The 57671-nt window shown below is 64.8% G+C and carries 44 protein-coding genes, 1 pseudogene and 1 other annotated feature (2 of these 46 cut by a window edge); of the genes and pseudogenes, 27 read left to right on the top strand and 18 right to left on the bottom strand.

What is annotated here, in order from left to right; translation table 11 throughout:
* The 4 genes in view from ACQUSX_RS06445 to ACQUSX_RS06430 are tightly spaced (at most 28 nt apart) and all read right to left on the bottom strand, a layout consistent with a single transcriptional unit that may run on beyond the window.
* On the bottom strand, window positions 1–259 hold the start of the coding sequence (locus ACQUSX_RS06445) for an arsenate reductase/protein-tyrosine-phosphatase family protein (protein ID WP_428906127.1). 437 nt of this gene lie to the left of the window's left edge; only the first 259 of its 696 coding nucleotides appear in the window; the start codon lies at window positions 257–259; its stop codon lies off the left edge, out of view.
* A gap of 28 nt (window positions 260–287) precedes the next feature.
* Complete coding sequence (locus ACQUSX_RS06440; protein ID WP_428906126.1) at window positions 288–2063, bottom strand: DUF4012 domain-containing protein; 1776 nt, start codon at window positions 2061–2063, stop codon at window positions 288–290.
* Entirely contained in the window at window positions 2063–2947 is an 885-nt protein-coding gene (locus ACQUSX_RS06435; protein ID WP_428906125.1) for a hypothetical protein, read from the bottom strand. Before ACQUSX_RS06435 ends, ACQUSX_RS06440 begins: the two co-directional genes overlap by 1 nt.
* Window positions 2948–2953: 6 nt before the next feature.
* Window positions 2954–4378 (bottom strand): tyrosine-protein kinase domain-containing protein, encoded by a 1425-nt coding sequence (locus ACQUSX_RS06430; protein ID WP_428906124.1) that lies wholly within the window; start codon window positions 4376–4378, stop codon window positions 2954–2956.
* A gap of 93 nt (window positions 4379–4471) precedes the next feature.
* Here ACQUSX_RS06430 and ACQUSX_RS06425 point away from each other — a divergent pair, with 93 nt between their 5' ends.
* From ACQUSX_RS06425 to ACQUSX_RS06345, 17 genes are all read left to right on the top strand, one after another.
* Window positions 4472–5245 (top strand): CPBP family intramembrane glutamic endopeptidase, encoded by a 774-nt coding sequence (locus tag ACQUSX_RS06425; protein WP_428906123.1) that lies wholly within the window; start codon window positions 4472–4474, stop codon window positions 5243–5245.
* A gap of 137 nt (window positions 5246–5382) precedes the next feature.
* Window positions 5383–5925 (top strand): hypothetical protein, encoded by a 543-nt coding sequence (locus ACQUSX_RS06420; protein ID WP_428906122.1) that lies wholly within the window; start codon window positions 5383–5385, stop codon window positions 5923–5925.
* Window positions 5926–6005: 80 nt separating this feature from the next.
* On the top strand, window positions 6006–6692 hold the full coding sequence (locus ACQUSX_RS06415) for a CPBP family intramembrane glutamic endopeptidase (protein ID WP_428906121.1): 687 nt from the start codon (window positions 6006–6008) through the stop codon (window positions 6690–6692).
* Window positions 6693–6828: 136 nt separating this feature from the next.
* The gene (locus ACQUSX_RS06410; RefSeq protein ID WP_428906120.1) at window positions 6829–8676 is read left to right on the top strand and encodes a polysaccharide biosynthesis protein; all 1848 of its coding nucleotides are present in this window, start codon (window positions 6829–6831) and stop codon (window positions 8674–8676) included.
* Window positions 8673–9815, top strand: coding sequence for a DegT/DnrJ/EryC1/StrS family aminotransferase (locus ACQUSX_RS06405; RefSeq protein ID WP_428906119.1), 1143 nt, complete (start codon window positions 8673–8675; stop codon window positions 9813–9815). The genes ACQUSX_RS06410 and ACQUSX_RS06405 overlap by 4 nt, the downstream gene beginning before the upstream one ends.
* A complete protein-coding gene (locus ACQUSX_RS06400) occupies window positions 9812–10834 on the top strand; it encodes an ATP-grasp domain-containing protein (protein WP_428906118.1) in 1023 nt (340 codons plus the stop codon). The genes ACQUSX_RS06405 and ACQUSX_RS06400 overlap by 4 nt, the downstream gene beginning before the upstream one ends.
* Window positions 10831–11940, top strand: coding sequence for a GNAT family N-acetyltransferase (locus ACQUSX_RS06395; RefSeq protein ID WP_428906117.1), 1110 nt, complete (start codon window positions 10831–10833; stop codon window positions 11938–11940). The genes ACQUSX_RS06400 and ACQUSX_RS06395 overlap by 4 nt, the downstream gene beginning before the upstream one ends.
* Window positions 11933–12856 carry a 1-aminocyclopropane-1-carboxylate deaminase/D-cysteine desulfhydrase gene (locus tag ACQUSX_RS06390; RefSeq protein WP_428907603.1) on the top strand — a complete coding sequence of 308 codons (924 nt, stop codon included), beginning with the start codon at window positions 11933–11935 and terminating at the stop codon, window positions 12854–12856. The genes ACQUSX_RS06395 and ACQUSX_RS06390 overlap by 8 nt, the downstream gene beginning before the upstream one ends.
* Window positions 12857–12928: 72 nt before the next feature.
* Window positions 12929–14098, top strand: a complete 1170-nt coding sequence (locus tag ACQUSX_RS06385) for a glycosyltransferase family 4 protein (protein ID WP_428906116.1) — start codon at window positions 12929–12931, stop codon at window positions 14096–14098.
* A gap of 37 nt (window positions 14099–14135) precedes the next feature.
* Window positions 14136–15083, top strand: a complete 948-nt coding sequence (locus ACQUSX_RS06380) for an NAD-dependent epimerase/dehydratase family protein (protein ID WP_428906115.1) — start codon at window positions 14136–14138, stop codon at window positions 15081–15083.
* The gene (tviB, locus tag ACQUSX_RS06375) at window positions 15080–16351 is read left to right on the top strand and encodes a Vi polysaccharide biosynthesis UDP-N-acetylglucosamine C-6 dehydrogenase TviB (protein WP_428906114.1); all 1272 of its coding nucleotides are present in this window, start codon (window positions 15080–15082) and stop codon (window positions 16349–16351) included. The genes ACQUSX_RS06380 and tviB overlap by 4 nt, the downstream gene beginning before the upstream one ends.
* 47 nt (window positions 16352–16398) lie before the next feature.
* Window positions 16399–17271 (top strand): glycosyltransferase family 2 protein, encoded by an 873-nt coding sequence (locus ACQUSX_RS06370; protein ID WP_487250603.1) that lies wholly within the window; start codon window positions 16399–16401, stop codon window positions 17269–17271.
* A complete protein-coding gene (locus ACQUSX_RS06365) occupies window positions 17268–18341 on the top strand; it encodes an EpsG family protein (protein ID WP_428906112.1) in 1074 nt (357 codons plus the stop codon). Before ACQUSX_RS06370 ends, ACQUSX_RS06365 begins: the two co-directional genes overlap by 4 nt.
* The gene (locus ACQUSX_RS06360) at window positions 18328–19485 is read left to right on the top strand and encodes a glycosyltransferase (RefSeq protein ID WP_428906111.1); all 1158 of its coding nucleotides are present in this window, start codon (window positions 18328–18330) and stop codon (window positions 19483–19485) included. The genes ACQUSX_RS06365 and ACQUSX_RS06360 overlap by 14 nt, the downstream gene beginning before the upstream one ends.
* A gap of 64 nt (window positions 19486–19549) precedes the next feature.
* Window positions 19550–21079, top strand: coding sequence for a lipopolysaccharide biosynthesis protein (locus ACQUSX_RS06355; protein ID WP_428906110.1), 1530 nt, complete (start codon window positions 19550–19552; stop codon window positions 21077–21079).
* Complete coding sequence (locus ACQUSX_RS06350) at window positions 21076–22152, top strand: glycosyltransferase family 2 protein (RefSeq protein WP_428906109.1); 1077 nt, start codon at window positions 21076–21078, stop codon at window positions 22150–22152. The genes ACQUSX_RS06355 and ACQUSX_RS06350 overlap by 4 nt, the downstream gene beginning before the upstream one ends.
* Window positions 22149–23309 (top strand): polysaccharide pyruvyl transferase family protein, encoded by a 1161-nt coding sequence (locus ACQUSX_RS06345; protein WP_428906108.1) that lies wholly within the window; start codon window positions 22149–22151, stop codon window positions 23307–23309. The genes ACQUSX_RS06350 and ACQUSX_RS06345 overlap by 4 nt, the downstream gene beginning before the upstream one ends.
* Window positions 23310–23394: 85 nt before the next feature.
* Here the strand turns inward: ACQUSX_RS06345 and ACQUSX_RS06340 are convergent, their stop codons facing one another.
* Window positions 23395–24408, bottom strand: a complete 1014-nt coding sequence (locus ACQUSX_RS06340) for a glycosyltransferase (protein ID WP_428906107.1) — start codon at window positions 24406–24408, stop codon at window positions 23395–23397.
* Between the two features lie 266 nt (window positions 24409–24674).
* Window positions 24675–25976, bottom strand: a pseudogene (locus tag ACQUSX_RS06335) (IS3 family transposase).
* Window positions 25564–25691, bottom strand: a sequence feature (AL1L pseudoknot). It overlaps the preceding pseudogene by 128 nt.
* A 697-nt stretch (window positions 25977–26673) precedes the next feature.
* Between ACQUSX_RS06335 and ACQUSX_RS06330 the strand changes: the two are divergent.
* Complete coding sequence (locus ACQUSX_RS06330; RefSeq protein WP_428906106.1) at window positions 26674–27036, top strand: hypothetical protein; 363 nt, start codon at window positions 26674–26676, stop codon at window positions 27034–27036.
* Window positions 27037–27836: 800 nt separating this feature from the next.
* Here ACQUSX_RS06330 and ACQUSX_RS06325 read toward each other — a convergent pair.
* The 3 genes from ACQUSX_RS06325 to ACQUSX_RS06315 form a co-directional block, all read right to left on the bottom strand.
* Window positions 27837–28499 (bottom strand): arsenate reductase/protein-tyrosine-phosphatase family protein, encoded by a 663-nt coding sequence (locus ACQUSX_RS06325; protein WP_428906105.1) that lies wholly within the window; start codon window positions 28497–28499, stop codon window positions 27837–27839.
* A 126-nt stretch (window positions 28500–28625) separates the two neighbouring features.
* Window positions 28626–28913: a hypothetical protein gene (locus ACQUSX_RS06320; protein WP_428906104.1), complete on the bottom strand. Its 288-nt coding sequence runs from the start codon at window positions 28911–28913 to the stop codon at window positions 28626–28628.
* Between the two features lie 172 nt (window positions 28914–29085).
* Window positions 29086–31836: a fibronectin type III domain-containing protein gene (locus ACQUSX_RS06315; protein WP_428906103.1), complete on the bottom strand. Its 2751-nt coding sequence runs from the start codon at window positions 31834–31836 to the stop codon at window positions 29086–29088.
* Window positions 31837–31972: 136 nt separating this feature from the next.
* On the opposite strand from ACQUSX_RS06315, the gene ACQUSX_RS06310 reads away from it, so the two are divergent.
* Window positions 31973–32650, top strand: a complete 678-nt coding sequence (locus ACQUSX_RS06310; RefSeq protein ID WP_428906102.1) for a response regulator — start codon at window positions 31973–31975, stop codon at window positions 32648–32650.
* The gene (locus ACQUSX_RS06305; RefSeq protein WP_428906101.1) at window positions 32650–33837 is read left to right on the top strand and encodes a sensor histidine kinase; all 1188 of its coding nucleotides are present in this window, start codon (window positions 32650–32652) and stop codon (window positions 33835–33837) included. The genes ACQUSX_RS06310 and ACQUSX_RS06305 overlap by 1 nt, the downstream gene beginning before the upstream one ends.
* Window position 33838: 1 nt before the next feature.
* Here the strand turns inward: ACQUSX_RS06305 and ACQUSX_RS06300 are convergent, their stop codons facing one another.
* Window positions 33839–36262: a helix-turn-helix transcriptional regulator gene (locus ACQUSX_RS06300; protein WP_428906100.1), complete on the bottom strand. Its 2424-nt coding sequence runs from the start codon at window positions 36260–36262 to the stop codon at window positions 33839–33841.
* Window positions 36263–36511: 249 nt separating this feature from the next.
* Between ACQUSX_RS06300 and ACQUSX_RS06295 the strand changes: the two genes are divergently transcribed.
* Window positions 36512–41632 carry a DUF7927 domain-containing protein gene (locus ACQUSX_RS06295; protein ID WP_428906099.1) on the top strand — a complete coding sequence of 1707 codons (5121 nt, stop codon included), beginning with the start codon at window positions 36512–36514 and terminating at the stop codon, window positions 41630–41632.
* A gap of 25 nt (window positions 41633–41657) precedes the next feature.
* Here ACQUSX_RS06295 and ACQUSX_RS06290 read toward each other — a convergent pair whose 3' ends face one another.
* A complete protein-coding gene (locus ACQUSX_RS06290) occupies window positions 41658–42941 on the bottom strand; it encodes an MFS transporter (RefSeq protein WP_428906098.1) in 1284 nt (427 codons plus the stop codon).
* A 47-nt stretch (window positions 42942–42988) separates the two neighbouring features.
* Here ACQUSX_RS06290 and ACQUSX_RS06285 point away from each other — a divergent pair, with 47 nt between their 5' ends.
* The 4 genes from ACQUSX_RS06285 (at window position 42989) to ACQUSX_RS06270 (ending at window position 48578) form a co-directional block, all read left to right on the top strand.
* The gene (locus ACQUSX_RS06285) at window positions 42989–45277 is read left to right on the top strand and encodes a helix-turn-helix transcriptional regulator (protein WP_428906097.1); all 2289 of its coding nucleotides are present in this window, start codon (window positions 42989–42991) and stop codon (window positions 45275–45277) included.
* A gap of 208 nt (window positions 45278–45485) precedes the next feature.
* Window positions 45486–46085 (top strand): hypothetical protein, encoded by a 600-nt coding sequence (locus ACQUSX_RS06280; protein WP_428906096.1) that lies wholly within the window; start codon window positions 45486–45488, stop codon window positions 46083–46085.
* 179 nt (window positions 46086–46264) lie between these two features.
* The gene (locus ACQUSX_RS06275) at window positions 46265–46978 is read left to right on the top strand and encodes a fructose 1,6-bisphosphatase (protein WP_428906095.1); all 714 of its coding nucleotides are present in this window, start codon (window positions 46265–46267) and stop codon (window positions 46976–46978) included.
* A 121-nt stretch (window positions 46979–47099) separates the two neighbouring features.
* The gene (locus ACQUSX_RS06270) at window positions 47100–48578 is read left to right on the top strand and encodes a glycosyltransferase family 2 protein (RefSeq protein WP_428906094.1); all 1479 of its coding nucleotides are present in this window, start codon (window positions 47100–47102) and stop codon (window positions 48576–48578) included.
* Between the two features lie 43 nt (window positions 48579–48621).
* On the opposite strand, the gene ACQUSX_RS06265 is transcribed toward ACQUSX_RS06270, so the two are convergent.
* The 7 genes from ACQUSX_RS06265 to ACQUSX_RS06235 form a co-directional block, all read right to left on the bottom strand.
* Window positions 48622–49584 (bottom strand): response regulator transcription factor, encoded by a 963-nt coding sequence (locus tag ACQUSX_RS06265; protein WP_428906093.1) that lies wholly within the window; start codon window positions 49582–49584, stop codon window positions 48622–48624.
* Window positions 49585–49666: 82 nt separating this feature from the next.
* Window positions 49667–50662 (bottom strand): glycoside hydrolase family 6 protein, encoded by a 996-nt coding sequence (locus tag ACQUSX_RS06260; protein WP_428906092.1) that lies wholly within the window; start codon window positions 50660–50662, stop codon window positions 49667–49669.
* The gene (locus ACQUSX_RS06255) at window positions 50646–51770 is read right to left on the bottom strand and encodes a hypothetical protein (protein ID WP_428906091.1); all 1125 of its coding nucleotides are present in this window, start codon (window positions 51768–51770) and stop codon (window positions 50646–50648) included. Before ACQUSX_RS06255 ends, ACQUSX_RS06260 begins: the two co-directional genes overlap by 17 nt.
* A complete protein-coding gene (locus ACQUSX_RS06250) occupies window positions 51767–53425 on the bottom strand; it encodes a sensor histidine kinase (protein WP_428906090.1) in 1659 nt (552 codons plus the stop codon). Before ACQUSX_RS06250 ends, ACQUSX_RS06255 begins: the two co-directional genes overlap by 4 nt.
* Before the next feature lie 50 nt (window positions 53426–53475).
* Entirely contained in the window at window positions 53476–53931 is a 456-nt protein-coding gene (locus tag ACQUSX_RS06245) for a VanZ family protein (protein WP_428906089.1), read from the bottom strand.
* 47 nt (window positions 53932–53978) lie between these two features.
* Window positions 53979–55001, bottom strand: coding sequence for a UDP-glucose 4-epimerase GalE (gene galE / locus ACQUSX_RS06240; protein WP_428906088.1), 1023 nt, complete (start codon window positions 54999–55001; stop codon window positions 53979–53981).
* Between the two features lie 52 nt (window positions 55002–55053).
* A complete protein-coding gene (locus ACQUSX_RS06235) occupies window positions 55054–55710 on the bottom strand; it encodes a response regulator (RefSeq protein ID WP_428906087.1) in 657 nt (218 codons plus the stop codon).
* A gap of 236 nt (window positions 55711–55946) precedes the next feature.
* Between ACQUSX_RS06235 and ACQUSX_RS06230 the strand changes: the two genes are divergently transcribed.
* Together ACQUSX_RS06230 and ACQUSX_RS06225 are read left to right on the top strand one after the other, a co-directional pair.
* Window positions 55947–57089, top strand: coding sequence for a sensor histidine kinase (locus ACQUSX_RS06230; protein ID WP_428906086.1), 1143 nt, complete (start codon window positions 55947–55949; stop codon window positions 57087–57089).
* A gap of 463 nt (window positions 57090–57552) precedes the next feature.
* On the top strand, window positions 57553–57671 hold the start of the coding sequence (locus tag ACQUSX_RS06225) for a SpaA isopeptide-forming pilin-related protein (protein ID WP_428906085.1). 3319 nt of this gene lie beyond the right edge of the window; the window shows 119 of its 3438 coding nt (coding positions 1–119); the start codon lies at window positions 57553–57555; the stop codon falls past the right edge of the window.

Genomic DNA, 57671 nt, shown 5'->3' with positions numbered 1-57671 from the left:
CGAGGATCCGTGCCGGCTCGGTCATCTCGTGGCCGATCAGCGCACGTGTACCCGCACTGTGCACTCGCACCGCGACGTCTGCCAGTCGTGCCCGCAGGATGGTTTCAGCCATGGGGGAGCGGCAGATATTGCCCGTGCAGACGAACAGGATGGTCACCGGGCCGGCCTCAGCTTCCGCGGCGATGATCTTCCGCCTCCGCTGCTCGCGCAGTTCACGTCGGCTGATCCCGGCGGGAGGAACGGAGGCGTTCGCGGTCACGATCTCACCCTAGAGCCATCGAAGCGTTTCAGCCCGCACAGGTGGTCACTACCGAGGTTGCGCCGAAGGCGGGGGTGAGGTCGGCGATGATCTTCTCGGGATTCGCGTTCGGCAGAGACACCGTCAGCGAAGCCGTCGTGGAGTCGCCCGGCGCGAGGTCTGTCGAGAAGCTGATCACGCGGTAGTCGCCGTCGCGTCCACCGCCGAAGCCCAGGTCTCCCGAGAGCCCGGAGTCCAGCAGATTCGCCCCGACGGGCAGGTAGATGTAGGTCACCACGCGCAGCGTCGCGGCGGGCACCCCATAGCTTCCGCCGATGATGGCGCCGGGAAGGCTGGTGGCAGCGTCTGCAGGAGCGGTGTTGGTCAGGGTCAGCTTCAGCGTCGCCTCGGACGTCACTTGATCGGCTCCGCAGCGGTCCCAGGTGAGCTGCGGGTCGACGTCGAGATAGTAGCCCAGTTTCGAACCGGTACCGTCGTTCAGGTAGATGCCGAAGCGTGCGGCATCGTCGTCGGTCACGGGGCGATGCCCCGAGAGCGTGGTCTCCTCGAGCACCCGCTGCTCGTCTTCGTGCTCGCTCCACAGCAGCAGGCGACGCTCGTCTCCCGCGCGACGGAGCGCCGAGAGCACCTCGGACGGCTCCGCACTGCCACTGACCAGGGTCTGGAACACGGCCGCCGCGGCCTGCGCGAACACCGCGTTCTGCTCGGCGGGGTCGGGGTAACGCAGATAGACCTGGTTGAGCAGCAGGTCGACGGCGTTGTCAGACGTCAGCGTCTCACCGGTCGGCAGCGTGATGGGTCCCGTCGCCTTGAGAAGGTACGAGAGCGCAACGGGATCGAGCGAGATCACTCCATCGGCGTCGGTGCCGTGCTCGCGCTGCCACATCTCCCTCGCGATCGGTGCGGCCAGTGAGAAATCGGGCAGCACAGTGGTGCCCGAGAACCATACTGCAGGCCGGGTGCCGTAGAGCGCTGTGAGGTCGGGGTCGAGTTCCGTCACCGGCGACGCGTAGCGACGGATTCCGGCGGTGCCCTGCTCGACCAGGCTGACGTTGCCGTGCTCGGCGGTGACCACAGCCGTCGCCCCGGGCATGCCGCCGAGTGAGCGCAGCTCGGCGGGGTTCTGGAACAGCAGCAGCCAGGTGCGCTTCTCATCTGAGCCGAGCATCGTCGGCAGCAGCTCGGCGGTGCGCTGCAGCGTGCTGGCCGCACTCGACGCGTTGTCGACCTGAATGACGGCGGTGTCGACGATCTCGCGCAGCGGGCGCACGAGCGGGCTGGTATCGATGCTCTTCAGTGCTTCGGATGCTGACGCCATGCCCGTCGCGGCTTGATCGGCTGCGGTGCGGATTGACGTGAACGCCGATAGGTCGATGCCTCCGTTGGTGAACCGGAACGAATCGAGGTCGACCGAGGAGAGCACTTGTGCGAGCGGCGTGAGGGTGCTGGTGCTGATGTCGTCGAGCGTCTCGGCGATGGTCGAAACGGCCGAGAGCTGCGGTCCCGCCCACGGCAGCTGCGAGCTCGCCCTCCAGATCGGATCGCTCGTGAGCTCTCGCGCGGCGCGTGCGTCTTCGGCCAGCTCACGGATGGCCACGGCGGCAGCATCCGGGTCGGTCATCGCCTCGGCCGCATTGCTGATCTGCGCGCGCGCAGCCTGCAGATGCTGGGCGGCAGCGATGCCGCGGAAGGTCACCCACATCGCGGCCGCGAGAGCGGCGATGAGGAACACCGAGAGCGTCCAGCCGACGATGCGGCCGATGCGACGCTCCCGTGCAGGAGAGATTCCTGAGAAGACCGACATCAGTCAGACACCACCACGATCCTGTCGCCTGTCCAGACCGCAACACCGTCGCTGCTCATCGCCAGGGCCACAGGCTCGTCGGTCTCGGCGGTTTCGGCGCAGCCGACCACCGTGACCGAGTCGGCGGACACCCGGCTGATGGTCAGCCCGGCACAGTTGTCGCTGACGTGCCCGAGAACGAGATCGCCATCGTCGATCGCGAGCGCCTTGACGTTCTTCGTCGGCAGCGCGGTCCACGCGGTCTCGTTCTGCTGCCACGCCTGGCCATCGCAGATCAGGGCGACGACGTCGCCCACTGCACGCAGCCCGGTCGCGTCTGGGCAGGGCGCCGCCGCGACATCGTCGCCGGGGTGCACGCGGGCAGGATCGGCGAGGTCGACGTAGCGGGATCGCGAGAGGGCGCCCTCGTACGAGATCCAGGCATCGCCGGCGCTGAAGGTGCGCAGGGATGCTGCGTCGCAATCGACGTCGACTCCGCCGATCAACTCGGCGCCGTCGCGGTGCGCATCGAGCGAAGCGATCTGGCGGAGGGCGTACTCGCGGGGCTGGACGTCGATCCAGGTGCCCTCGCCATCGACGCGCTGCAGCAGCGGTGGCTCACCGCCGCAGGAACCGGCGATCGCACGCCAGCCATTCGTTCCCGAGTACGACAGGAAGCGTTCTTCCGACCGGGCGACGGGCGCGGCGGGAGGTGGGGTTGTGACAGCCGGAGTCGCGGTCGCACTCGGCTCGGGCATCACTGACATCGAGGGCGGAGGTGAGGACGCCGTCGGAGCCGAGCCCGAATTCGTCAGCGCCATCACACTCAAGGTGCCGACCACCACACCGAGCATTGCGATGACGACGACGGAGAGGGCTCTACGAGCTGTGCGCGAAGCGGGCATCGGTGCTCACGCCTTGTCCTCGACGCTTGCATTGCGCCGGCGACGACGGGGCTGGGCGTCGGGCTCGTCGCCGTAACGCTGCTCGCCGTACCCGTACCCGTACCCGTAGGTCGCCGCGTCGGCGCCACGAGTGGGAACCTTGGTGATCACGATGCCGGCCTGTTCGGCGCTGACGCTGTTGAGTGCCGCCATCGCGGCGGCCAGCTGTTGCTTGGTCGTCTCGCCGGCAGCGACGACCGTGATGACCCGGCTGGTGGCCTTGGACAGCAATGCGGCGTCAGTGACCGGCAGCAGCGGGGGAGAGTCGCAGATGACGACGTCGAACTCGCGCTCGAGCGCTTCCAGAAGCTGCGTCATTCGCGACGACCCCAGCAGTTCGGACGGGTTCGGAGGAATACGGCCCGCAGGAAGGATGAACAGGCTGCGCTCGCCCCACTGCAGCATCACCTCGCCGAGGCGCACGCTGCCGATGAGCACGTCAGAGAGGCCGATCGCACCATCGATGCCGCAGTACTCGGCGACCTTGGGCTTGCGTAGATCGGCGTCGAGCAGAGCCACCTTCTTGCCCGCGTCAGCGAGGGCGATGGCCAGATTGATCGCCGTGCTGCTCTTGCCCTCGGAGGGCATGGACGAGGTGATCGTGAAGCTCTGCCTGCCGTCGAAGTCGACGAACTGCAGGTTGGTGCGCAGCGACCGGAACGCCTCGGCGCGGGGACTCAGCGGGTCTACCTGGATGATCAGCGGGCGCTGCTTCCACTTCGAGTCATACGGGATCGCGCCGAGAATGGGGGTCTCGGTGATGTGCTCGACGTCGCGCTTCGTGCGTATCTTGGTGTCGAGCACGGTGAGCAGCATCGCGACGCCGACCCCGGCGGCGAGACCTAGAAGGAGGCCCAGCACGAGGTTCAGAGGGACGTTGGGGCTGGATGCCTGCGAAGGCGGCAGCGCATTCTTCACGCGTGTCAGGCGAACAGGGCTGGACTCTTGACCGTCGAGTGTGTCCAGGCTCTCGACCGTCGTCGTCAGACTGCCGGCGATTGCATTCGAGATCTCTGCGGCCTGGGCGGGATCGGCATCCGTCACGGTGATCGTGATGAGGTTGGTGCCGGTCTGCGCCGTCGCGGTTACGCGGCTCGCCTGTACGGCGGCGGTCGCGTCGAGATTGAGCTCCGTGATGACGGGGTCGATCACGACGGGAGTGGTAGCCAATGCGGCGTACGTCGCGACGCGCGCCTGGGTGAAAGTCTGACCCTGCTGCAGCTCGGCGACTGACTCTCCGGTCTGGGTGGAGACGTACACGGTGCTTGCGGCCGTGTACATCGGTGTGCGGGTGAGCGACCACACGGCCGCAGCGCCGACGCCGACGAGGGTGGTGATGACGATCAGCACTGCGTATTTACGCAGGACGTGAAGATAGTCGCGCAGTTCCATGGGCTCCCTGTCGGTATTCTCGTCAATCCTGCCATAGTGCGTACGCGTGGCGAGCGAGGCGGCGGCGCGAAGGCGTCACGGTAACCTAGGGGCGTGACCGTCGACGACACTACCCCTGCGGAGTTGCGTTCCACTCTGAATCCCACGCAGATCCGTCGCCGCCGTGACTGGCGCGACGGTGGTCGCACGGTGAAGCGATGGGACGAGTCTCTCTTGGCCATCGCCCTGGTCGTGCTTGGGCTGACGCTGCTCGTCGCGGCGGCGATCCGCAGTTTCAGTGCGGGAGCGGTGGCACCGATCGTCGCGAACATGGTCGTGCTGGTCGGCATGCTCGTGGCGATAGTGATCGCGTTCCTGCGCGCCAAGCCGCGCCCGCTCTTGCGATGGCGTGCCGTGGATATTCTCTACGGGCTGGGGGCTGGACTGGCGCTGCGAGTAGTGCAAGGCTGGTTGGCCGTCGCGGCTGGAGAGGATGGTGCGTTTCCAAGCTACTCGACGGCGCGGCAGAGAGTGGGCGACCCGTGGCTCCTCGGCGACATCGGCTCGTTGCTGCTGTTCGCGCCCGTCATCGAAGAACTGTTCTTCCGCGGTGTGCTGCTGGTGACGGCGTATTCGGTTGTGCGGCGAATGGCAGGTCGAGTCCCCGCAATGATGGTGGCTGTCACGCTGTCTACGGCCGCGTACGTGGGGGCTCACGCGTGGACGACCGGCGTCAGCTGGGAGGCGTGGGCGAGCCCGTTGATCATCGGCGTGGTCAGCGCAGCGCTGGTCTTCGTCACCGGACGGATCTGGGGCGCGGTCGTACTGCACTTCGTCATGAACGTGACGTTCGTGGCGCTGGCTCTGATCGGCACGTACTGGAGCTGACGATCGGTGAATAGGTCTCGGTGGGTCGCATCCGGTCTCGGTCTATGACAGTATTTGAGTGACACGGGGGGACCGCGCATATGCCGCGGTGCGGCGTGCGGCCGACGAACCCTTGTACACGAAAGTTAGGGATGCATATGAAGAAGACTGTTACGAGCCTCGCGCTCGCCGGAGTTCTCGTCCTCGGCGGAGCATCAGCGGCAGGCGCCGTTCAGTACCCGGTGGACGAGCCCGAGGTCACCGCCAGCGACACCACGCCGGTCGCCGGTCAGCCTGTGACTCTTACGGTGCGGGTTCCCGAAGGCATCACCGGGGTCACCTTCACCGTCAACGGAGCCCCGGCCGGTTCCACGCTCACATCCATGGTCTTTGCTTCGGCGTCCACTGTCGACCTGTCTGTGAACAAGCCCGTCGTGAACGGCACCGCTTCGGCGGTCTTCACCCCGGCAGGAAACGGCACGTTCACCGTCGTCGTCACAGCTCCAGGTATGGAGCCGATTTCGATCGACGTCGTGGTCGGCGCCGCCATCACTCCGGGCGACGACTCGGATGGGCTTGCGACCACGGGTGGCGACGTTCCGGCCGGCGCGATCTGGGCCGGCGTCGGCGCAATCGGTCTCGGCGGCATCGCGGTGGCTACCGCGGCAGCGCGTCGTCGCTCCAGCAGCAACAACAGCTGATCGAGCAGTTCCACTGACTCCGAAGACATCCACTGACTCCGAAGACACCGGCCGCCCCGGCCCATCCCCCGGGTAGGCCGGTGTCTTCCGTGCTTCTACCCGAGGTGTTCGGCCGTCCTTGGCTGGCGGTCGTACTCGCGCTGATCGGTGTCGGTGTGAGCATGGTGCTTCGCGACATCGCCGCGGCGTTTCCGGTCACCGGTGTCGAACGCGTCGTCGTGGTGACGCTGGCGACGACCGTTCCGATCCTGGCCGTAGCGGTGTGTGTGCCGGTCCTGACCACGTCGACCGGGTTCAGGCGCGCGACAGGTCTGACCCGCCCGCGACTGCGGGATCTGGGCATGGGCGTCTGTGCGGGGCTCGTCGTCCGAGCGATCACTGAACTGGTGTCACCGACCATGGGCACCGCGACCGATTCGCTCGGTCGCGGCATTGTTCCAGCCATGGCGCTGTCGCTTCTGGTCGCCGTCGCCGTGTCGCCGTTCATCGAAGAGCTGCTGTTCCGCGGTGTCCTGCAGCGTGCGCTGGCTGATGGTCTGCACGCGTCGGGTGCGGCAGTGGCGGCCGGAGTCTCGGTGGCGATGTCAACCGCGGTGTTCGTCCTGTCGCACCTCACCACGGGCGTGATGAACGCGGGATTGTTGGTCTCGACAATCAGTGTGAGCGTGGTGTGCGGCCTGCTTGTAGCGATGACGGGTCGGCTTGTCGGGGCGATCATCGCGCACGCCGTCCATAATGCGATCGGTGTCGCCTTGCTGTTGTGGTGAGGCGGCCTTCGCCCATGTCATGTGGCGTTTCAGTTCACTCGTATTCACTATGCTGGGAAACGATTGTGATGTTGCACCCGGGGGCGAGGTGCATTCCAGAGGGGGGCACGCTCGGCGTGGCCGGAATGGTTGGCGGATGGAAGCGGATTCGACGCTGGACAAGTTGACACCGGTACAGAGACGACGGCGCGTTGCCGTTGTCGCGGCTGACTGTCTCGCCTGGGTGGTAGGCATCTTCGCAGCTGTGCTGCTCCGCTTTGAGTTCGATCTGACCGCGACCGGATGGCTCGCCACGCTGGCGCTTTGTCTGCTCGCGGCGGGTCTGCAGGTGCTTCTCGGCTACGCGGTGGTGCGATTCCGTGGTCGCCTGCGTTACGGCTCCTTCGAAGAGGTGCGCGATCTCACCCTCCAGGTGGTCATCGAGACAGCGGTCTTGGCGATTCTCGTCATTATCTTGGGAAGCGCGTTCGGGGTGCCGCGTGGAACGATGTTCCTCGCGTTCCCGTGTGTCCTGCTGCTGATGTTCGGCGTGCGCTACACGTCTCGTCTGTTGCGCGATCGGGCCGTGAAGCACGCGGATGCCGTCACGCCGGCCCTGATCGTCGGCGCTGGAGCGTTGGGCGACATGGTGTTGCGTGCGATGACCATGGATCCGGCCTCGCCGATCAGGCCGGTCGGCATCCTCGATGACGATCCTGCCAAGAAGAACCTTCGTCTGCGAGGTGTGCCCGTCGTCGGCAAGACGAAACACATCGAGGCGGTGGCAGCGCAGACCGGTGCGAAAGTACTCGTGATCGCAATCGCCCGGGCGGACAGCGTGTTGCTGCGCACTCTAGCAGACCGTGCCGAGAAGGCGGGACTTCGAGTATCGGTTACTCCGTCGCTCGGCAGCCTGATGTCGGGCGAAGAGTCCGCCTCTGACCTGCGCGACATCAGCATTGAAGATCTGATCGGTCGAACACCGGTCGACACGAACGTTGAGCTCATCGCCGGCTACGTGACCGGCAAACGCGTGCTCGTCACGGGTGCGGGTGGGTCTATCGGGTCTGAACTTTGCCGGCAGCTTTCAAAGTTCGGTCCGAGCGAGTTGATCATGCTCGATCGTGATGAGACCGGCCTCCAGCTCGCGCAACTGGGCACCGCCGGACACGGACTGCTTGATTCTCGAGACGTCGTACTTGCCAATATCCGCGAACCAGAGACCCTGCAGGCGATCTTCGCCGACCGGCGGCCAGAGGTAGTGTTCCACGCGGCAGCTCTCAAGCACCTGCCCATGCTCGAGCAGTACCCGGATGAGGCATGGAAGACTAACGTTCTCGGCACCCTCAATGTGCTGAATGCTGCGCGGTCGGTCGGCGTCGATACCTTTGTGAATGTCTCCACAGACAAGGCGGCGAATCCGACGAGCGTGCTGGGCCACTCCAAGCGTGTGGCAGAGAAGCTCACCGCATGGGCTGGGGAGGAGACCGGCAAACGGTACTTGTCCGTGCGATTTGGAAATGTGATCGGCAGCCGTGGGTCGATGCTTCCAACCTTCCGGGCGCTGATCGAGGCTGGTGGACCGCTGACAGTCACGCATCCCGACGTAACGCGATACTTCATGACCATCCCGGAAGCATGTCAACTCGTGATCCAGGCCGGCGGAATCGGACGCGCGGGCGAAGTACTCATCCTCGACATGGGAGAGCCGGTGTCGATCCTCGAGGTCGCCAAGCGCATGATCGCGATGTCGGGAAAAGCGATTGAGATCATCTTCACTGGTCTGCGACCGGGGGAGAAGCTGCACGAAGAACTTGTCGGCGGTCGTGAGAACCTTGAAAAGCCATTCCACCCAAAGGTTGCCCATACCCGGGCCGACCCGATCTCACCGGAACGTCTGGACAAGCGCGGTTGGGAAGAGCGCATGTTCGCTGAGCCGCGCAACAATGACACCGCGATCATTGAGCCCCTACGTCTCGAGCAGGAAGAAGCGACGACCAAGTGAACGAACGCATCTACATGTCGTCTCCCGATGTCGGGCAGCTCGAGGAGGACGCGGTTGTGGCGGCAATGCGGTCCGGTTGGATCGCGCCGCTCGGACCCGACGTTGACGCATTCGAACGCGAACTTGCCGCTCGAGTAGGCGTGGCTCACGGTGTCGCCCTGAGTTCGGGCACTGCGGCTCTCCATCTCGGCTTGTTGACGCTGGGCGTCGGCCCGGGTGACATCGTGCTCACCGCGACCATGACGTTCGCGGCTACCGCTAACGCGATCGTGTATACGGGTGCCGAGCCGTACTTCATCGACGCCGATCCGACAAGCGGCAATATGGATCCGAACTTGCTGCGCGAGGCGCTCGCAGCATTACGTGCGTCGGGTGAACGGGTTGCAGGGATCGTCCCGGTCGATTTGCTGGGCAAGGCTGTGGACTACACCTCGATCCTTGCCATCGCTGAGGAGTACGAGGTGCCGGTTCTTGCGGATGCGGCCGAGTCGCTCGGCGCAACGCACAGCGAGGGGGCGGCCGGAAGCTTCGGCCGGGCGTCAGTCGTCTCGTTCAACGGGAACAAGATCATGACGACGTCGGGCGGCGGGATGCTACTCACCGACGACGAACACTTCGCCCAAGAGGTTCGTTACCTCGCGACGCAGGCCCGGCAACCTGTTGTTCACTACGAGCATACCGACATCGGTTACAACTACCGAATGAGCAACTTGCTGGCGGCGCTCGGTCGGGCGCAGCTTTCGCGGTTGGACGAGATGATCGCGAAGCGACGCGAGATGCGCCAGTTGTACAAGCAGCTCTTCGCGGATCTCGACGGCGTCGAGGTCTTCGGCGCGGACGACGACGAAGACGACAATGTGTGGCTGACATCGATCTTGGTCGACTCGGAGGTCACAGGCTGGGCGCCTTCTGATCTTTCGGCTGCGCTCGCCTTCGACAACATCGAGAGCCGTCCGCTCTGGAAGCCGATGCACTTGCAACCGATATTTGCTGGTTCTCGTGGCACGCTCAACGGCGTTTCGGAGAACCTGTTCAAAATCGGATTAACGCTGCCGAGCGGCTCGGCGCTGACCGATGAACAGCGTGAGCGCGTCCTGACGATCATCTCGAGGTATCTCGGCGAGAAGCAGTCCGTGTGAAATCGCTGACCTTGCTACTGTCGTCCGCCGGACGTCGACCGTATCTAGTTGAATGGTTCCAACACGCGTTCCAGCTCAACGGGGTCTCCGGTCGAGTTGTGGTCGTCGACTCCGATCGGCATGCAGCGTCGCGCGACGCAGCGGACAAATTCCTCGTTGCACCGCCGGTAGTGAACTCCGGGTATGAACCCTGGCTTGCGAACGTCTTGCTAGGCGAGGATGTCGACTTGGCTGTCAGCGTGAACGATTTCGAGTTGTCGCGTTGGTCAAAGCTACGGGCTGACTTTCCGCGGGTCGATCGCCTCCTTCGCCTTGAAGCTGACACACATCGGGTCATCGAGGACAAGTTGCTTATGGCAAGCGCATTGCTCGAGCATGGAGTGCGTGTCCCCCGGACACAGACTGCGAGTAGCGCGCTCAACGGGCTTGACAGAGCCGGCACAGAGTTCGTCACGAAGGGGCGCTTTGGAAGTGCATCCCGGGGGCTTCGGATGGTGACCGCTGACACTCTTCACGAGATGATTCATGATGCTCTTCGGGAGGTGACGGACGCATCCGGTCGCCCGGTATCGATGTCCGCTCTCGACAGATTTGAGTCGCTCGTTGTGCAAGACCGGGTCCAAGGCGAGGAGTTCGGATTAGACGTGGTGTCGGATCTCGATGGCAAACACGCGGCGACTCTCGCGCGGCGTAAGATCGCGATGCGTGCCGGGGAGACAGACCGTGCTGTGTCAGTGGACGCGGCCCAGTTTGAAACGCTGGGACAACGTATTTCCACTGCGATTCCGCACCGCGGTTCGATTGATGTTGATGTCTTGGTTGATGTTGATGGCGAAGCGTGGGTGATTGACGTGAACCCGCGATTCGGCGGGGGATACCCATTCTCGCATCTCGCTGGCGCCCACACTCCGGCGGCGTACGTCGCGTGGTTGGCCGGCGTTGTTCCTAAGCAAGCCTGGCTGGAATCCGAGCCGGGCATCATCAGCAGCAAGTTCGTTGGGGTGGCTCGGACAGTATGAGTTCTCCTAAGCTGCGCGCCGGAATCAAACGTGCGCTGGATACAGCCCTAATTCTGCTATGTTCGCCACTCGTGCTACTCGCGCTTGTCGGTTCCGCGCTGGCGGTTCGTGTCACGATGGGGTCCCCCGTGTTCTTTACACAACGCCGCATCGGACTTCGAGAAGCACCGTTTTCTGTCCTGAAGTTCCGCACGATGTCGAACGCGCGAGACATCAATGGCAAGCTGCTGCCCGACTCGGCAAGATTGACGAAGACAGGACGCGTGTTGCGTAAGCTCAGCCTCGATGAGCTGCCGCAGCTTATCAACGTGCTCCGCGGTGAGATGGCTCTCGTAGGTCCCCGGCCGTTATTGGCTGCGTACCTGCCATTCTATCGGGATCGAGAGCGGCTCCGACACTCGGTGAGACCGGGGATTACGGGTGCAGCCCAGGTCGCCGGCCGGAATGGGGTCCTGTGGGAGCAGCGGCTGGGAATCGATGCTGACTATGCAGAGTCAGGAACGCTTCTGGACGATGCTCGAATTATCCTCACCACACTCAAGAGAGTGGTCCGCATAGACGGAGTGAGTGTGATTGCGGGGGACTCGGGCGAGCGACTCGACGTCGTGCGGAGCTATCCGAGTGATGGTGTTGTCGCCTTGCGCCGCCTTGAGGTCGCCGACGCCGAGACTCGAGTGCGCTGGTTTGAGGACCCGCGCACCTTCGCGAAGATGAACGTTCCAGTGGGCGTCACAGTAGAGGGCACGCGTGAGTGGATCCTGAAGTCACGCGGATCCACCCTTCGTAAGGATTTCGTGGGTTACGACATCGAATCGGGCAAGGTGCTCGTGATGTTGGGTATTCGTGGCCACAATGATCCAGCGTCCGTCGAGGTGCACGTCCTGGTCGACCCAGAACGGCATGGGGAGGGATTCGGGTCGACAGGAATGCGGCTCTTGTTGACATGGCTAGAGAGTCATCCCTCCATCTTGGGGGCCTGGCTCACTGTGCACCCCGAGAACCAACCCGCTATTCGTTTGTACGAGCGGCTGGGGTTCAGCGTTGCCGGAGATAGTGGCCCAGATCGGTTGCGAATGGAGCTGAAGTGGGGCCGTGCTGATGATTGAGGAAGTCCCACCAGCGCGAATCGAACGCTGGGGCGCGCTCGGAGACGCGCTCGGTGTGGATCTTTTTATCGCGCGCGATGATCTGCTGCCTTTTCCGCTCGCGGGAAACAAGGTGCGCAAGCTGGTCGCCGAGCTATCTTGGCTCGAATCCGCACGGACCGCCGTCATCACAAACGGAGCGATTGACTCGAATCACTGTCGAACTGTGGCGTGGCTTGCTGCGCAGCGTGGGCTCCGAGCGCACCTCGTTCTACACGATGAGAGATCTCAGGGTGCGGAGGCACCCGGGTTACGTGTCCTGCAGGCGTTGGGCGCTACCTTCAGCGTTGTGGCGCCAGCAGACATCGCTGCGGAGATTGCGGTGACGCGAATTTCGCTTGAAGCCGACGGACATCGCGTTCATACGATTCCAGGAGGCTGCCATTCGCAACGTGGCGCGATCGCATATCGTGACGCTGCTTTTCAGGCCTTCGATAGCGCGGACTTCGACTCAGTTTTTGTCGCTTCTGGAACAGGTGCCACACACGGAGGAATAGCTGCGGCAGCTGCGCAGACGGGTCGTAACATTCACGTTGTTGGAGTGTCGGTCGCCCGAACGGCAGAGCGAGGCACGGCGGCGGTTGCTGAGGCCGCTGCGTGGGCAGGCTCCCCAAGTCTAGACATCACCTTTCTTGATGATTTCATCGCCGGTGGTTACGCGAACAGTGCGCCGGAGCTGCGTAAGACAGTCCAGTTGGGCTGGCGATACGGGCTTCCCCTTGACGAGACATATACCGGAAAGGCCATGTGGGCGTTGAAGGAGTGGGCAGAGCGCGGTCTCTTGAACGGGAGGCGCGTTCTCTTTTGGCACACTGGCGGCTTGTGGAATGGTTTGACGCAGATGGGATCGGGCGGCGGTGGATTCGATGAATTGTAGGGCGATATTCTGCGCAGATTCTCGGTCCCGTATCGGTGTACCCGGTTTCACTAACCCCACGAGAGGTTCGGCATGAGATCTGTATGTTTTGTGGTCACGGCTGACAGGAGTGCTGGATTCCTCAGTGGATACCTCCAACACCTTCGCCTTGCCGGCTGGGAGGTGACGTTGATCGCGAACGACGATGGGAATCTCGCGCGGGTCGGTCGCGAAGAAGGCGTCAACACGATCGCGATCGCGATGCGTCGGAACCCGAGTCCGCTGCAAGACCTTGTCTCGATGTGGCGGATGTTTCGCATCCTGCGCGCGTTACACCCGGACGCGCTCATCTATGCGACGCCGAAGGCATCGATGGTCGCATCGATCACCGGAAAGCTGAACGGTATCCCCGTGCGGATATACGAGTTGTGGGGGTTGCGGTACGAGACTGAACGCGGCATTCGAAGGTTGGTGTATCGTGCAGTTGAGCGAATCATTGGATCCTGTTCAACAGAGGTCGTCGCCGTCAGTCATAGCCTTGCGACGCTCGCGCAAACGGAAGGCGTGGCGCGCCGAGTGCACGTTGTCGGCGAAGGGAGTGCCCTGGGCGTCGACACGGAGCGGTTCAGCCCAGACGCTGTTGACATGGGCGAGCTCGACGCGCGCACGAACGCGTTTTTAAGCGAGCATCGTACCTTGCCACGTGTGCTGTTCGTGGGGCGTATCAATCGGGACAAGGGATTGGATACGCTCGTTGAGGCGTTGAAGCTTCTCATCGCGGAGGACAGGCCGGTAGCAGTGATGATCGTTGGCGCTTACGAAAGCGATACCCTCCGCGCGTTGCTGGATAGCGTGACCGATGCCCTTCCGATCCACGTCGTTGGCCCGACGCCTGACCCTAGGCCGTATATGCGGGCAGCACGAGTGCTCTGTTTGCCAACGCTGAGGGAGGGATTCGGGCAGGTCATCATCGAGGCGGCAGCTATGGGGGTGCCCGCAGTAACCACGAACGCAACGGGCGCGAGAGATGCGGTCGTGAACGAGGTCACCGGGTTGGTCGTGCCGATGCGCGACCCGAGGACCCTCGCGGATGCGATCTGGCGTCTTGCCACGGAGCAAGGCTTGGCCGAGCGGCTGGGCGCGGCCGCTCGCGAACGCGCCCTGGCAACGTTCAGTAAAGCGAACCATGTGTGGCAGATTCATGCCGAGCATCTGGAAGAGTCGGTCGAGGCCGAACTCGCCGCCCGCGCGCAGTCTGGGTGATTCGCTGATCTCGTTGACGACGGAAGAGGAAGAAACAATGAAGGTGCTCATCACCGGTGGTGCTGGATTCATCGGCTCCAACCTTGTAGCCCACATCACCAACTTGGATGAAGGGCACGAAGTTGTCGTGCTCGACGACTTCAGCACAGGGCGTGAGTCGAACCTCGACGGGCTACCCGTTGAGCTGATCGTCGGGAGTGTGGCCGACGAGCAAGTTGTTCGACAGGCGGTGCAGGGGGTCGATGCGATCGTGCACTTGGGTGCTCTCGGTAGCGTCCCGCGCTCCGTCAAAGACCCAGTGGCGAGCCACGTCGCGAACCTGAACGGCACTCTTAACATCCTGGAGGCTGCCCGGGAAGTCGCGGCGTACGTCGTGTTCGCCTCGTCGAGCTCGGTGTACGGTGCGAACACGAAGCTGCCGAAGTCAGAGTTCGACTGGACCAGGCCGATGAGCCCGTACGCGGTGACGAAGCTCGGTGCAGAGGCGTACGTCCTCGCGTATCAGTACGCATACGGCCTGGCGACGCTTGCTTTCCGATTCTTCAACGTCTACGGACCGAAGCAGCCGGCCGACCACGACTACGCCGCGGTCATCCCGCGCTTCCTAAGCGGTGCGCTGCATGATCAGCCGCTGACGGTGCATGGGGATGGGCAGCAATCGCGGGACTTCACCTACGTCGAGACCGTCTGCTCCACGCTGTTCGCGGCGATCCAGCGGCGAGTCGTCTCCACGGACCCAGTCAATCTCGCCTTCGGGACGAGCACGCGACTGGTTGACCTCGTGGCGCTGATCGAGGAGAAGCTCGGGCATTCGGTGACCCGCGACCACGTCGAACCGCGTGTAGGAGACGTGCGCGCTTCGCAGTCGGATGGCGTTCGGATTCGGCAACTGTTCCCTGAAGTCGAGCCGGTTGCCCTGCAAGACGGGCTGACCGCGACAATCGCATGGTTCCAGGGACTCGAGAAAGTAGGTCGTCAACGATGAGCGAAGACCAGACGCGGATCGCGGTGCTCGGCCTAGGGTACGTTGGCTTACCCCTTGCTGTGGAGTTCGGCAAGACTCGCGACGTGATCGGTTATGACATCAACGAACAGCGGGTGGCTGCGCTACGCAGGGGGCAAGATAGCACGCTGGAGGTGTCTGAAGAAGAGCTTCGCGCTGCCAGCGTGCAGTTCACGAACGAAGAGTCAGCCCTCGCAGACGCCAACGTGTACATCGTGACGACGCCGACACCGGTCAACGAGCACAAGCAGCCGGACTTGGGTGCGGTTCTGTCTGCCACAAGGGTGATCGGTCGCAATCTCTCCCCCGGTGACGTCGTGATCTTCGAATCGACGGTGTACCCCGGCGCGACGGAAGACAAGTGCGTCCCGGTGCTTGAAGCCGAATCTGGCTTGTCGTTCAACGTTGATTTCACTGTGGGCTACAGCCCGGAGCGAATCAACCCCGGCGACAAAGAGCACCGGGTCAGCAACATCATGAAAGTGACCTCGGGTTCGACTCCTGAGGCTGCCGCGTTTGTCGATCATCTGTATCGGTCGATTGTGACTGTCGGGACACATCTCGCGCCGTCGATCAAGGTGGCTGAGGCTGCGAAGGTGATTGAGAATACTCAGCGCGACGTGAACATCGCCCTCATCAACGAGCTCGCGATCTTGTTCAACCGGCTCGACATCGACACTGAGGATGTGCTGCTCGCGGCCGGTTCGAAATGGAACTTTCTGCCGTTCCGTCCGGGCCTCGTGGGTGGTCACTGCATCGGGGTCGACCCGTACTATCTCACCCATAAGGCGCAGTCGGTGGGATATCACCCCGAGATCATCCTCGCCGGCCGACGACTGAACGATTCGATGGGAGCGTACGTTGCGTCACAGCTCGTAAAGCGGATGACGAAAGACAGGATCGCTGTTTCGGGTGCTCGCGTGCTGGTCCTGGGTTTGACGTTCAAAGAAAACACGCCTGATCTTCGGAACTCGCGCGTGGTCGACATCATCGAGGAGCTCCGGGACTACGGTACCCAGGTCGATGTGCACGACCCGTGGGCTGACCCAGCGCAGGCCGAAGTCGAGTATGGGCTGACGCTCGTTGACTCACCGGAGGCTGGGGTCTACGACGCGATCGTGCTCGCGGTGGCGCACCGGCAGTTTCGTGAAGCTGGTGCCGACGCCCTGCGTCAGTATGGTCGCGATCCGCACATTCTATATGACCTGAAGCACGGCCTTCCCCGTGCGGAGGCCGACCTCAGGCTGTGAATGAGGCTGGGTGCTGCTTCGAGCGACTAAGTGCGTTGTGTTGACGAATCGAGCGGTGGAGGGCGAGAAGGATGACAAAGGAACAGTCGGAGAAGAATCCTGTGCCGACGGTATCAATCATCATGGGTGCGTACAACGCAGCCAGCACGATCCGTGAGGCGCTGGAGTCCATCTTGGCGCAGACCTTCACCGACTGGGAGTTCATCATTTGCGATGATAATTCCAGCGATAGCACATTACAGATCTGCCGTGAGTACGCTGCCGCGAACCCTGGTCGCTTCAGGGTGCTAGCCAACGAGCGGAACATGAAGCTGCCCGCGACGCTTAACCGTTGCCTGTCGGCCGCTCGCGGCAAATTCATCGCGCGGATGGATGCGGACGATCTCTCGACACCCACGCGCCTTGCCACGCAAGTCGCGTTCCTTGAGTCGCATCCAGATATCCACCTGGTCGGGTCATCGATGCAACGGTTCGATGACTCTGGCTTGGGGAGCTTGGTGCTCCCCGTCGAACGACCCGACCGAAACACTCTTCGCCGTCGAGTGCCATTCTGCCACGCGACGATCCTCGCGCGGCGAGAGGTGTACGAGCAGCTCGGGGGCTACAACGAGTCCACGCGTACTTCGCGAGGTCAAGATGTTGATCTATGGTTCAACTTTTATCGGCTAGAAATGGTCGGCTTCAATTTGCTCGAACCCTTGTACATGGTGCGAGAAGATGCGGCTGCCATCCGGCGTCGCACAGCGAAGGTCCGGTGGAATTCGTTTCTGACGATGGTGAACGGCTATCGCATGCTCGGGTATCCCATTCGTTGGTACGTGCGACCGGTCTTGGAACTCAGTAAAGTACTCGTGCCGTTTCGTGCACAGCAGTGGTATCGACGCTGGCAGGCACGCCGCGCCGAAGCGGGGATTGCATGATCGTATACCCCCTCGTGTTTCTAGCTGCCACGCTGTTCGCGAGCTGGGGGGATCGCCGGGCGCAGAGGCGAGACGGCGGTGTATCGTTACCCCGAAGGCTTACGCTGGGCGCGGTACTCGTCATCGCGGTGCTCGCCGGGGTCTCCGCGCTTCGGTGGCGGGTTGGAACGGACTACTGGACATACGAATACGCCTATGACGCGTATGTCGAGCAGCTGCCCGACAAGTTAAGTCTGATGGGCGAGCCCGGACTTCGTCTTCTTGCCTGGCTCTCAAACGTAGTCGGGACCGGAAGTGCTGGGATGTTCGGGCTGGCCGCGATCATCACCATCACATTGATGGTGCGTACGCTTTGGCGATGGAGTCCTGCCTTCGCTTTCAGCGTCGCTATCCTCATCGTTTCCGGCGTCTGGCATGGCTCATTCAACGGTGTCCGGCAGTATCTCGCCTGCGCGATCCTCTTCGCTGGACACCGCTACATCATCGACCGGAAGCCATTCCGGTGGTTCGTCGTGGTTCTCGTCGCCATGCTCTTTCACGTGAGCGCGCTTGTTGCACTGTTGATGTACTTTGTGCCAACCAAACGAACGTCAATTCCAATCCAAGCTGCCGTGTTCGCACTAGGGGTTGTCGGAATGGTCAGCTTCACCGAAATTCTTGAACTGATCGGAGCGTTTGTAGGCGATGACGGGGTGGCCGATGGAATTTATGCGAATCGAAGCGTTAGTCCATTGCGCATTGCGTTTGCGTTTGTGCCGATCGCACTGTTCTGGATCCTCCGGAACAATGCGGCTGTCACTAACGCTAACGCTTGGTTCTACGTGAACATGCTGACGATCTACGCTGCGACGTACTTAGCGTCGGCGAATAGTGCATACATTGCCCGATTCGCGATCTACGTTGCTCCCTTCCTTGCGCTTGGCTTGGTTTCAATTACGGCGGTACCAAATCAAAGGGAGCGGGCATTTATTCGAGGCGCGCTGCTTTGCTTATATGCAACCTTTATGTACATCCAAATTGTTGACACGAGCAACCTTAGCAATTTTCAATGGATCTTTGAACGAGAGTGAGAAAAAGCAATTGGGCGAGATGCCGATAAGAGTGTTGCACGTCGTCGGAGCGATGAACCGAGGCGGTGCTGAGTCGATGCTTATGTCGCTCTATCGCGGCTTGGACAAGACCAAGACTCAGTTCGATTTCCTCGAGTTCACGCACGGCGCGACCGACTTCAGCGGCGAGATCCAGGAACTGGGTGGACGAATTCTGAAATGCAAGTGGACACAGATCCCGAGCCACTTTCGCTCGACGCAGAAGGCTGTCGCCCAGCTCATCCGAGATGAAGGCCCTTACGCAGCCGTTCACTCGCACACACTGTTCGCCAGCGGCGCCGTTCTGAATGCCGCGAGGGTTGCAGGTGTGCCGGTGAGGATCGCGCATGCGCACAACACCTCGGATGTTGGCACGGGGGTCGCGAAACAGTTGTACCGGGCGGCGGCGCGTTGGCTTATCCGACGAAACGCAACGGCGCGGGTTGCGTGCAGCCCGGACGCCGGACGCTACCTTTTCGGACCTAGGTTCTTCGCGAACGACGGCGTAATAGTCCCGAATTCCGTTGACCTCAAGAGGTTTCGTCCGCAGGCCCCGGCGACACGCGAACGCCGCGAGCCGACAACGAAGAAGGTCACACTCGTATCGGTGGCGCGGTTCGAGCCGGTCAAGAATCATCACTTTCTGGTGGAGCTGGCAGAAGAGCTCCGCGCGCGCGAGGTTGAGTTCGTTATGAAGTTCGTCGGTCATGGATCGCTGCAGTCAGCGATCACTGCGGAGATCGATGAGAGGGATCTTGGGGACCGGGTCGAAATGCTGGGTCTACGCAGCGACGTCGAAGAGATCCTGCGCGGCTCTGATGCGCTGCTGATGCCGAGTCTGTGGGAAGGGCTGCCTGTCACCCTCGTCGAAGCGCAGGCGACAGGGCTCCCCTGCCTCGTGTCCGAGGCGGTCACACGCGATGCCGACTTGGGCCTCGGCCTGCTGAACTATCTGCCGATCGACAGCGTTTCGGCTTGGGCGGGCGCGATCGAGGCTGGGTTCCGGCACCGCCCCACTGCGTCCGAGATACAAGACGCGCTCGGTGCGCGCGGCTACACGGTTGAAGCATCACTGGACAAGCTCCTCCCGCTCTACACGCCAGGCGAAAGCACCCGGACAACGTGACCGCACTCCCGCATCCAACACCCGCCCCGCGCGCCGTAGCACAGGCGGGCGCACTGTGAGCACTATGTCGCGCACCGCGCAGTCTGCGCGCAACGCCGGGGTAAGTATTCTGGTCCAAATCATCGTCATCCTCTTGGGTTTCGCGACGCGGACGGTGTTCATCGCGCAGCTTGGCGTAGCGATGGTCGGTGTCAACGCTGTGCTTACGAGTCTCATGGCGTTGCTCGCGTTGGCGGATCTCGGAATCAACGGCGCGCTCATGTATGCGCTGTACAAGCCGCTACGGGAGGGGGACGCCAAGGCAACCGCTGCGATCGTGCAGTACGCGGGCAGGCTGCTCCGCTGGGTGGCCGTAATCATCGCTGTCGTTGGGCTCGCTGCCATGCCATTCGTGCATCTGCTCGTGCAACTCGATTCGACGGTCGAGTACCTTGAGCTTTACTACGCGGTGCTCCTTGCTAACACCGTCGTCGGCTACCTGATGCTCAATCGCCTGGTGCTGCTGAACGCAGACCAGAAGATCTACCTTACGAAGATCTACTCTCTGGTGTTCAACGTCGTTCGTTCGGTGGCGCAGATCCTGGCCCTGATGTTCGTCGGCAGTTTCCTGCTCTTCTTGGTGATCCAGGTCCTCTTCACTCTGCTGAACAACCTGTTCGTCTATGTCCGAGCAGGTCGCATCTATCCGTACATCCGGGCGAGGGCGACAGCGCTGGATCGTGGAGAGCGCGCTTCGATCCTGCGGTCCACGCGTGCGATGATGATCTATCGCATTGGTGGCGTAATGTTGAGCAACTCGACGTCGCTGCTCGTGTCGCTGCTCGTTGGCACGGTGGCGCTCGGTTACTACTCGAACTACCTGCTCATCGTTGGGGCGGCAGTGATGATCGTCGAAGTGGCCTTCTCTGCGCTGACGCCTAGCGTGGGGAACCTTGTCGCAAGCGGCGATCGCCGCGCGGCACGCAACGTCTTCGACGAGACGGTGCTGCTGGCGCTCCTGGTACATGGCGCCATCGCGGTCTCCCTCGTGACACTGCTCGACGATTTCGTGCTGCTGTGGCTCGGACCGGAGTTCATCCTGCCGCTGCCAGTCGTGATCGCCGCGGTACTGAACTTCTATGTCGTTGGCACCGTGATGCCGCTCTGGTCTTTTCGAAGTGCGACCGGTCTGTTTCGCAGAACCCAATTCGTCATGCTGGTCACTGCTGCGCTGTGCATCGCGCTCTCATTGGCATTCGCCCCAGTCTTCGGTCTGGTGGCAGTGATTGCGGCGCCAACTGTCGCTCGCCTTGTTACGGGCGCCTGGTACGAACCATGGCTACTGATTCGGGACTACCTGGTCGGGCGCGTGCTACCGTACTTCGGGCTTCAGCTCGGTGCATTCCTGCTGTGGACTGTGACCGCCGCGGGCACCTTCGCACTGGGCGAGCTGGTGCCCGATGACCCGCTACTGTCATTGCTCTGGAAGGCGCTGTTCATTGCCATTGTTTTTCCTCTGGTGAGTTGGGCAGCGTTCCGCCGCAGGGACGCGTTCGCTGCGCTGCTGAAACGGATGCAACACCTGGCCGGGCGAGGTCGAAGGGGGAACGCGTGATAGCGCAACCGAAAGTATCGATCGTGGTTGCCGCGTATAACGTGGGCCCGTACTTGGCTCGGTGTGTGCGCTCGCTGCTTGCACAAACTGAGCGGTCGATCGAAGTACTGATCGTTGACGACGGATCGACTGATCAGACCCCGCAGGTCATTAAAGGTATTGCCGCTGAGGACTCGCGGGCAGTGCACGTGCGCAGAGAGAACGGCGGACTCTCGGCTGCGCGCAATTCGGGACTGCGTGCGGCGACCGGGGAGTTCATCTGCTTTGTGGACGGCGATGATTGGGTTGAACCCACCATGGTCGAGTCAATGGTCGCCAGTTGCAAGGCGACCGAATCACAGGTCGCGATTGCGGGCGCGTACGTCGATTTCCATGATCGTGCAGACGAATTGGTGCGATCGGAGAAGCGCCTGATGCCAGGGTGGGTGATTCTCCGCGGTGGCCCGTTGCATGATGGGCCGCCGGACCACAACTTCCTCAACCTCGTCGGTTATGCGTGGAACAAGATCTACCGGCGCGAGTGGCTCCAAGATCTGGGCATCGTGTTCGAAGAGGGGCTGAGCCTCATCGAAGACATCGACTTCAATGCGCAGGTTCTTGCTCGTGCAGAGCGAACCGTCCTCGTGTCCGATGCGTTCGTCCACTACGTCCAACGCCCGCGACGGACACTCGGCACGACCCACGACGAGACGTTCCTGAGCAAGCACATGCGCGCCATCGACGCAGTCGATTCGCTTCTCGCTGCCTGGGGGGTGGATCGGGAAGTGCGATCTACACGGTTCGCGCGTGCGTGTAGCCTTTCGCTCTGGTCGGCTTCGCGCTCGGCCGCAACGAAGCCGCACGCCTCGCAACGGATGCGCCGGATGCTCGAACAGCCAGGGGCAGACCGGCTGCTGCTCCATGCCCAGGAACACCGTGGCGCCGATTGGCGCTCGGCCTGGGCGACTGCCACCATGAAGCGTGGCCTGTATGGAGTGGCACTGCTTCCCGCGCGCGCGATTCGTGCGATGCAGTCCCTTACCGAAGGTCCACGCCTCGTGTCGGCACAGCTCAGGAAAGGAAGCAGCGGATGACTGTTCTCAGCCGGCTTAAGCGCGCGATCCCAGAGCGGTATAAGGGACCGGTGCTCGCTGCGCTGCGCCCGGCGGTGCATCCCGACCTCGAGCCTTGGCGGGGTCGCAAGAAGGTCGTCCTCGCGTTAGCTGGTTTCTACCAGAACCTCGGCGATATGGCACTCACCTACGCCCAGAAGCGGTTCATCGAGCAGACGCTGCCCGACTACGAGGTGCTCCTTTTTCCGAGTACCGCGACATATGGGCAAATGAAGGCACTCAAGCGCGTCGTCGGCCCCGATGACATCATCACCATAATCGGTGGCGGCAACATGGATGACATCTACCCGTCGCTCGAGAACGCGCGCCGCTTCATCGTGCGCTCATTCCCGAAGCACCCCATCGTGTCGTTTCCGCAGACCATGGCGTTTTCCGACACACCTGGTGGTGAGCGGGCATTGCGTCGCAGCGCGCGCACGTATCGCGCGCACCCGCGCCTGACGGTCTTCGCGCGCGAGCCGGAATCGTTGGATCGGATGAAGTCGTCGCTGCGTGGTGTCCGTGCGGAGTGCACGCCGGATAGTGTGCTCTCTGTGCCCTACGAGGGCCCGGATCACGACCGCGCGGGCATCCTGGTGTCGTTGCGAAGCGACAAGGAAGGCACGCTCTCGGAACATAATCACGAGGATTTGTTTCGACTCTTGGCGCGGAAGTCCGATGACATTGTCGTGCGCGATACTGTGGATGTTGCGCTGGCGGACTGTCAACCGGCCACATATGAGCGGACACTGAGGGCGTTTTGGGATCTTGTGAGCGGCCGACGCGTGATGGTCACCGATCGCCTTCATGGGATGATCTTCGCCGTCTTGACTCATACCCCCGTCGTGGTGCTCTCGAATAGCAACCATAAGATCAGGGGCACGTACGCCGCTTGGCTGAAGGACCACTCGTACGTTCGCTTCGTCGACTCGTTCGACGAGGCGGCACTTTCGCAGGCCATTGGTGAACTCTGGGACATGTCGCCCGACGATGTCGTGGGGCCCGATTTGACCTCGCACTATGACATGCTCCGTAGCGCGCTCCTTCAAGCGTCCGGCCGCACAGCGTATCCGGCGCGGGCGCACAAGACCCCGGAGAATCAAGTACTAGGGCGTGTCTCCTATAAGCCCGTTGATTGAGGCGCAGTTGTGAGTATCTGGCTACAGCTATTGATTCTCATACTCACCGTTTGACGGATGGGCAATCGGTGAGGGATAGGCGAGGTCAGATGATGCGGTGCACCAGCCACGTCAGCGGCGCTGAGTCGAGTCGGTACAGGATGCGATTGACCTTCGCCAATCGACTGTCACCCTGACCGCGCGTGATGTTCTCGCGGGCCTCGCCGAAGTCCATAATGCGGCGGACCTGGTAAATCTGTTCGCGGAGCGAGTACGGCGTCCCAGCGGCCTGCACATTGCGCACCATGATGCGAAACCACGTCTGATCCTTCGCGAGAAAGTATGCGTCGATGTCGGCATTCGGCACGCCAAGGTCTGCGAACCGGCGACGCAGATCGTCCCTGTACGCGAGGGATGTGTCGAGCTCGTGCAGCTCGTCGTGGGCTCCGGCGAGGCGATGGGTCGCGCTGGACCGTCTGGCAATGAAGTGCGCGCCCGTTGTCGGCACGACGACGCTGGAGCGCGTCACGGCTGCGTAGTCGAGGTTGAACAGAAGATCCTCAGCGCTCTTCCTGCCCTCCTCGAACCGGATGCCGCTCTGCTCGATGACACTGCGCCGATACAGCTTGTTGCACACCGAGTTGACAAGGCCGCGGTTGGCGAGGCGGACGAGCCGACCTGGCAATGCGCCGGAATCGATCAGTTCCATGTCAGGCTCGACCACCCGCGGCGTGCCAGCGGGCGAGAACGCAGTGAAACCTGTGATGACCAAGTCCGCGTTCTCATGCTCGTGGAGAGCAGCGAGTCCGGTGGAGTGGTAATCCGCGGAAACCTTGTCGTCACTGTCAACGAAAGCGACGAACGTCCCCGACGCGGCGGCGAGGCCCCGGTTTCTGGCTGCCGAGGCCCCTCCGTTCTCCGCGTCGATGGCTATCACGTGAGAGTGCGCCGCCGCGTACCCAGCGCAGATCGCAGCTGACCCATCCGAAGACCCGTCGTTGACGAGTATGACCTCAGCAGCGCCATCCCGATACGTATCCGATGTGAGGATGCTGTCCACACATCTTCGGATTGTCTCTGTCGCGTTGTATACAGGCACGATGATCGAGAGGTCCACCATGGTGCCCAGTGTCCCACATGCGCGACTCAGGCTGCGACCAGGATGTTGCCCTCCTCTACGCTGGTCCCGCCATCTGTTCCGGTGATCAGTGAGGCGGCGGCTGTTATGACGGTGTTGCCTATTGCTCTGGTGTTGGAGGCTTCTCCCGTTCCCACGTTCACCAGCGCCCCGTAAGCGGCTGGCTCGGAGTGATACGCCACGTTGCCCATGAGCAAACATTTGTTGATGCTGCCAGTCAGGCGAACTGCCGCTACCGTCGCTGTGGTTCACGTGGTGACAAAAGTGTTACCTGAATCGCCCCGGGTTCGGTGGAGGGCGAGTTCTCCCAGCGCAGGCTGGTGCTGGGAGTTCATCTCACGGTAGTACGCGTTCTCCTTCTCGATGGGTGTGAGGTATCCGATCGACGAGTGCAGCCGGTTCTCGTTGAACCAGTGGACCCAGGACAGCGTGGCCAGTTCGAGGTCGTCGGCGCTGCGGAACGGGCCGTCGATCTTCACGCACTCAGTCTTGTAGAGCCCGACGACGCTCTCAGCGAGGGCATTGTCATAGCTGTCGCCGACCGTTCCGATCGACGCGATCGCGCCGACCTCAGCGAGGCGGTCGGTGTAGCGCAGTGCCGTGTATTGAGAGCCTGCGTCCGAGTGTTGAACGACACCTGTGACATCCTGATCCGCACGACCTCGGACCCAGAGAGCCATCTCGAGCGCGTCCAACGGCAGGTCGGTGGGCATCTTCGACATCGTCCGCCAGCCCACGATGCGGCGCGAGAACACGTCAGTGACGAACGCGATGAACGCCATCCCTGACCATGTCGGCACATATGTGAAGTCGACGACCCAGAGCTCGTTCGGCCGGTCTGCGTGGAATTCGCGCTTGACATGGTCCTCTGCCCGCGGCGCAGAGCTGTCGGGGCGTGTGGTGATGAACTGCTTGCCGCGGCGGATGCCGCGCAGGCCTTGCTGGCGCATCAGGCGTTCGACCGTGCAACTGGCGACAGCGATGCCCTCACGTTTCAGCAGCCGCCAGATTGCGGGCGCCGCGGATCCCGCGACCGAGAGTGCGGTCCCAGAACACTCGCTCGATCTGGACGACTAACTCGGCATCGGAGACCGCTCTGGCCGAGGCGGGTCGCTTCTTGAAGGCGTAGTAACCGGACGGAGCGATGTTCACCCCGTGCCCTGTGAGCACGCGGCAGATCGGCTCGACCCCGAACCGGTCACGATGATCATCGATGAACTGAACTACCACGGCAGTCGCGGGTCGAGCTCCCGCGCGAAGAAACTCGACGCAGCGAGCAGGATCTCGTTCGCCCGCTTCAGCTCACGCACCTCCGCCTCGAGCTGCTTGATCCTCGACGCGTCGTCTGTCGTCGTTCCAGGGCGCTCTCCCGCGTCGATCTGGGCTTGCTTGATCCACCCGCGCAGCGTGTCCGGATTCACCCCGACGCGCTGCCCGATCCGAATCACTGCCTGGTTCACAGACAACTCCGGATCCTCCTTCCGCGCCTCCTGCACGAGCATCATCGCCCGCTCCCGCAACTCCTGCGGATACTTCCTCGGTGCTGGCATAGGTCTCATCCTCTCGGGATCTCAGACCCTCCACGAGACCCGGGGCGATTCACCATGCTTGCGGCGGCACCGCTACACGCGGCGGCGGAGGCAGCGAATAGGACGACGAGTCCAACCGTCCGCCCAGCCCGGAGCGCTAACCCAATTAATGAACTTACGAGGCCTGCTGCGCATGCAGAAAGGAACAGCGTCCAATCTGCGTAGGGAGTTCGCCACAACATGTCGGAGACCGCGTCCCATGGAAGCTGTCCCCACAAGAGAACGGTTATCCGCGTAGGCGGTCGTCGCGCCCGTGGCCGAGCTAAGCGCGATCGAAACAGCAAGGTGAATCGGCCTCGTGCGCCTGATCATGAAGAGCCAGATCGCAACTCCCCGGATCCGAGCCCCAAGTGCAATCGAGGTTAGGAACGCGGCCCACACGCGGCCACACTATCGCTCGCGGCGTGGGGCGACACGGAGCACAGATCGTTGAGGCCACCTCTGCCTGCGCGATTAGGCACTCGGTCGGCTCGCAGACGGGGGAGCCGGAGCTTTTCGCGATCTGCTTCCCCTGGTTATTGTCGGCATCGTCGTCTGCGACGAACCGACGCCCCCGGCTGGCGCATAGTGCGTCTTTTTCTCGACCTCTCGACGGTCGGCTGGGTCCTCCGTCGGCGTGATGGTCCTTCTGATCCTCACCTACCTCTATTTCTGGTGGATGGTCGTCAAGGCCAGCGCGCACAAGCATGTCTCCCGCGAGGACATCGATGACCGACAGGTGGCGAACGCGCTGGTGAGCGCCGAGCGGTCGGGCAACACGCATCGCTTCATCATTCAGATCACCACCAAAGGCGGCGCGCTCGCGGTCGTGCAGCGCGGTATTGACAACGTGCTCGCGGGGATGGCCCGCTACCCGGCGTTCGGCTCGGCGATCAGCGTCGAGATCGTCACCGAAGACCTCGACGAAATCGCAGTTCTGAACACGCTCTATAGCAGCGCGCCGATTCCAGTCACGCCCTACCTGCTGCCGAACGACTACCGCACGCCCCGAGTCACACGCGCCTCACGGCTCGCGCGCTGAGATGCAGGGTCGAGCAGCACAGAGCAAACCCGAGCGACTCGTATGTCGTGCATTTCGATGAGGAGTCGGTCTTGACACCAGGCAACCTCGCTCGGCTCGTCCATCGCCTGTGCCATGCATCCGGTCCGAATCTCGGAGGGCATGATCTCGTACGGTCTGGATTGGAACGAGACCACGCTGCTGAACAAAGCGATGGAACCGAACCGCCCGTTCGGCTGCCACGAGTGCTACTCAGTGATGACGAGCCATCCACCCCTGCACCTGCGAGATCGGGTGGGACATCGGCAATCTCGACGGCGCAGCCCTCATCGCAGAAGACCTCGTGTTCGGCTCGCCGCCTACCTCAAGTTCGGCAAGAGCGTGTTCGGCTGGCACCACACCGAGATGACCGAGCAGCCGCCATTCACCCTTAAGGCCGCTTACAAGCATCGTGAGCGGTGGGTCTTCGGAGCCATGCAGGCGCTGGCGCACACTCGACAGCACCCGACTGGCTGCGCCTGTCGCGCCGAGACCGATGGCATGCAACGTCGTCATCCGGCTTCGTGTGCTGACTTACGCCCAGGGCTTTCCCGTCTCACTCATCGCGCTCTTCTGGTCACACCTTTTGCCGGCGTTGTCGACACCGCCGGGCCGCTCGTCGCGATCACGAAATGGGTCGCCGGCATCCGCGAAGTGGCGTGGAAGCCCTCACCGAAGCTCGTCGCCGGTAAGAAGCAGAAGTATGAACGCATCGTGGACGGATGTGCCTGTGGTCGAACAGCTCGCGTGATAGGCGTCGGTTCGGATTGTGAGAACCGTGCTCACACCAGCGCAGCGCGCAGTACATGCGCGACGGCATCCATCGCCGGCGCCATCTGCGCGGCAACGGCGTTGTATGCCGGTCTCGTGCGCTTGTAGGGCGTGATGACGTCGTACTCCTCTGGCGGCGGCGCAACGATCACACCCCGTTGGGAGGCCACAAGCATCAGCGCTGCACGGAGACGTGCCCGCGGGTCATTGCCGCCAGCACTAGCGGCATCGCGGATCCGCTCATCGGTCAGGCCCGCTGACAGCCTGCCGAACTCGCGTGCGGTGAACGTCTGCCGCCGCAGCTGAGGCGCGATCTCGACGGAAGCGATGAGATGCCGTCGAGACATGCCGATCACCAGATCGGCATCCTCGAGCATCGGACCGAGCAACCAGCGAGCGCGGTGCGCCGCGGCATCCGACTTCGAGGCCCCGCGGACGCTCGCCGCCTTCTGCGCGGGCCGGGGCATCGGATGCCCGATGAGCGCACGGGTTCCCGCGCTGTGCACGCGGACGTCGAGTGATCCCAGCCGGGCGCGGAGCATCGTCTCGGCCATCGGCGAGCGGCAGATATTGCCGGTGCACACCATCAGTACGCTCGGCGTCCGCGGCACGAGAGCCTCGGCATCGTGCCTGAGGTCGCGGCGAGTCAGATGAGAGCTGTCAGTGTCGGTCATGTCACACCTGCGGAGGTCGAGGTTTGGAGGCGATCAGCGGAGCTGGGGATGGCCGACCCTTCGACAGGCTCAGGGACCGGGGTGCGGCTCAGGAACCGGGGTGCGGCTCAGGGACCGGGGTGCGGCTCAGGAACCGGGGTGGCCGGCGAACGATGCGGCGTTCTCGACGCAACCGGTGGTCGCGAGGGCGCGCTCGCGATCGGACTCCGCATCATCCGCGACCGGGCTGTCATCGGTATCGACCGGAGCGCTGACTTGCTCCCAGCCGGCGAACAGGGTCATGTTGTCGGTGACAGCGGCCAGCGGGCCGAGAGGCGCGGAAGCGTCGGCATCCGCGGACCAGCCGGTGAACGTCCACTCCGTCGCCGTCGGAGCCGGCAGCGTGCTGAGCAGCGTGCCTTCGGAGACCGCCATGGCAGGGATGGCCGCTGCACGGAAAGAGACAATCGGTGTCGTTCATCTCACCGCCGGGAAGAGGAGGAAGAGCAGTGGCGTTCGGACGTGTAGCGGAACGGCGGCAGAGCACGCAAGGGGAGGGGATCCCTGCGCGCTCCGCCACCGTCCGCGGCTATGTCGGCGTGGAAGCTCAGCTCTGGGCGAGAGCCGACCCGCGGCGCCGGGCGAGGTAGATGCCGGCGCCTCCGACGAGCAGCAGCGCGCCGAGGGCTGCGGCTCCGAGTGCGGGCTGTGCGCCGGTGGTGGCCAAGCCCGCGGCCGCGGGCTCGACGACAGCGATGCCGAGCACGACGCTGCGCACCTCACCGGTCTCGCTGATGCCGTTGATCTGCAGCGTTTCAGCGCCTGCGTCGACGTCGGCCGGCACACGCACGGTCACGTCGAAGGTGCCATCCGCTCCGACGATCGCTTGGCCGAGCCAGGCGTTCGACCCCAGCAGCCAGAGGTCGACCATGCTGCCGGGCGCGTAGCCTTCGCCTGTGATCCGCACGTAGCCGCCCTGCACAGCCTGCAGCGTATCGTCCTTCACGGCGACTTTGTTTCCGTCGGCATCGAGGCTCTGCGCGTGCACGGAGAAGTCGTCGCCGCCGATCACGATGTCGTCGCCCTGTGCGGTGGCCGTGACGGGAACACCGGTGCCGCCGAGAGTGGCCGCCGCAGCGTTCTTCTTCTGCACGGGCAGGCTCGGCTTGCCGTCCTCGTCGAGGAACAGCACGGGAGTCAGCTTCGGGGTCTCCGAAGCTTCGGCTGCTGTTCCTCCGCCGGCTGCGTTGACTGCGCGCAGCTGCACGTCGTACGAGACCCCGTTGCGCAGACCGGTGACAGTCAGCGGGCTCGAGACCGTGCGTGCCGAAATCCAGGTCTGACCGCCGTCGAGCGAGTACTCGTAGCCGGTGATCTCTTCGCCGCCATCCTCGGCCGGGGGCGTGAAGATAACGGTCAGGGCTCCATTCGACACGAGAACGTGATCGATGACGGGAGCGCCGGGAGTGGTGTACGGCGCGACGGCGGTGCTCGCCCCGCCGGGGGCTCCGGTGCCGTTCTCATTGATCGCGGAGACACGGAACTGCACCGGCTCACCGACCGTGAGCCCATCGACCTCATAGCTCGTCGACGTCGATCCTGTGTCAGCGACCGTCTCCGTCCAGGTCTGGCCGCCATCGGCGGACTGTTCGATGCGGTAGCCGGTCACGGCCGAACCGCCCAGCCAGCTCGGCTCGGTCCACGACACGGTCGCCGACTCGGCACCCGGCGTCGCGGTGGTCGCGGCGGGAGCGCTCGGAGCGCCGGGAGTCACCTCGAGCGACACGACGAGAGTCTGCTGCGCGGTCTGAGGCGCGGCGGAGCTGCCCGGGCTCTCGTCGGGAGCTGAGATCTCGAACACGTACTCTTCGGTGTCGTCCGTCAGGCGTGCATCGGCGGCGTCGGCATCCGGCACGAACGCGTAGCGGCCGGTCTGCTCGTCGATGCGGAGCGTGCCATAGCGACCGGCGAGCGCGTGCGTGTACGTCACGCCATCGATGGTCACAGCCTCGGCGTGATCGCCCACGATGCGGTACGAGATCGCGTCCGTGTCGGGATCGGTCACATCCAGGATGCCAGCGGTGGTCGCATAGGCGTCTTCACCTTCGGCGTTCACGAGTGAGATGGGTGACACCGGCGAGAACGTCGGAGCGTCGTCGACCGGCGTGATCGAGATGGTGGCATCCGCGGACGACGTGGTCGTTCCGCCGTTGTCGGCGGCGGTGATGCGCACGGTGCGCGTTGCGGCCGGGTCATCGGAGTCGTTGGCGTACTGCAGCTTGCGGCTGATCGCGGTGACCACCTCGTCGGTGACCTTCGTGCCGTACACCCGCACGTTGTCGATCAGGAGTCGTGCGCCGGCGGCCAGTCCGCAGGTGAGGTCGTGCGTGCCGCCGACGAAGACGAACCGGTAGGTCCCCGTCTCGGGGATCGTCGTCTCCTTGGTCTGGAACCCGGCAGCGGCGTTGTTTCCTCCGGTCGCGTCGAGCACCGTTGTCTGCGCACCGGTGACCGTGTTGAGGATGTAGCCGTAGACGTGGAAGTTGTCACTGCCGGCGTAAGCGCGCCAGTCGAAATAGATCTTGTCGTCGGCCGCGGCCTCGAAGGCATCGCTGTACACGGCCGGGCCGTGCACGACGTCGCAGACGCCCGCCGTCGTCATGCTGGAGAAGAGCTCCAGGCTGTACGCTCCGTTGCTCGCGTCGGCGGTGTTGCGCTGCACGGTGTAGGTCGCGTACTGGGGTGCGGCATCGTCGTTGGTGGGACGCTCGGGGTACCCGGCGTTCAGTCCGCTGTACGTGCTCCTGTCGACCGTCGGGAACCCGGCGATCGAGGTGACCCCCAGATCGATCCTGTCCTGGATCGCCGTCCAGCCGTCGATCCCCGTGCCCTCTTCGAAGCTCGGGTTGGCGAACGGGCTGGTGAACGTCACCCGGAGGTTTCCATCAGAACCGGCGCGCGTCGGATCGATCGAGCCGATCACTTCGGCGGACGAGCCGGACCCGAGGTAGACCGCATCGCCGACCACCGATACCGCGCCTGCCGTGATGTCCGGTGCGGAGACGCCGTGCAGCGACAGCGTCTCGTCGGGCGTGCCGTCGACGACAGCGAAGTCGACGTAACCACCGCCGAAGGCGCTGCCGCCCGAGACCGAGACGTCTTCGCCGACGAGGACAGGCTCGGCCTGCTCGGTGTACGCGGTGGGTTCCGCCGGGCCGGTGACGGAGAGACCCGGAGCGGCGAACGCCGTCGTGGGGGCGACGACGAGCGCCAGAGCGGTCAGTCCGCCGGCGAACGCCGCGGTGCGGGTTCCGAAGCGATGGCGCGCGGAAACGCGCGCAGGAGGGGAGGGAGTCATAGGAGGCTTTCTGCGTCTCGGGTGGAGCAAGAATCACGGGGTGAGCCTCATAATTCCACGATCGCGACAGGTGCATTCGGCTGAATGAGGAGAGAACTCCTGACGGACAGGCGGCCGAGGGAGTAGCATCGTCCGAGTGAGGGATGATCAGGTTGCGCTGCGCGTTGCAATCGTCGAAGACCACACCCTGTTCCGCTCGCTCCTGGAATCCCTCATCGATTCCTCGGGTGACTTCACAGTCGTCGCCTCCTGCCGGAGCGTGCAGGAGGCGCGTCAGCAATTGACGACCGCGAAGGCGGACGTCGTGCTCATGGACATCGGACTGCCCGACGGCAACGGATTCGGGCTGGCCCGCTCCCTGCGCACAACGCAGCCCGGCCTCGGTATCCTGCTCCTGTCGGCGCACGACGTCATGGACCTGCTCCTGGCGCTGCCGCCCAAGGAGCGTACTGGATGGAGTTACCTCTCCAAGACGTCCGCGGCATCGGCGGAAATGCTTCTGAACGCACTGCGGATCACCGCAAGCGGCGGCAGCATGCTCGACCCCGAGCTGCTGCGGAATCTCACACCTCGGCGCGACTCGCCGCTGGCCTCATTGACGCCGCGGCAGTTCGACGCGCTCAGACTGCTGGCGGCCGGACGATCCAACGCAGCCATCGCCCGTGAGATGGAGATCACACCCCATTCCGTGGACAACCTCCTGGGAACCGTTTACGGGACCCTCGGCGTCCGCGGAGACTCCGAGGCCAACAGTCGCGTCTCCGCGGCGCTCATGATGCTCCGCCACGGCGCGCCCGCCGAAGGCGCTGCGTGATGGATCGCGGAATCTCCCCGGCGAGGGATGCCGCAGACGACCTGCGCCGCCTGCTCGTCACGGCAGGCGTGGTGCTGGGTGCGTTCAGCATCGGCGCGGCGGTGCAATCGGTCTTCGTGTACGGAGCGCCCTCGGTGCTCGGCTCGACGCTCGAAGGCGTCCCGTCACTGATCCTGCGCACGGTGGTGAACTTGTTCGCGTGTGCTGCGGCTCTCGCGCTGTGCGCGTGGACGCACCTGCCACGGCTCTCTGTCACCAGGCAGATCGTCACGGCGCTGATCATCGGGACGGTGACCGCCTTTCTGCGGCACGCGCTGCAGATCGTCGTCGGAACGTATGCGCATCCGTCGATGCAGACCTCTCTCGTCGAAGTGGTGTCGGGAGGGATAGTCGTCATTCTGGCGATCGCGCTCGGGATGGCGCAGATGCTCTCGCAGGCGCGGCTGCGTACGCAGGAGCGTGCCGCCGCCGAACAGCGGCTGCGTGCTACGACTGCACTGGCAGCCCTCTCCGAGGAGGAGCTGCGGGTTCGTCGATCCGTGGCGGAGAACCTGCACGGCGGTCTTCAGGGACGTCTGGTGATGATCCGTGTGCAGCTCGACCGCGTCGTGGCACGCTGGCGCGCCGGGACGATGGACGACACCGACCAACGCGTCCTCGAGCATATTCGGGACGAACTCGACGCGGTTCGAGAGCACGAGGTGCGACAGGTCAGCCACCTGCTCTATCCCGCAGGCGTCGACACCGGCCTTGCGTACGCCCTGACGAGGCTCGTGAGGCGCGTTCCGCCGGAGATCCGGATCGACGTCGACATCGACGACGTGTTCGATCACGAAACAGGGCCTGACTCAACGAGCGACGCGACGGTCGTGTGGCGCGTAGCACTGCTGCGCGCAGCCGAGGAGGCCATCAGCAATGCCCTGCTGCACGGCGGAGCGGCCCGGATCGGCGTGCAGCTGCTCGCCCGAAACGACGACGGCGATCGCGTCGTTCTCATCGTCGACGACGACGGATCGGGGATGCCGGACGGCGGCGTTCCCCGCCGGGGACTGGCGCTCTCGGAGGAACGGCTCAAGAGACTCGGCGGGCGACAGCGTCTCGAGACCTCCCCGCGGGGCGGCGTGCGTCTGATCGCCGAGCTCCCGGTCCGCGACGCGGTGCTCGCCTCGGCCGGATCTCAGAGGTGACTCAGTCGGACTGCTCGAACAGTCCGAGTAGAGCGGCGCGCGCAAGAGCCGCGTCGCGGGATGACACGCCCAGCTTGCGGTAGACCGCGCGCAGCTGCGACTTGACCGTGTTGCGCGACACGAACAGCTGTGAGGCGATCTCGTTCAGCGAGCCGGTGCTGGAGAGCTCTTCGAGCACGGCCCGCTCACGCGGTGTGAGAGGTGCCGAGGTCGCCGAGGTCGCCGAGACCTCCACCGCGATGAGGGCGATCGTCGAGTCCGGTGCGCCGGCTCTGCGCAGGGCCGCAGCGAGAGCGTCGCGCTCGCTCGGCGGGACCGTGCGCAGCGGTGCCGACGCGCCCGTCGATCGGGCGAGTTCGAAGACGCGCTTCGCGATGACCTCGGCATCCTCGGTATGCCCCTGGCGAAGTGCGCAGCAGACGAGCACGAGCTCTGCTTCGAGTCGGTTTCGCGGCGTCAGCGTCGACTTCAGCAGCCGCTGAGCGTGCACTGCAGCGGTCGGGGCGTTGCCCAGCGCCAGCTCCGCACGCGCCAAGGCGATGCGAGCGGGTGCTCCTTGCTTGGCTGACCGTCCTGCGACGCGCCGTGCGGCCACCGCCTCACCGGCCGCGAGGTGCAGTTCGGCCTCCGCGGCATCCAGGAAGCTGCGCGACAGTGCTGTACCTGGAGCGGATCCGCGCTCTTCACGCAGCCGCTGCACTCGCATCAGCCCCGCTTGCACTTCGTCCGCGAGGCGATCGCGTCGGGCACGCACGAGCGCGAAGAGCGTCCAGTGCTCGACGAGATCGACGATCGGCCCGGCTGCAGACAGGTGACGCTGCGCAGCTTCGGGGTCTCCATCCTCAAGTGCGAGCACTGCTCGGCCGAGATGAAAGAAGTCCGCCGGGCTCGATTCGCGCCACCCCGTCGGCCACACCGCCGCGTCGGCCTCGGCGAGCAGCCGACGGGCGAGGTCCATGTCTCCCGTCAACGCCGCCAGGCCTCCGCGAAGCGATAGCGGGTCGACCCGATCCGCTCTGCCTGCCTCGACATGTCTCGCGTAGGCGAGGTCGAAGCATCGCCGAGCGAGATCGAGGTCGCGAAGATAGAACGCTGCGATGCCGAGATGTGTCTGCAGCATCGGCCCCATCCGGCCGAGGGCCTGGGCATCGTCCTCGGTCAGAGCTTCGAAGTCCTTCACCGCCTTGCGTACCAGCGGCAGCGCGCGGCTCGAGAACGGCGTCAACCGCAGAGCCGCAGCTTCGAATGCACGGTACACCACGCGTTCACGGTGCACGCCGCGGTGCGGTTGCAGCCGCTGGAACAGGGATTCGGTGGCGAGCAGCTGCAGCGCTCGGGGTCGCGTGCCGGGATCCATGTTCGAGAGCAGGGTGAGCATGACGGTGAGCCCCGGGTAGCCGCGAAGCCGCGACGTCGGGGTGCCCTGGAACACCTCGTACGTCGCGTCGCGCATCTCGAGCAGGTCGACCATGTTCGCGAAGACGACCTCGGTCGCCAGCGCCGGGTCGTCCAGGTCCAGAGCCTCGCGCAGTGCCTGCAGGGGATCGTGGTCGATGAGAGACGAACGCACAGCTCGCACGATCAGGTTGCGGCGTTCCTCCGGCAGAATGTGTCGGGTGGCGTCTTCGAGGAGGACGCTCCGGATGAACGGATGCATGTGGAACCATTCGCCGTCCCAACTCGCGAACCCGGTGGCGTCCAGGTCGTCGAGGAGCCGGGCGGACAGCCCCCAGCTCTCGACGATCGGACGATCGACACGGGGGAGGAGAGCCAAGCGCACCGCTGAGTCGTAACGGCCGTCGTGCCGATCGAGATCGGCGCGCAGCGTTCGCCGAAGTCGAGATCGCGCACCTGAGATCCGCCCGAGCGCTTCGTCGGTCTTCGCGCGGACGGCTATCGCCAGCCCCTCAGAGCGGCGAATCACCTCGCGCCGGGCTTCCTCGCCATCGAGCACATCGGCTTCGGCGAGATCGTCAAGAGTGAACAGCAGATCCACCGGGGTGATGACATCGACGTCCGCGTCGCAGCTCGCAGCGACCTCGAGGGCCGTCTGCGCGCTCCGGGTGGCGATGACGACGCGAAGCGTGGCGAATCGGTCGATGAGCCGGCCGAGCATCTCGAACTGGGCGCCGTCGATCCGTTCTCCTCGGTCGATCACGAGCACGCCGCCCGCGGCGAGCGCGAATCGCTCCATCTGCGAGAAGGTCAGCGTCCCGTCGTGTGGTTCGCACCAGAGGATTTCTGACCTCAGGGTCCTCGCCCATGCGGCCAGCAGAGTCGACTTGCCTGCTCCGATCGGGCCGTGAACGACGGTCACATCCGTCCACGAGGTGAGGCGGTCGAACAGTCTCGGCCGCACGATCGTATGCGCGGCGATGCGCGGTACTGCGTGCGTCGTCCGGCTGCGTTCTGGCGTCTGCTCCATACGGTTCAACACTGTAGCGATACCGGAGACTTTCAGGCGCTGACTCCTGTCCACAGGGTGAACTCTGGGGTGAAAAGCTGGCCATAGGTCTTCGCCGTGCGGACTGTCGGTCCACACTGGCTGAGGCCGCAGGCTGGTGACGCCGTCTCGAAACCCGATCGGGACAGCGCTCACCTCAGCATGCCTGCGTACCGGGGAAACCGCCGGCGTGCATGACTGCCGCCGGCCGGCACAGTGAGGGGAACAGTCATGAGTATTCGTGATGCCCGGGCGCGATGGCGCCGGGGCCTGAAGAAGGTCGTCGGCACGGCCGCGAGCGTGGCGGTCGTCGCTTCGTCTCTCGTCGTGGCCAGTGCGGTCACGGCCGCGCCCGCCGCGGCTGCGGAACCATTCCAGTGCACACCCGGCTCGGTGTACGTAGTGGGAGATCAGAAGGAACTGCGGGAGTTCACCGTCTCATCGACGGGCAGTGTGCTCAGCACCACCAATCTCGGCCGAGACCATCAGAACAACGGTCTGGGAATCTCTTCGGGTGGTCAGTACGCCTACACGGTGACGAACGGCAGCGACACGAAGTACATCACCAAGTACGACCGTCAAGCGGATCAGCCGAACACCACACGGATACCGGGTGGTGCAGACATCGACAACTCGATTCTGCGGGGCGCGGTGCACCCGATCTCGGGTGTCTACTACTTCGCCAGTCGCACCAGCGCCGATGGTGACATCAAGCTCTACGCATGGGACGAGGACGACGAGATCGCGCTGCAGGTCGGCGCCCTGATGCCCTCCAGCGGCAGCGAGCCGTTCGGCCGCAACGGCGACATGGCCTTCAGCGCATCCGGCCAGCTGATCCTCGTCGCCGATCGATACATCTACGCGGCCGATCTGCCGCTGGAGCTGAACGAAAGCCGTGACGTCATCCCTGCCAAGGAGGTGCACGACATCGGTCGTGGGACCGAAGGCAACGGCATCGCCTTCGGCAACCTGGGACACATCTTCGTCTCCACCAGTGCCAATGAGATCATCGAGATCGACCTCGCGCGCGGCACCGAGGAAGACCGGACGTCCCTGCGCGGCTTCTCGCCGACCGACATGGCCAGCTGCACCTTCCCGAACACGCTGACGCTGAAGAAGGACCTGCCGGAGGGGCGCCACGCCGACACCGACCAGTTCGGGTTGCGCATCGACGCTCCGGACGACTACCAGGTCGAGCAGACCAGCACGACCACGACCGGCAGCGTCTTCGGCCTGCAGCCCGACTACGCGGGCCCGATCTTCACCAACCAGGGTGACGAGTTCGCGCTCTTCGAATCGGCCGTCGGCACCACCGACCTCAGCCGGTACGACGCGTCGCTGAAGTGCGAGCAGGTGGGAACGACCACCCCGGTCAGTGTCAACGGCAACACGGTCACCCAGCCCGCAGGAGACCTCGGCACCGACGTGATCTGCACCTACACGAACGTCAAACTCGCCCCCGAGCTGGCGCTTCGCAAGACGGCTGACCCGGCATCCGGCTCACCGGTCAGCGCCGGTCAGGAGATCACGTACACGGTCGAGGCTGAGAACACCGGAAACACAACCCTCGATCCCGTCGAGATCGCCGATGATCTCTCCGATGTCTTCGCATACGCGGAGTATCAGAACGACGTGACCACCGAGGTCGACGGCACTGAGGCGACCTCGGGCGCCGCCACGGTCACGGATGACCAGCTTGCCTGGACCGGCGCCCTCGAGCCCGGCCAGATCGTCACGATCACATACTCGGTCGTCGTGAACGAGGATGTCTCCGGCGAGACGATCGCCAACCGGGTGACTGCCTCCGGCACCCCGCCCGGCCCGCTGGAGCCGGTCGTGCCGCCCGCCGTCACCACCGAGCACCCCGTCGCCGGCTTCGAGATCACGAAGACCGCGGACCCGGCATCCGGAAGCGTCGTCGCACCCGGCGACACCATCGCCTATACCGTGACCGGTGAGAACACCGGCGGGACCACGCTGAGCCCCGCGAACATCGCCGACGACCTCTCCGAGGTCCTCGCGCATGCCGACTACAACGACGACATCGTCACGCGCATCGACGGCTCGCAGGTCACCTCGGGCGCCGCATCCATCACCGGCGACCAACTCGCCTGGACCGGTGCCCTCGCAGCCGGTCAGATCGTCACGATCACCTATTCGGTGACCGTCGACGACGAGACCTCCGGCGAGATCCTCCACAACACCGCCACCGGTTCGGGCACGCCCACGACGCCGGACCCCGAGAACCCGAACGGACCGGAGATCCCCGGCACCCCGATCGAGCCGCCCGCGGTCTCGACCGAGCACCCCATCATCGGATCGGGCTTCACCATCAGCAAGTCGGCGAACCCGGCATCCGGCACAGCCGTGGAGGCCGGCGACGCCGTCGAGTACACCATCACCGGGACCAACACCGGTGACACCATCCTCGACCCGGCGATGATCGTCGACGACCTGTCGGCAGTCCTCGACCACGCGTCCTACAACGACGACCTCGACGCGACGCGCGGCGAGGCCGAGATCGACGGTGACACGCTCAGCTGGACGGGCGCACTCGCCCCCGGCCAGCTCGTCACCATCACGTACAGCGTGACCGTGAACGCAGGCGTCACCAGCGCTCTGCTGCACAACATCGCCACGGGCGAGGGCACGCCGCAGATCCCGACCGACCCGAGCGATCCGGAGAGCCCGACCACGCCCGGAACGCCGATCACGCCGCCTCCGGCCGAGACCACCCATCCCGTGGTCGACAACGGCTTCGAGGTCACGAAGTCGGCGGACCCGGCATCCGGCACGGCTGTCGAGGCAGGCGACACGATCGAGTACACCGTCACCGGTACGAACACGGGCAACACCGTGCTCGACCCCGCATCGATCACCGATGACCTCTCCGCGGTGCTCAGCAGCGCCGAGTACAACGGCGACGTCGACGCGAACACCGGCAAGGCCGAGGTCATCGAGAACACCCTGAGCTGGACGGGTGTCCTGGCCCCCGGCGACGAGGTCGAGATCACGTACTCGGTGACCGTGAACGCAGACGCCACCGGCGTGCTGCTGCGCAACATCGCCGAAGGTTCGGCCACGCCGCTGATCCCCGAGGACCCGACCGATCCCGACAGCCCGACCACTCCGGGTGAGCCCGTGACCCCGCCGCCGGCGGAGACCGAGCACCCTGTGGTGAACCCCGGCTTCGAGATCACAAAGACGGCGAATCCGGTCACGGGTACGGCCGTCGACCCCGGCAGCGTCATCGAGTACACCGTGACCGGAACCAACACGGGTGACACCGTGCTCGACCCGGCCTCGATCACCGACAACCTCGCCGGTGCGTTCGCTCACGCGTCGTACAACAACAACGTGAAGGCGAACGTCGGAACCGCCGCGGTGGCCGGTGAGACCCTCACCTGGACCGGGTCGCTCGAGCCGAAGGCGGCCGTCACGATCACCTACTCGGTGACCGTCGACGGGGATGCCGGCGGCGAGACGATCCGCAACTCGGTGAGCGGTTCGGGCACCCCGCAGATGCCTGAGGACCCGAGCGATCCCGACAGCCCGACCACGCCCGGCACTCCGGTCGTCCCGCCCACGGTGACGACGGAGCACCCGGTCAACGAGCCCGGCTTCACCTTCGGCAAGTCCGTCGACCCGGCATCGGGCACGGCCGTCGACCCCGGCGAGGTGCTCACATACACCCTTACCGCAGTCAACACCGGTCAGACCGCACTCGACACCGTCGAGATCGACGATGACCTGTCGGGCGTGCTGGAGTTCGCCGAGTACAACGGCGACGCCGCGGCGACGGTCAACGGTGAGACTGCTGCCGAGCCGACGGTCGCGAGTGAAACGCTCTCCTGGAGCGGTTCGCTCGAAGTCGGCCAGACGGTCGTCGTCACCTACTCGGTGACGGTCGGGCCGGATGCCGTCGGCGAGGTGCTGCAGAACTCGGCGACGGGTACGGCAACTCCTCCCGGCGGTGAGACGATCACGCCTCCGCCCGGCACCACGGAGAACCCGGTCAACGTTCCCGGATTCTCGGTGTCGAAGTCGGCCTCGCCGGCTGCCGGGACAGCCATCGACCCCGGAAGCGTCATCACCTACACGGTGACCGGCGTGAACACCGGTGAGACCGCGCTGAACCCAGTCGAGATCGTCGATGACCTCTCGGGCGTGCTCGGGAACGCCGCCTACAACGGCGATGCGGTCGCTACCGTCAACGGTCAGGATGCTGCGGCGCCGATCCTCGACGAGCACGAGCTGTCGTGGACCGGAGCCCTGGCAGTCGGCGAGACCGTCACGATCACCTACTCGGTGACCGTGAACGGTGACGCGGGCGGGGCCGTTCTGCACAACTCGGTGTCCGGAACCGCGACGCCTCCCGGCGGCGTGCCCCCGATCGAGACGCCTCCGGCGGTCACCGAGCACCCGGTCAGCGAGCCCGGCTTCGAGGTCACCAAGACGGCCGACCCGGCATCCGGAACCCGCGTCGACCCGGGCAGCGTCGTCACCTACACGGTGACCGGCGTGAATACCGGTGAGACCGCGCTGAACTCGGTGTCGATCGTCGACGACCTCTCGAGCGTGCTCGAGAACGCCGTCTACAACAACGACGCCGCAGCCACGCTGGGTGAGACCCCGGTAGCCGCTGACGGGTCGCTGTCGTGGACCGGTGCGCTGGCCGTCGGCGAGCGGGTCGCGATCACCTACTCGGTGACCGTGAACGGCGACGCGGGCGGCGCGCTGCTCGCGAACACCGTCAACGGTGTCGCGGTGCCTCCGGGTGACGTGGAGCTCACGCCGCCGCCGGCCGAGACCGAGCACCCGGTCGGCAAGCCCGGATTCACGTTCGAAAAGAGCTCGGACCCGGCGTCGGGCGCGAAGGTCGCCACGGGCAGCGTCCTCACCTACACGCTCACCGGCATCAACACCGGCGAGACCGGGCTGGATGCGGTGGTCATCAGCGATGACCTCAGCGAGGTGCTGCCGTACGCCGATTTCAACGACGACGTCGTTGCGATCGTCGGCGACCGCATCGTGGCCGCACCCGAGCTGGATGAGCAGCAGCTCGTCTGGACCGGCAGCCTCGCCGAGGAAGAAACCGTCACGGTCACCTACTCGGTGACCGTGAAGACGGACGCCGCAGGCGAGACGCTGCGCAACGTCGCGGTGGCCTCGGCCACACCTCCCGGGGGCGAGCTCATCACACCTCCGGCGAGCGGCACGGACCACCCGATCCTCACGCCGCTGGCGATCACCGGCGGACAGATCGCGCCGTGGATCCTGCTGCTCGGCGTGCTGCTGGTTCTCACCGGTTGCGTCCTGATGGTGCTGTACCGGCGCGGCAAGATCGCATAGTCCGCACTGAGGCGGAAGACGGGCGTCACATCCCAGCGGATGCGGCGCCCGTCTTCGCGTGGGGCCGGTATCGCGCAGCAGGCGCGCGCCGCAGCGCCGGAAGGGTCGATAGGCTGAGCAGCGCGATCGCGGCCGCCGTCATGTAGAGCACCAGATAGTTGTCGGCCGCCCCCGAGATCGGGTCGCCGGGCCCCACACGCAACAGCGCGGCTGCCGCGACCGGTGCGAGCACCTGCGGGATCGTCTCAGCGACGTTGAGGACACCCAGATAGGCGCCGGACTGACCATGAGGCATGACGCGCATCGCCAGCGCCAGATTCACCGCGAGGTAGGCGCCCACGGCGAGGCCGCCGACGCTCGTCGCGATCCACAGCAGGGCCGGCGCATCGGCGATCGAACGCAGAAATGCCGCAGCGGCCAGTCCAAGCGCGCCGACAAGGAGAAACGGAAGATGACGTTGCAGACGAGAGGCCAACGCCCCGCCCAGCGAGGCGCCGAGCACGATGCCCGTGCCTCCTGCGAGAGTCGCGACCATCGCGACGGGCGTCGCCGCCACCGCGTCATGCGTCATCCTGTCGATGATCAGATAGATCGTGAAGGCTGTGGCCAGCGAGAAGGCCGACTGCATGGCGAGGCGCTGCAGCCACACCGCGGCGAACGCGGAAGAGAAGCGTGCGGTGCGCCGCTCCTTTCGGACGCGCAGACCTGCGACGTGCTCGCGGTCGGGCACCCGCAGGGCGAAACCGATCACCACCAGAGCGGCCAGCGGCATGACGAACGCGATGAAGTCGACGTGCCGGGGGAGGATCGCTGTCAGCACGAGCGGAGGCAGAGTGCCGACGAATGCCGCCGCTGTGAAGATTCCGGAGGCGGCTGCCCGCCTGTTCTCGGATACGGTGTCGGCGAGCAGAGCCGCGGTCGCGGCGAGGGTCGCGTTGTAGGCGGTCTGTGTCACGACCCAGGCGGCGGTGATCTCCGCCAGAGAGTCCGCTGCGGTCAACGCGACGACACCGAGCAATCCGGCTGCTGCGCCGCCCAGCATCCATGGTCGCCGTCTGCCGAACCGGCCGCGTGTTCGATCCGACAGAGCACCGAACAGCGGATTGGCGATCAGAGCCGCGACTCCGCCGACAGCGAGAACCGTCGCGAGGGCTGCCGCGCGCTCATCGGCAGGAAGCAGGAGGTCGATCTTCAGGGGCATCCCTGCCACGACCGGTGCTGTCAGCGAGCCGAGCGCAACGAGATTGACCGCCGCGAGCAGGCGGATCGACCTGTTCTCGGCTCGGTGCGTACGAGTGTTCACAGGCATCCAGAGCTCTCCGTCTTTCCGCCATTTACTCTAGCTAGAGTGAATGAGTGGGAGAGGTCGGGGCGACGGTGACGGACCTGCATCCGTTCAGGGAGTTGCACCGTCCGCGACTCAGCGACGCGCTCGCTTCGCCGGCCGAGATCGTCGTGCTGGTCGGCCCGGTCGGCGCAGGTGCGACGACACTGCTGCGGCAGTGGGCAGCGCGATTCGCGAACCCGACGTGGTTTGTTCCCGGGTCGAGGCCGGATGTCGTGGGGGATGCTCTCGTCATCGATGCCGCTGACCGGCTCGACGCCGCCGACTGGGACTGGGTCGGAGCCGCGCGCCGCGCGCGCCCGCAGCTGCTCGTCCGGGCCGCAGTGCGCAGCCATCGAGTGGTCCCGGCAGACCAGAGCGCCGAGTTCGTGTTCGAGTTGTCGTTCACTCGAGCGGAGACCGCAGAGTATCTCGCTGCTATCGGCTCGAACCTCGACCCCGCCGCCGTGCACTTGCTCACCGGAGGGCTCCCGATCGCCGTGCGTGCCGCCGCGCAGCTCAAGACCGTGCGCGCAGAACTCGTGAACGAGATGCTCGCCGGCCTGCGCCCCGGATCGCTGGCATCCGAGGAAGCGAGGCTGGCCGTTCCCGGCGTGCTGACACAGCGCGTCGTCGCTGAGCTCGGAGGTGCGGCCGACTTCCTCGATCGAGCCGAAAGCGCAGGAATGGGGCACTGGGTGGCCGGCCCCGGCCATCCGCTGTTCGTGCTGACCGCGCCGGTTCGCGCAGCGACCCTGAAAGCGCACCCCATTGACGATGCGGCGACCGTTCGAGGTGAAGCGAGTCGGATCCTGCTCGCGCAAGAAGCATGGTTCGGGGCCATCATCGAAGGAGCCTCGATCGGATCGCTCGACGTGATCGATGCCGCATTGCGCGGCGGGGGAATGCCATTGCTCGCAGATCACGGGCAGACGATCGCGGCTCTGCTGCGCAGCATTCCGATTCTGGAGCTGCGACGCTGGCCGATCATCGCCATGGCGCTTGCGCTCATCCTCAACGCCCGACGCGAGCACCGGCTGCGGGCAGTGGAACTCCTCGGGATCGCTCTCGTCGGAGCGCGCCGCACGCCGGCCCGCTCGGCTGAGCGCGCTCTTCTGCGATTGATCGAGGCAGTCCTTCAGCGGCTGCTCGGCATCGGAGACGGAGGGGTGAAGGCCGCGCGCGCGGCGGTGCAGATCGTCGCCGAACTCCCGGACGACGAGCACCGCACGATAAAAGGACTGTTGGGCGACCTCCACTTGCATTCGGCGATCACACTGATGTACGGCGGGCAATACCGTGAGGCGATCGAACAGTTCGAGAACGCGCGAACCGCGTCCGCGCGCCCCGGCATCCGACTGGCGTCCTTTGGCGGGGCCGCGCTGATCCACGCTCTCACCGGGGATCTCGCGGGTGGACAGGAATGGGTGGAGACCGCTCTGGAGCGTCCTTGGCCGGATCATCTGCTGAACGAGTACCAGGGGAGCATGCTGCGCATCGCGCAAGCCAAGATTCTGATCGAAAAGGAGGATCTCGATGCCGCCGACGCGGCGCTCGATGAGGTGTGGCATATCGTCGACACGATCGAGCACTGGCCATTGCTCGCCTACCTGCGCGCGATGATCGACATCTGCCGCGGTCGCGCGGACGAAGGGCTGGAGCGGTTCCGGATGCTGCGCCGCAGGCGAGGGGCGCGGATGCCGCGATCCCAGGTGCGACTGCTCGATCTGACCGAATCTTCACTGGCGCTCGCAGCCGGCGATCTGCCGGCTGCAGCTGCGCTCACTCCGCGGGCGGGCGACCTGCCGCTGATCTCGATCGGCGCGGCACGGGCGGAGATGTTCAGCGGCCGTTACGAACGAGCGCTGCAGATGCTCGGGTCGATCCCGGCCGACGGGCCCGAAGCGAGGGTGAGCATCGCCGTGCTCGAGGCGGTCGCGCTGTACCGGCTCGACAGACCGGCCGAGAGCGCGCGCGCCGCCCGTCGAGCGCGCTCAGCTGCCGAGGCGCACGGACTCAAGACGCCGTTTCTGCTGCTCTCCGCTGACGACCGGAACCTCTTCGGCGTGACCCTGGCATGGGAGCCTGTCGCGGTGCCCGGGAAGGCAGCCGTCCCGCAGCTGACGGATCGCGAGCACGTCGTCCTGCGCTCCCTGGTCGAGGCAGCCAGTCTGAACGACATCGCCGCGGGATTGCATGTCTCTGTGAACACAGTGAAGTCGCAACGCAGAACCCTCTATCGCAAGCTCGGTGCCTCGTCGCGAGAGGAAGCGCTCGCGATCGCCGTCGGGCACGGGCTGCTCGGCGAATCGAGACGGTGAGCGTCACAACCCTCACGGCCTGCGCGGCGTGCGCTGCCTCTGCCATTAGGCTGGCAATGGCCGACGCCGTCCCCAGCGGTGCGCGTCAGTTCCCCAGACTGGCGCCGACGCCGGTCAACACTCAAGGGGCCTCCTCGCGCTTTTCCCAGTGATTCGCCCGGGGAGGCCCTTTTCCGCCCAGCGCATCACAGCGTGTACCGAGGAGAACATGCGAACACCATTCGCGCGGCGCAGAGTCATGGCCTTCGCGATCATCGCAGCATCTGTTGCGTTCGTCGGATGCGGGCCGTCGCCGTGGAGCGCCGAACCGGGCGATGCGACGCCCTCGCCGACCGTGAGCGTGCCTCCTCCCGTGCCCAACGACCTCTCCAGCGGGAGCACGGAGCGTGAACTCACGGCCGGCGCTGTCTCAGCACAGGTCGATTACTGGTCGACCCTGTCGATGGACCAATGGACAGCCGGTGCGGTCAAGCCGATCAGCATCTCGCTCCTGACCACGGTGACACCGGACGACGGCCAGAAGGTGTACCTGCAGAAGGCGTCGATGATCGCGACACCGGCCAATGCGGACGAGACTTTTGCGCCCCTCGAAGCACAGCTGGACGCGGCCAGCGTCACGCCCGGGTACCTGGTGCTCTCGCCGTACAGCTACTCGCAGACGTTTCACGTCGGCCCGGTCGACGAGGCCGCGACGTACGTCACGGTGCAGTTCACATACGACTTCCTCGTGCAGACGACGCCCACGTCGAAGGAGTACGCGAAGCAGACCGCGACGGACACGCTCACGGTGGCGATCGCGGCCGATTAGGCGGGTCGAATCGTGAGCCTGTCGAAGCGTCTGGCGGGGAAACCTCAAGGTTCGCGCAAGATCAGCGCGAGAAGACCTCCGGTGCGATCCACGGCGCTCTTCGGCGATTCGAGCGCCGATAGCGTGACGGAGACGCGCTCGCGTCCCTCGCCACCAGCATCCTCAGAATCGGGTGAATCATGACTACTCGTCGCGCACGCCGCGTCGCCAGGGGAGCAGGAGTCCTGCTCGCGCTCTCGACCATCACAGGTCTTGCCGGCTGCACACAGATCGTCGACCTGTTCAACGGCGTCCAGGCGCCGCAGCCGGTCGTACCGACCGCGCCGACCACGACCTCGACGCCACCGCCCGAAGATCTGGCGTTCGACTCGCAGTTCACCCGTGATGGGTCCGTCTCACTGTCGAGCGAGGTCGCCGAGGAGCTCGATGTGCGCCTTGACGTCTGGGCCTACGAACCCAAGCGCACGATGGAGTGGTATCACGATGGTGAGAAGAGTTTCGGCTTCGCCATCAATGTTCACGACCATCGCGTTGATGAGAAGGCCGTGCTCACGGAGAAGCGGCGGGTGTACATCTCGCAGGTCTCGATCACGTCGCAGACCTCGCAGACGTCGATGCAGACCTCAAGCGCGTTCCAGTTCAGTGCCGACCCGCGCACTCTGGTGCCGTCCGACACGATGCGCTCCGACCGCGGGCTGCTGCTGAACAGTTTTCAGGGCGGTCTGCTCGTCCCCGAGACGACGATCCACCAGTTGCCCGACGACACGTACGGGATCACGTTGCAGTTCGCGCTGACGGTTTCGGTCGAGGGATCCGCCAATGATGACAACAGCTTCCAGCAGCAGTCGGTCTATCAGGTGCTGCCGATCGCCATCTACCCAAAGGTCGAATAGATTCGCCTTAAGCGAACCTTGCGGATAGACCAAGGTCGAAAACTCGCTAGACGAAAGTCTATGTACGAGGATTGATCCGGGGGAGCCCAGACCCAAGTGCTCCGCCGGATCAGAGGCCATAATGTCGACGCCGTTCACCGCCCACCGGTCCATCGAGCCGTACGCCAAACGCGATGATGAGTTCGTCGCCGGCGAGCGCGACTATGTGGCGGGCTTCGCCGACGACTTCGCGGATGTCTTCGAGCAGACGTCCGTGCACCGGTCCACGGTCGGATGCGTCATCCCGGCGTACAACGAAGAAGCATCCATCGCCGGCGTGATCACGTCGCTTCTCGGCCAGACCCGTGTGCCCGACGTCATCCACATCGTCGTCAACAACACCACCGACGACACCGTGCGCGTGGCATCCGAATTCGCCGGCGCTCACGAGATCGTCACCGAACTCGGCGAGCAGTTCACCGAGGTGTTCGTCCATGACATCGGCAAGAACCCCGACAAGAAGGTCGGCGCTCTGAATTACGGCTACTCGCTCGTCGAGGGGTACGACTATCTGCTCGGCGTGGACGGCGACACGATCGGCGACAAGCGTGCCGTGGAGTACCTCGAGACCGAAGCGGTTTCCGACTCTCGCATCGGCGGAATCTCGGCGATCTACTCGATCGACACCGAGCCGATCAAAGGAATGATCCCGAAGTTCCTCATCGCCGGCCAGCGCACCCAGTTCGCCGCATTCAACCTTCAGAACCTGCTACGCGGCCGCAACATGGCCGTGCTCGGCGGGCAGTTCTCGATATTCTCCACCAGTGCGCTCCGAGCGGTGATGAAGGCCAACCATCAGCGCACTCCGTGGGTGAAGGACAGCGAGGTCGAGGATTCGCTGCTGTCGCTCCAGATCAAGAGCGCCGGCTTCCTGACGAAGATCAGCCCGTACGCCCGCGCCGATGTCGGCGGCATGACGACGCTGCGGGCCTACGACGCCCAGCAGGTCAAGTGGACGTACGGCGCCATCGAGCTCATGTGGCCGGGACAGCGAGGCGATACGAAGGGCCAACCGTTCCACCCCAACCTGCGTCTTCGCTGGTTCGAGAACTTCGGAATGCTCACCAACCTGTTCGTGCGCATCGCTTTCCTCACGCTGCTGGCGGGGTCCCTCTCGATCGACGCGTTCGTGTTCTCGCCCTGGTGGCTGCTGCCGGTCGCGACCGCAGTGCTGTTGAATGTGCGCGTCGCGATGACGATGAAGGATCGCAAGAACAGCGACGTGCTCTTCGCGGTGCTGATCTTTCCCGCCGAGATCTTCATGTGGATCAGGCTGAGCCATTTCATGCGATCGTGGTTCCGGTTCCTATCGCGAAAGAAAGTCGACAACTGGGCGATGCAGGCCAAGGCCGAACGCGGCAGCGGAAGCGGGCACTGGATGCCGCTGATCATGCTCGCCGTCGTACTCGCGGGCCTCGCTGTCGGGTGGAGTCTGCTGGGTCCCGTCGCGCAGTCCGCGATCCTCTGGGTCGGCTGGCCGATCGTCGGCGTCGTCACCGTCGTCCAGACGGTGCTGATGATCTTCAAGCTGCTGCGCCGCTACCAGGGGTACAAGGTCTGAGCAGGCCTGGCGACGGCGCGTGTCAGATCGTGCCCGCTCGCACTCAACTGGAGATTTCGGCGGTAAGGCGGTAGCCCACCCCGCGCACCGTCTCTATGTAGCGCGGCTGCACCGGATTGTCGCCGAGCTTGCGTCTCAGGTTGGTCATGTGAGCCTCGATCGCACGCTTGTCGGCGTCACCGACGAAGTAGCTCGTCACATAAGACTCGCCACGCAGTACGAGCGTCAGGTCGGCCTTGCTGCGCACTCGCCGTTTCGACTCCATCAGCGCGCACAGCAGATCGAACTCCGTGCGGGTGAGATCGACCTCGACGTCCCGCATGAGAACGACTCGGGATGCCGTGTTCAGGCGCAGGTCGCGATGAGTCGCCCACGCATCTTGGTCGACGGCTGGCGAGGGGGGATCTGCGGGCGCGACGTACTCGACCGGTCCGTCCGGTCCGAGCACGACAGTCCGCCCAGGGGCGGGTGCGTAGGGAGGAGCCGGTGCAGGATCCGGCTGCGGGGCCGGACCGAGTGCTGCCTCCGGCGCTCGTGGCGGATCCGGGGCGGACCCCGGCTGTGCCGGGCGGGTTCCGGGGAACGAAGGGCCCGATTGCTCCTGACGTGGCGCTGTTGCGGTGTGCCGTGGTCGTCGCAGCAGGGCGTCGATGCGTGCGCGCAGTTCACGAGGACGGAATGGCTTGTTGAGGTACTCATCAGCGCCCGCGGTCAGTCCGAGCACGACATCCGCCTCGTCGTCCAGAGCGGTGAGCATGAGGATGTAGGTGTCGCTCTGCGCACGGATTCGGCGGGCTGCTTCGAACCCGTCGATGCCGGGCATGTTCACGTCCAGCGTTGTGATCAGCGGCCGGTAGGTGAGTACTGCGCGAACGCCGTCGATGCCGTTGCCGACGGAGATCGTCGAGAAACCCGCGGATTCCAAGACTTCGGAGAGAAGGTGCCGCACGTCCGGATCGTCCTCGACGATCACCGCAGTTCTGGGGCCCTGGGGATCATCGAACATCGGCAGCGCACTCCACTCGGTTGGAGAAATCAGGACTTACCGACATGCTACAGGGACGCTCTTGACGCTGTCATCGTGGGCGTCAGCCGGTACGCATGAGATCTGCGGCTCCCTCGGGCCACCAGACGCCGGCCGCCGGACCGCCGTTGCACGGACCGTCGCTCTCGCCGGGCGGCTTGATCCAGAGGTTTGTGTCGACGACGTCATCGCCGAACGTGCCTCCGGCGTCACCGACGCGTTGACCCGGAGGATTGCACCACTCCGCTCCGGCCGATGCGGCTCCATTACGTGAGGTGTCGATGATCGCGTGCATTCCCCCGAGCGCTGCCGAAAGGGCTCGCGCATAATCGAACTCGTCGTAGGTGGAGCGATAGTTCGACACGTTCGTCGCGAATCCGCGCACCTTGTCTCCGGCATCCACCGCAGCGATCAGTTCGGCCATCTCCACAGCCGGCAGCCATCCGCTGTGTCCGCCATCGAGATAGATCCACGTACCGGGCGATTCCAGCGCGTCCACGGCCGCCTGCAACTGCGTGACGCGTTGGTCGAGATTGCCGCACTCCGGCGCGAGCGCGAGGCTGTCCGGCTCGAGGATGACGATCTTCTGCAGATCAGGCGCCGCGTCGAGGGCTACGGCGATCTCGTCGACCCAGCCCCGGTAATCGGCATCGGACAGGCCGCCTGCCGAGTGGTTTCCGCAGTCGCGTTCGGGAAGGCCGTATACGACCACCGCGAGCGAGACGTCCTGCTTGCGTGCCTGCGCCGTCAGATCGGACACCGTTCGGCCCGCTGTACCGATCGGATCCTGCTCCGGGGTGAGCCAATATGCAGTCGGTTGGGACGCCAGGTACTCCGCCGCTGCCGTGGCTTTGGCATCCATCGTTCCGACATCGAGCGCATGCTGCGCCTTCGACTGCTCAGGGACGAGCACGACCGTGCCGATTGAAGGTGCCCGCGCCGAGATGGTGAAGGCCCAGCGCTGCACGAATATCACGGCCAGCACGAGGCCGATGATCGCGATCATCGCGCCGGCCGCGGCGAGCGCGGCGAGTAATCGGCGGCTACTCGCTCGCTGCATGGACGCGTTCCCATCTGTCTCCGCCGTTCGCGTAGGCCTTCTCAGCCGCGTCGGAGGCTGCGCCGACCAGAGCGCCGTAGTCGTAGCCGACGGCTGAGACCGGCGCCCAGCCGATGCTCGCCGACACGCGGATGGGAAACGATCGCTCGTCCTCTGAGGCCGAGATGCGTTCCAGCAGCTCGGTGACGAGCTCGCGCACGCCGCCCTGCGGACGTGGAACGAGCACCAGGAAGCAGGTCGGGTTGATCCGTTCGATGTCGGAGTCGGCGGGGAGGACGCTGTCGATGTCGCAGGCGAGCTTCTGGGTCACCGCGTTGAGAGCTGCGGTGGTGGATGCCAATCGGATGTCGTCGGGATCGTCCAGGCGGACATCGAGCAGTGACCACCACTGGTCGTTGGCCGCCCTGGCACGGTTCAGGCGGTTCCGGGCTGTGCGCTCGAACGAGCCGTGCGTCGACACGGCGGTAACGTCGGCACGAGTGGTCAGCAGCAGCGTCGTGACGAGTGCGCATACGCCGTACACGGAGGTGCCGGTCATGGTGATCGTGTGCAGAAACTGCAGGCCGTCGGCGGGGTGAAGAGTGCCGCCGGCCACGAGCACCCCGTTTATGGTCGTGATCGCGGCGAAGACGACGAACGCCGCAGAAGCGCCCATCAGGGGCAACGCCTCGTCACGCAGCTGCGGTCCGAGCCGAATGAGCTCGAGGAAGCTCAGAACGGCGAGCACCGCGTTCGCGCAGAAGACCACCCGGAATGCGATTCCGTAGAAACCGAAGAACGTCGACGCGATCAGGAACAGCGGAGTTGCCACGAGCACGGCGATGGAGAGCGGTACGAACTGCCGATGCAGGCCGCGGTATGCCCGGATCCCCGACCACAGCAGCGACATCGGCGCGATCACCAGCGCGGATCCGAGAGCGCGCAGCTGATCGGGATAGACGAAGTCCTGTGCCAGCCATGCGTAGGACCCGATCATTGCGAGCGCGAAGACGGCCGACCAGATCGCTGTGGGGCGCGACGGGCGGGGCAGGAACCCGAGGCCGATGAAGATTACGGTCGCCAGGGTGGAGACGGCGATGACCGGCATCACCAGGGTGGACGTGATCATGCGGGCTTCCGTTCATAGGAGGTCTCGGAGACAGCACTCAGGACGACGGTGACTTCGGTGCCCTGCCCGAGCTCGCTCTGAACCTCGAGCCGGCCGCCTTCGGCGGCGACGATGTCGCGTGAGATGCTCAGTCCGAGACCTGTGCCCGGGATGCCGCGTTCCCGCGCCAGCTCGGTGCGGAACTCGCGGTCGAAGATGCGGGGCAGGTCTTCCTCGCTGATGCCGATGCCGGTGTCGGAGACGCGCAGCGCGATCTCGCCATCCGTAGGACGGGACCCCCACACGGAGACGTGGCCGCCACGCTGCGCGTACTTGATTGCGTTGCCGACGATGTTGTCCACCACCTGCCGGAGGCGGAACGCGTCGCCGCGCACGCACAACGTCTCGTCGAGCACGACGTCGACCGTGACCCCCGCTGATTCCGCTGCAGGTGCGAATCCCTCCAGAGAGGCGCGGGCGATGTCGGCGAGGTCGAAGTCGACTGCTGCGTCGTCTTGTCGTTCCCTGGAGATGGCGAGAGCATCGTCGATGAGCCGCTGCATCCGCGACCCGGCGTGTTCGACGACCTCGAGCTGCGTGCGCGCCGAATCGGCGAGATCCTCTCGCTCCAGCAGCAGATCGATGTGCCCGAGGATGGCGGTGAGCGGGTTGCGCAGTTCGTGTGAGATCGTGCGGCGTCTGGCATCCTCGCCCGCGCGGGGATCGGCGAGCTCGGTGACGTCCTCCACGATCAGCAGCAGACCGTCGTCAGTGACCATCCCGTGGTCGATCGCCTTCGTCGACGTCTTCACCGCCCGCCACTGTCCATCGAGACCGAAAAGCCAGACGATCTCGTCTGAGAACAGCTCTCCCCGAGAGGCACGCGCGATCGCCGTCTGATCTGAGGGCACCGGCTCGCCGCGTCTGGTGCGGTACTCGACCGCACGGCTCGGATGGAAGCGGGCGGCGGCGTCGAGCGCGAAGATCGTGTGGAAGGCGTCGTTCGAGATCTCGATCAGCCCGCCGCCCCCAACCCGTGCGATGCCGATGTCGAGGGAGTCGAGCAGGCGGCGGTTGCGAGCACCCTGATCATTGACTCGCTGCAGGGCGTGCCCGAGCCGGTCGGACTGGGCACTCAGCAGGCGGCGGCTTGAGCGATTGCGCTCAGTCCCGACGGACATGATGACGCCGACGAAACCTAGCGTGATCAGCAGGATCAGGACGTTGATCGTCGTCTCAACCGTGAGTCCGAGCGCGAAGAGGTTGATGAGGCGCAGCACGCCGAGCAGCGACAGCAGGCCGATCAGCACGCCTGTCGAGTAGTACGACGCGACCCACGCGACGGGAAACACCCAGAGGAACGTCGCGGCCGCAGTGTCTCCCGCCGCGATCAGGGCGATTGCGAACGAGTCGAGGACCGGCAGCACGAGCACGCCCGTGGCGCCGATGCGATGCCAGGGGACGGCCAGCGCGACGACCGAGATCGCGATGACCGCGAAAACTCCGAGCGCGAATCGCGCGTCCGCGAGACGCGCCGGCGTGAGCAGGGCGACACCCACCACGATCACCACAACCGTGAACGCGAGGATCAGTTGCCATTGCCAGATCGATCGGCAGCGCGTATCGCCGAAGTAATGGAGCGCCGGCGATGAAGACGCGCGCGACCCCCTCAGCATGAGCGTCATTGTATCTCGGCGGGGTAGGTCGCTGCGCTCTCTCGAACGGCTCAGGGAGCGGCGGTCGCTGGCCGCAACGCCGCCCGACGTTGGACGAACAGCCGGACGACGAGGCATCCGATCGCGGTGCCGAGCGTGTTCGCGATGACGTCCGAGAGCGTCGGGTAGCGGCTGGGCAGCATCGTCTGGACCAGCTCGATCGTGACGCTCGCAGAGTATCCGATCAGCAGCACGATCCAGGCGTTCGAGCGAGGCCAGCCGGCGACCAGCAGAAGGCCGAGCGGCACGAACAGCGCGATGTTCGCGAGGAATTCGAATGCCGTTGCACTCGTGGCGTACGAGATGCCGTAGTTCTCACTGACGTACCGTGCGATGCGGAACGCGATGCCGGTGACCCGACCCGCCGCGGATGCCGGCAGCCAGACGATCAGTGCCACGCCCACGACGTAAGGCACGAGCAGCGAACGGGCGGCGATCGCGAAGGGCGGAGTTCGGCGGTCGGGCATGGGGCGAGTCTGGACGCTATGAGTGGTTGAGCCTGGGCCCGCGCACATCAGCCGCCCGTGTACCCGTTCGGGTTCTGCGACTGCCACGTCCACGTGTCGCGGCAGGCGTCGGCGAACGAGCGCTTCGCCTTCCAGTCGAGCTCGCGGTTCGCCTTCGACGGGTCGGCCACGGCGCGCGCCACATCACCCGCACGCGGTGCGACGACCCCATGCGGGATCTCGCGGCCACTGGCATCCGAGAACGCACGCACCACGTCGAAAACGCTCTGTCCGACGCCGGTGCCGAGGTTGTAGGTCGCCACGCCGGGGCGCAGGTGATCCAGCGCGGCGAGGTGGCCTTCGGCCAGATCCATCACGTGGATGTAATCCCGCACGCCAGTGCCGTCGTGGGTCGGGTACTCGTCGCCGAACACCGCGAGGCGCTCGCGACGCCCAATCGCAACCTGCGCGACGAAGGGCATGAGGTTGTTCGGAATGCCTGAGGGATCCTCACCGATGCGACCGGACGGGTGCGCGCCGACCGGGTTGAAGTAGCGCAGCAGAACCGCCTCGAGCTCGGGGCGACTCACCTGGATATCGCGGATGATCTGCTCGTTCATCGCCTTCGTCCAGCCGTACGGGTTCGTGATGCCGTGACCTGCCGGCTGCGACTCGTCGAGGTTCTCGACGCCCTCCGCGGCCGGCGCGTACACAGTGGCGGACGAGCTGAACACGAGCCTGTTCACGCCGTGCTCGGCCATGATCTCGAGCAGGTTCAGGGTGGCGGTGAGATTGGTGCGGTAGTAGCGCGCGGGCTCGGCCACCGACTCGCCGACGGCCTTGAGACCTGCGAGATGGATGACGGCGTCGAACTCCTGGTCGCGCAGCGCCGCCCGTGAGGTCGCCAAGTCGGAGAGGTCGCACTCGATGAGCTCGACCGTGCGGTCGGTGAGGTGCTGCACCCGGTCGATCGCGGCGTGCGCGCTGTTCGAGAAATCGTCGACGACGAGCACATCATGCCCGGCTTCGAGCAGTACGAGAGCGACATGGGATCCGATGTAGCCGGCTCCGCCGGCGAGAAGAATGCGCACGAGACGAGCCTACCCACCCGCACTGCCCAGGTCGCTCAACGACGGACGGCGATCAGCGGAAGTCGACGATTCCGGCGTGGGCGGCGGCCACGAGGATCTGCACGCGATCGCGCAGCTGCCACTTCGACATGATCCGACCGAGGTGCGCTTTGACGGTGCCTTCCGAGACGATCATCGACTGCGCGATTTCGGCGTTCGACATGCCCTTCGCCAGGCGCTGCAGAACATCGTTCTCGCGCTCCGTCAACGGCTCCAGCGCGTCGGCGGAATCGTTCGACGGAGCGGTGCTGCGCACATGGCGCACCAGGAGAGAAGCGATCCGCGGTGACAGAGAGCTCACCCCGCTGTGCACGTCGCGCACACCGGCCAGGATGCTCTCGGCACTCGAGTCCTTGAGCAGGTAACCCGAGGCGCCCGCACTCAGCATGGGCAGGACGGTGTCGCTGCCGTCGAGCGTGGTCACGGCGAGGATGCGCACTTCGGGCCAGCGCTGCGCGATCGCCGCCGTGGCCTCGATCCCGTTCATCTCGGGCATCTGCACGTCCATCATCACCACGTCGGCCAGATCGCGCTCAAGGAAGGCGATCGCCTCGAGCCCGTTCTCGGCTTGACCGATGACATCGACCTCTGGATCGCGCGCCACGAAGTGGGAGAGCGCAGAGCGCACGAGCGGATCATCGTCGACGACGAGGACTCTGATCTGGGCCATGTGTCGAGCCTAACGGTGCTGCCAGAAGGTCAGCGGCGATCTAGACGTTTGGGTAGCGAGGTCTGGCCGTAAGCCAGATGTGAATCCTTTCGGATACCGAGAGGATCAATACATACCTAGACAAACGTTCACTTTGGAGGTGAATCCATGTCCATCTGGGAGCAGCTTGCACGCCTCTTCGGCGCTATCCGTTAAGTCTATCGTCCACATCATCAGTCATGCACGATACTGAGGTCATGCCCTTTGGCCTGTCCATGCGCGACGACCCGGGCCGCCTGCGACTGAGTCGTGGTGAGCGTCTCACCACCGTCGAGCGGATCGTCACACTCGCGTTTCTCGTCGTACTTTCGGCCCTCGACATCTTCGGCGTCATCTTCTCGCCGGGAGTCGACGTCGCCGGATCCGTTCTGAGCGTCACCGCAACCGCGGTGTTCGCGCTTTACCTCTGGTGGCCGGCCACTGCGACTGCGGCGCTCGGACTCGTCTTCGCCGTCTCGGCGCTTGCGGGCAAGGACTCGGTCGTGCTCTTCGCGGCTGCTGTTGCGGCAGGCATGGTGATGCGGCTCGGCGGCACTGCGCACGTTCTGTCGTATGGCGCCGGCTTCCTTGTCGCCACGGCCATCGTCGCCTACGGTGATGCCGGCACCCCTGTCAATGTGGGCATCTACCTGTTGGTCGCTGCCGTCGCGGGCGCCATCGGCTTCGCGCTGCGACTCGCCTCCGCTCGTGGGCAGAGCCTGGAGAAGCGGCTCGCCGAGAGCGCAAAACAAGAACGCCAGGCCGTTCTCGCCGAGCGGCGCTGGATCGCCGGCGAGCTGCATGACAGCATCGCCCACCACCTCACCGTGGTGGCACTGCACGTGCAGCTGCTCGACGATCCGAGCATCCGAAGAGACTCTCAAGACGCGATTCGCATCGCCGCACGCAAAGCGATGGCGGATCTGCGCTTCGTGATCGATCTCGCCGATGACGGGCCGCGTTCCGCTGCGGTGCACATGGGCGACCTCGACACGGCGATCACCGAGGCCGGCGCCGAGATCGAAGCGGCGGGACACCACGTAATCGTGGACGGGTCGTCGACCGACGATCGGATTCCACGCATCGCCGAGATCGTGCTCGCGCGCATCGTCCGCGAATCCACCACGAACATCCTCAAGTACGCGGGCTCCGGTGACGTCACCATCCGTGTCGAGACCGACGACGACGCCGTCGCGCTGACCATCCTGAGTCCGCTCGCCACGGCTCCGCGCCGGGATCTGCCATCGAGCGGAACCGGTCTGAAGCGCATGACGGAGCGCGTGATCGGTGCCAGCGGTGAATTCAGCTCTGGCGTTCAGGGCGATCACTGGCGTGTCTCCGCGCGCCTTCCGGTCACCTGAGGTGCCGCACGACCGGATATCTAGACGAACGTCTAGGGCGGTCTCGCCGTTCGACACTATTGAACGCGGGGAAGCGCCGGTTACCGTGGAGATTCCCCAGTATCGGCGTCCCCAACGCCGCGATCGCGGGCGCACTTTCTAGGCTTTCTGATCTACTTGCGCCCGCGGTCGGCTGATCCTGACCTGTCGCCGTTTCTGAACGCGCCGAAAGAATTTGTTGCCTGGGAGCGCGCTGACCGTGTAACGTCACCACTGCGGAGCGACTGGGGTATCCGAACAATCGCTTCGCACACACTGGGGCTGGGGCCGCTACGACGGATGGGACCGTCGTATCAAGCGTCTCCAGGTGATACTTGGGGATTTCATGGGGAAGTTCTTGGGCGCTGTTTCGGCGCGCCCTTTGCGAATTATTGCTGTCGGCGTAACGGTCGGTGCGCTCCTGCTGGGTGGCGCGAGTGTTGCGATGGCCGAAGGCGAACCGCCGGCCGACGGCACCGTCGATCTGACGGTGCAATCCACGTCGCAGGCAGAGTCCACGACGCAGCCTGCTGCGTCGGAGACGTCCGCGCCGGCGTCGGCTCC

The organism is Microbacterium alcoholitolerans, from assembly GCF_050408615.1.
In the GTDB taxonomy this organism is placed as follows: Bacteria; Actinomycetota; Actinomycetes; order Actinomycetales; family Microbacteriaceae; genus Microbacterium.
Note: the sequence above shows the minus strand (reverse complement) of the source record. Positions and strands in the feature narration are given on the sequence as shown.

Coding starts and splice junctions, on each gene's coding strand:
- ACQUSX_RS06265 (WP_428906093.1), bottom strand. CDS start 49,584: ATGTTCGATGATCCCCAGGGCCCCAGAACTGCGGTGATCGTCGAGGAC.
- ACQUSX_RS06305 (WP_428906101.1), top strand. CDS start 32,650: ATGGATCGCGGAATCTCCCCGGCGAGGGATGCCGCAGACGACCTGCGC.
- ACQUSX_RS06410 (WP_428906120.1), top strand. CDS start 6,829: ATGGAAGCGGATTCGACGCTGGACAAGTTGACACCGGTACAGAGACGA.
- ACQUSX_RS06295 (WP_428906099.1), top strand. CDS start 36,512: ATGAGTATTCGTGATGCCCGGGCGCGATGGCGCCGGGGCCTGAAGAAG.
- ACQUSX_RS06290 (WP_428906098.1), bottom strand. CDS start 42,941: ATGCCTGTGAACACTCGTACGCACCGAGCCGAGAACAGGTCGATCCGC.
- tviB (WP_428906114.1), top strand. CDS start 15,080: ATGAGCGAAGACCAGACGCGGATCGCGGTGCTCGGCCTAGGGTACGTT.
- ACQUSX_RS06435 (WP_428906125.1), bottom strand. CDS start 2,947: ATGCCCGCTTCGCGCACAGCTCGTAGAGCCCTCTCCGTCGTCGTCATC.
- ACQUSX_RS06250 (WP_428906090.1), bottom strand. CDS start 53,425: ATGCTGAGGGGGTCGCGCGCGTCTTCATCGCCGGCGCTCCATTACTTC.
- ACQUSX_RS06245 (WP_428906089.1), bottom strand. CDS start 53,931: ATGCCCGACCGCCGAACTCCGCCCTTCGCGATCGCCGCCCGTTCGCTG.
- ACQUSX_RS06320 (WP_428906104.1), bottom strand. CDS start 28,913: ATGGCGGTCTCCGAAGGCACGCTGCTCAGCACGCTGCCGGCTCCGACG.
- ACQUSX_RS06385 (WP_428906116.1), top strand. CDS start 12,929: ATGAGATCTGTATGTTTTGTGGTCACGGCTGACAGGAGTGCTGGATTC.
- ACQUSX_RS06275 (WP_428906095.1), top strand. CDS start 46,265: ATGACTACTCGTCGCGCACGCCGCGTCGCCAGGGGAGCAGGAGTCCTG.
- ACQUSX_RS06430 (WP_428906124.1), bottom strand. CDS start 4,378: ATGGAACTGCGCGACTATCTTCACGTCCTGCGTAAATACGCAGTGCTG.
- ACQUSX_RS06325 (WP_428906105.1), bottom strand. CDS start 28,499: ATGACCGACACTGACAGCTCTCATCTGACTCGCCGCGACCTCAGGCAC.
- ACQUSX_RS06395 (WP_428906117.1), top strand. CDS start 10,831: ATGAGTTCTCCTAAGCTGCGCGCCGGAATCAAACGTGCGCTGGATACA.
- ACQUSX_RS06315 (WP_428906103.1), bottom strand. CDS start 31,836: ATGACTCCCTCCCCTCCTGCGCGCGTTTCCGCGCGCCATCGCTTCGGA.
- ACQUSX_RS06330 (WP_428906106.1), top strand. CDS start 26,674: ATGGTCGTCAAGGCCAGCGCGCACAAGCATGTCTCCCGCGAGGACATC.
- ACQUSX_RS06390 (WP_428907603.1), top strand. CDS start 11,933: ATGATTGAGGAAGTCCCACCAGCGCGAATCGAACGCTGGGGCGCGCTC.
- ACQUSX_RS06300 (WP_428906100.1), bottom strand. CDS start 36,262: ATGGAGCAGACGCCAGAACGCAGCCGGACGACGCACGCAGTACCGCGC.
- ACQUSX_RS06380 (WP_428906115.1), top strand. CDS start 14,136: ATGAAGGTGCTCATCACCGGTGGTGCTGGATTCATCGGCTCCAACCTT.
- ACQUSX_RS06355 (WP_428906110.1), top strand. CDS start 19,550: ATGTCGCGCACCGCGCAGTCTGCGCGCAACGCCGGGGTAAGTATTCTG.
- ACQUSX_RS06365 (WP_428906112.1), top strand. CDS start 17,268: ATGATCGTATACCCCCTCGTGTTTCTAGCTGCCACGCTGTTCGCGAGC.
- ACQUSX_RS06260 (WP_428906092.1), bottom strand. CDS start 50,662: ATGCAGCGAGCGAGTAGCCGCCGATTACTCGCCGCGCTCGCCGCGGCC.
- ACQUSX_RS06440 (WP_428906126.1), bottom strand. CDS start 2,063: ATGTCGGTCTTCTCAGGAATCTCTCCTGCACGGGAGCGTCGCATCGGC.
- ACQUSX_RS06235 (WP_428906087.1), bottom strand. CDS start 55,710: ATGGCCCAGATCAGAGTCCTCGTCGTCGACGATGATCCGCTCGTGCGC.
- ACQUSX_RS06280 (WP_428906096.1), top strand. CDS start 45,486: ATGCGAACACCATTCGCGCGGCGCAGAGTCATGGCCTTCGCGATCATC.
- ACQUSX_RS06255 (WP_428906091.1), bottom strand. CDS start 51,770: ATGATCACGTCCACCCTGGTGATGCCGGTCATCGCCGTCTCCACCCTG.
- ACQUSX_RS06420 (WP_428906122.1), top strand. CDS start 5,383: ATGAAGAAGACTGTTACGAGCCTCGCGCTCGCCGGAGTTCTCGTCCTC.
- ACQUSX_RS06345 (WP_428906108.1), top strand. CDS start 22,149: ATGACTGTTCTCAGCCGGCTTAAGCGCGCGATCCCAGAGCGGTATAAG.
- ACQUSX_RS06270 (WP_428906094.1), top strand. CDS start 47,100: ATGTCGACGCCGTTCACCGCCCACCGGTCCATCGAGCCGTACGCCAAA.
- ACQUSX_RS06340 (WP_428906107.1), bottom strand. CDS start 24,408: ATGGTGGACCTCTCGATCATCGTGCCTGTATACAACGCGACAGAGACA.
- ACQUSX_RS06230 (WP_428906086.1), top strand. CDS start 55,947: ATGCCCTTTGGCCTGTCCATGCGCGACGACCCGGGCCGCCTGCGACTG.